The 56,081-nt window shown below is 62.3% G+C and carries 55 protein-coding genes and 1 pseudogene (1 of these 56 only partly in view); 30 read left to right on the forward strand and 26 right to left on the reverse strand.

What is annotated here, in order from left to right; all coding sequences use genetic code 11:
• Positions 1-761, forward strand: the 3' portion of a protein-coding gene (locus tag SAZ10_RS12230) for an MFS transporter (RefSeq protein ID WP_318609485.1). It extends 508 nt beyond the left edge of the window; the window shows 761 of its 1,269 coding nt (coding positions 509-1,269); its start codon lies off the left edge, out of view; its stop codon occupies positions 759-761.
• Here SAZ10_RS12230 and SAZ10_RS12235 read toward each other — a convergent pair.
• Positions 730-1,011 carry a hypothetical protein gene (locus SAZ10_RS12235; RefSeq protein ID WP_318609486.1) on the reverse strand — a complete coding sequence of 94 codons (282 nt, stop codon included), beginning with the start codon at positions 1,009-1,011 and terminating at the stop codon, positions 730-732. The genes SAZ10_RS12230 and SAZ10_RS12235 overlap by 32 nt on opposite strands.
• Before the next feature lie 251 nt (positions 1,012-1,262).
• Between SAZ10_RS12235 and SAZ10_RS12240 the strand changes: the two genes are divergently transcribed.
• A complete protein-coding gene (locus tag SAZ10_RS12240; protein WP_318609487.1) occupies positions 1,263-2,219 on the forward strand; it encodes a LysR substrate-binding domain-containing protein in 957 nt (318 codons plus the stop codon).
• A gap of 163 nt (positions 2,220-2,382) precedes the next feature.
• On the opposite strand, the gene SAZ10_RS12245 is transcribed toward SAZ10_RS12240, so the two are convergent.
• Positions 2,383-2,940: a GNAT family N-acetyltransferase gene (locus SAZ10_RS12245; RefSeq protein WP_318609488.1), complete on the reverse strand. Its 558-nt coding sequence runs from the start codon at positions 2,938-2,940 to the stop codon at positions 2,383-2,385.
• A 200-nt stretch (positions 2,941-3,140) separates the two neighbouring features.
• Between SAZ10_RS12245 and SAZ10_RS12250 the strand changes: the two genes are divergently transcribed.
• Genes SAZ10_RS12250 through SAZ10_RS12260 form a run of 3 tightly spaced genes read left to right on the forward strand, consistent with a single transcriptional unit; the run spans position 3,141 to position 5,178 of the window.
• Positions 3,141-3,635 carry a VOC family protein gene (locus SAZ10_RS12250; protein ID WP_318609489.1) on the forward strand — a complete coding sequence of 165 codons (495 nt, stop codon included), beginning with the start codon at positions 3,141-3,143 and terminating at the stop codon, positions 3,633-3,635.
• Complete coding sequence (locus tag SAZ10_RS12255; RefSeq protein ID WP_318609490.1) at positions 3,632-3,973, forward strand: YciI family protein; 342 nt, start codon at positions 3,632-3,634, stop codon at positions 3,971-3,973. The genes SAZ10_RS12250 and SAZ10_RS12255 overlap by 4 nt, the downstream gene beginning before the upstream one ends.
• On the forward strand, positions 3,970-5,178 hold the full coding sequence (locus SAZ10_RS12260) for an RNA polymerase sigma factor (protein ID WP_318609491.1): 1,209 nt from the start codon (positions 3,970-3,972) through the stop codon (positions 5,176-5,178). Before SAZ10_RS12255 ends, SAZ10_RS12260 begins: the two co-directional genes overlap by 4 nt.
• A gap of 75 nt (positions 5,179-5,253) precedes the next feature.
• Here the strand turns inward: SAZ10_RS12260 and SAZ10_RS12265 are convergent, their stop codons facing one another.
• Complete coding sequence (locus SAZ10_RS12265; RefSeq protein WP_412535203.1) at positions 5,254-7,059, reverse strand: PAS domain S-box protein; 1,806 nt, start codon at positions 7,057-7,059, stop codon at positions 5,254-5,256.
• 210 nt (positions 7,060-7,269) lie between these two features.
• On the reverse strand, positions 7,270-7,683 hold the full coding sequence (locus SAZ10_RS12270) for a helix-turn-helix domain-containing protein (protein WP_318609493.1): 414 nt from the start codon (positions 7,681-7,683) through the stop codon (positions 7,270-7,272).
• Positions 7,684-7,796: 113 nt separating this feature from the next.
• Here SAZ10_RS12270 and SAZ10_RS12275 point away from each other — a divergent pair, with 113 nt between their 5' ends.
• The 7 genes from SAZ10_RS12275 to SAZ10_RS12305 all read left to right on the forward strand — a co-directional run bounded on the left by SAZ10_RS12275 (position 7,797) and on the right by SAZ10_RS12305 (position 14,085).
• Positions 7,797-9,989 (forward strand): heavy metal translocating P-type ATPase, encoded by a 2,193-nt coding sequence (locus SAZ10_RS12275; protein ID WP_318609494.1) that lies wholly within the window; start codon positions 7,797-7,799, stop codon positions 9,987-9,989.
• Positions 9,990-10,263: 274 nt separating this feature from the next.
• Positions 10,264-10,713 (forward strand): universal stress protein, encoded by a 450-nt coding sequence (locus SAZ10_RS12280; protein ID WP_318609495.1) that lies wholly within the window; start codon positions 10,264-10,266, stop codon positions 10,711-10,713.
• Between the two features lie 115 nt (positions 10,714-10,828).
• Complete coding sequence (gene blh / locus SAZ10_RS12285) at positions 10,829-12,124, forward strand: bifunctional sulfur transferase/dioxygenase Blh (RefSeq protein WP_318609496.1); 1,296 nt, start codon at positions 10,829-10,831, stop codon at positions 12,122-12,124.
• Positions 12,118-12,459: a sulfite-sensing transcriptional repressor BigR gene (gene bigR / locus SAZ10_RS12290; RefSeq protein ID WP_318609497.1), complete on the forward strand. Its 342-nt coding sequence runs from the start codon at positions 12,118-12,120 to the stop codon at positions 12,457-12,459. The genes blh and bigR overlap by 7 nt, the downstream gene beginning before the upstream one ends.
• A complete protein-coding gene (locus SAZ10_RS12295; RefSeq protein WP_318609498.1) occupies positions 12,456-12,863 on the forward strand; it encodes a YeeE/YedE family protein in 408 nt (135 codons plus the stop codon). Before bigR ends, SAZ10_RS12295 begins: the two co-directional genes overlap by 4 nt.
• Positions 12,860-13,300, forward strand: a complete 441-nt coding sequence (locus SAZ10_RS12300; protein WP_318609499.1) for a YeeE/YedE family protein — start codon at positions 12,860-12,862, stop codon at positions 13,298-13,300. Before SAZ10_RS12295 ends, SAZ10_RS12300 begins: the two co-directional genes overlap by 4 nt.
• Complete coding sequence (locus SAZ10_RS12305; RefSeq protein ID WP_318609500.1) at positions 13,297-14,085, forward strand: sulfite exporter TauE/SafE family protein; 789 nt, start codon at positions 13,297-13,299, stop codon at positions 14,083-14,085. The genes SAZ10_RS12300 and SAZ10_RS12305 overlap by 4 nt, the downstream gene beginning before the upstream one ends.
• Here the strand turns inward: SAZ10_RS12305 and SAZ10_RS12310 are convergent.
• The 6 genes from SAZ10_RS12310 to arsC form a co-directional block, all read right to left on the reverse strand.
• Positions 14,082-14,462: a rhodanese-like domain-containing protein gene (locus tag SAZ10_RS12310; RefSeq protein WP_318609501.1), complete on the reverse strand. Its 381-nt coding sequence runs from the start codon at positions 14,460-14,462 to the stop codon at positions 14,082-14,084. The two genes, SAZ10_RS12305 and SAZ10_RS12310, sit on opposite strands and share 4 nt — an antisense overlap.
• Before the next feature lie 128 nt (positions 14,463-14,590).
• Positions 14,591-16,618, reverse strand: coding sequence for a bifunctional DedA family/phosphatase PAP2 family protein (locus SAZ10_RS12315; protein ID WP_318609502.1), 2,028 nt, complete (start codon positions 16,616-16,618; stop codon positions 14,591-14,593).
• Positions 16,619-16,630: 12 nt separating this feature from the next.
• Positions 16,631-17,182: a phosphatase PAP2 family protein gene (locus tag SAZ10_RS12320; RefSeq protein ID WP_318609503.1), complete on the reverse strand. Its 552-nt coding sequence runs from the start codon at positions 17,180-17,182 to the stop codon at positions 16,631-16,633.
• On the reverse strand, positions 17,169-18,449 hold the full coding sequence (locus tag SAZ10_RS12325) for an MFS transporter (RefSeq protein WP_318609504.1): 1,281 nt from the start codon (positions 18,447-18,449) through the stop codon (positions 17,169-17,171). Before SAZ10_RS12325 ends, SAZ10_RS12320 begins: the two co-directional genes overlap by 14 nt.
• A gap of 19 nt (positions 18,450-18,468) precedes the next feature.
• Positions 18,469-19,011, reverse strand: coding sequence for a Chromate resistance protein ChrB (locus SAZ10_RS12330; RefSeq protein ID WP_318609505.1), 543 nt, complete (start codon positions 19,009-19,011; stop codon positions 18,469-18,471).
• A 68-nt stretch (positions 19,012-19,079) separates the two neighbouring features.
• On the reverse strand, positions 19,080-19,490 hold the full coding sequence (gene arsC, locus SAZ10_RS12335) for an arsenate reductase (glutaredoxin) (RefSeq protein WP_318609506.1): 411 nt from the start codon (positions 19,488-19,490) through the stop codon (positions 19,080-19,082).
• 144 nt (positions 19,491-19,634) lie between these two features.
• Here arsC and SAZ10_RS12340 point away from each other — a divergent pair, with 144 nt between their 5' ends.
• Positions 19,635-19,985, forward strand: coding sequence for a hypothetical protein (locus SAZ10_RS12340; protein ID WP_318609507.1), 351 nt, complete (start codon positions 19,635-19,637; stop codon positions 19,983-19,985).
• On the opposite strand, the gene SAZ10_RS12345 is transcribed toward SAZ10_RS12340, so the two are convergent.
• The 4 genes from SAZ10_RS12345 to SAZ10_RS12360 all read right to left on the reverse strand — a co-directional run bounded on the left by SAZ10_RS12345 (position 19,971) and on the right by SAZ10_RS12360 (position 24,269).
• Entirely contained in the window at positions 19,971-20,246 is a 276-nt protein-coding gene (locus SAZ10_RS12345; protein ID WP_318609508.1) for a hypothetical protein, read from the reverse strand. The genes SAZ10_RS12340 and SAZ10_RS12345 overlap by 15 nt on opposite strands.
• A gap of 171 nt (positions 20,247-20,417) precedes the next feature.
• On the reverse strand, positions 20,418-21,383 hold the full coding sequence (locus SAZ10_RS12350) for a substrate-binding domain-containing protein (protein ID WP_318609509.1): 966 nt from the start codon (positions 21,381-21,383) through the stop codon (positions 20,418-20,420).
• Positions 21,370-22,695 (reverse strand): ABC transporter permease, encoded by a 1,326-nt coding sequence (locus SAZ10_RS12355; protein ID WP_318609510.1) that lies wholly within the window; start codon positions 22,693-22,695, stop codon positions 21,370-21,372. The genes SAZ10_RS12350 and SAZ10_RS12355 overlap by 14 nt, the downstream gene beginning before the upstream one ends.
• Positions 22,692-24,269, reverse strand: coding sequence for a sugar ABC transporter ATP-binding protein (locus tag SAZ10_RS12360; RefSeq protein ID WP_412535208.1), 1,578 nt, complete (start codon positions 24,267-24,269; stop codon positions 22,692-22,694). The genes SAZ10_RS12355 and SAZ10_RS12360 overlap by 4 nt, the downstream gene beginning before the upstream one ends.
• A gap of 266 nt (positions 24,270-24,535) precedes the next feature.
• Between SAZ10_RS12360 and SAZ10_RS12365 the strand changes: the two genes are divergently transcribed.
• Positions 24,536-25,537, forward strand: a complete 1,002-nt coding sequence (locus SAZ10_RS12365; protein WP_318609652.1) for a LacI family DNA-binding transcriptional regulator — start codon at positions 24,536-24,538, stop codon at positions 25,535-25,537.
• An 8-nt stretch (positions 25,538-25,545) separates the two neighbouring features.
• On the opposite strand, the pseudogene SAZ10_RS12370 reads toward SAZ10_RS12365, so the two are convergent.
• Positions 25,546-26,122 (reverse strand): annotated as a pseudogene (locus SAZ10_RS12370) (DUF1349 domain-containing protein).
• A 269-nt stretch (positions 26,123-26,391) separates the two neighbouring features.
• On the opposite strand from SAZ10_RS12370, the gene SAZ10_RS12375 reads away from it, so the two are divergent.
• The 9 genes from SAZ10_RS12375 (at position 26,392) to SAZ10_RS12415 (ending at position 36,852) form a co-directional block, all read left to right on the forward strand.
• Positions 26,392-27,396, forward strand: a complete 1,005-nt coding sequence (locus tag SAZ10_RS12375; RefSeq protein WP_318609512.1) for a LacI family DNA-binding transcriptional regulator — start codon at positions 26,392-26,394, stop codon at positions 27,394-27,396.
• A gap of 68 nt (positions 27,397-27,464) precedes the next feature.
• On the forward strand, positions 27,465-28,832 hold the full coding sequence (locus SAZ10_RS12380) for a sugar ABC transporter substrate-binding protein (RefSeq protein WP_318609513.1): 1,368 nt from the start codon (positions 27,465-27,467) through the stop codon (positions 28,830-28,832).
• Between the two features lie 78 nt (positions 28,833-28,910).
• Positions 28,911-29,837, forward strand: coding sequence for a sugar ABC transporter permease (locus SAZ10_RS12385; protein ID WP_318609514.1), 927 nt, complete (start codon positions 28,911-28,913; stop codon positions 29,835-29,837).
• Positions 29,830-30,675 carry a carbohydrate ABC transporter permease gene (locus SAZ10_RS12390; RefSeq protein WP_318609515.1) on the forward strand — a complete coding sequence of 282 codons (846 nt, stop codon included), beginning with the start codon at positions 29,830-29,832 and terminating at the stop codon, positions 30,673-30,675. The genes SAZ10_RS12385 and SAZ10_RS12390 overlap by 8 nt, the downstream gene beginning before the upstream one ends.
• A 26-nt stretch (positions 30,676-30,701) precedes the next feature.
• Positions 30,702-31,886, forward strand: a complete 1,185-nt coding sequence (locus SAZ10_RS12395; protein WP_318609516.1) for a glycoside hydrolase family 172 protein — start codon at positions 30,702-30,704, stop codon at positions 31,884-31,886.
• A 250-nt stretch (positions 31,887-32,136) separates the two neighbouring features.
• Positions 32,137-32,868: a TylF/MycF/NovP-related O-methyltransferase gene (locus SAZ10_RS12400; protein ID WP_318609517.1), complete on the forward strand. Its 732-nt coding sequence runs from the start codon at positions 32,137-32,139 to the stop codon at positions 32,866-32,868.
• A 166-nt stretch (positions 32,869-33,034) separates the two neighbouring features.
• Positions 33,035-34,117 carry a glycosyltransferase gene (locus SAZ10_RS12405; protein ID WP_318609518.1) on the forward strand — a complete coding sequence of 361 codons (1,083 nt, stop codon included), beginning with the start codon at positions 33,035-33,037 and terminating at the stop codon, positions 34,115-34,117.
• Positions 34,118-34,204: 87 nt separating this feature from the next.
• On the forward strand, positions 34,205-35,398 hold the full coding sequence (locus SAZ10_RS12410) for a glycosyltransferase (protein WP_318609519.1): 1,194 nt from the start codon (positions 34,205-34,207) through the stop codon (positions 35,396-35,398).
• Complete coding sequence (locus SAZ10_RS12415) at positions 35,395-36,852, forward strand: lipopolysaccharide biosynthesis protein (protein WP_318609520.1); 1,458 nt, start codon at positions 35,395-35,397, stop codon at positions 36,850-36,852. Before SAZ10_RS12410 ends, SAZ10_RS12415 begins: the two co-directional genes overlap by 4 nt.
• Here the strand turns inward: SAZ10_RS12415 and SAZ10_RS12420 are convergent.
• Positions 36,754-38,181 (reverse strand): polysaccharide pyruvyl transferase family protein, encoded by a 1,428-nt coding sequence (locus SAZ10_RS12420; RefSeq protein WP_318609521.1) that lies wholly within the window; start codon positions 38,179-38,181, stop codon positions 36,754-36,756. The genes SAZ10_RS12415 and SAZ10_RS12420 overlap by 99 nt on opposite strands.
• A 150-nt stretch (positions 38,182-38,331) precedes the next feature.
• Here SAZ10_RS12420 and SAZ10_RS12425 point away from each other — a divergent pair, with 150 nt between their 5' ends.
• The 6 genes from SAZ10_RS12425 to SAZ10_RS12450 all read left to right on the forward strand — a co-directional run bounded on the left by SAZ10_RS12425 (position 38,332) and on the right by SAZ10_RS12450 (position 44,287).
• Positions 38,332-39,705: a UDP-glucose/GDP-mannose dehydrogenase family protein gene (locus tag SAZ10_RS12425; protein WP_318609522.1), complete on the forward strand. Its 1,374-nt coding sequence runs from the start codon at positions 38,332-38,334 to the stop codon at positions 39,703-39,705.
• 241 nt (positions 39,706-39,946) lie between these two features.
• Complete coding sequence (locus SAZ10_RS12430; RefSeq protein ID WP_318609523.1) at positions 39,947-40,966, forward strand: NAD-dependent epimerase; 1,020 nt, start codon at positions 39,947-39,949, stop codon at positions 40,964-40,966.
• 59 nt (positions 40,967-41,025) lie between these two features.
• Positions 41,026-41,994, forward strand: coding sequence for an aminotransferase (locus SAZ10_RS12435; RefSeq protein ID WP_318609524.1), 969 nt, complete (start codon positions 41,026-41,028; stop codon positions 41,992-41,994).
• Positions 41,994-42,974 (forward strand): carbohydrate kinase family protein, encoded by a 981-nt coding sequence (locus SAZ10_RS12440; RefSeq protein ID WP_318609525.1) that lies wholly within the window; start codon positions 41,994-41,996, stop codon positions 42,972-42,974. Before SAZ10_RS12435 ends, SAZ10_RS12440 begins: the two co-directional genes overlap by 1 nt.
• A gap of 147 nt (positions 42,975-43,121) precedes the next feature.
• Positions 43,122-43,706 carry an amino acid synthesis family protein gene (locus SAZ10_RS12445; protein ID WP_318609526.1) on the forward strand — a complete coding sequence of 195 codons (585 nt, stop codon included), beginning with the start codon at positions 43,122-43,124 and terminating at the stop codon, positions 43,704-43,706.
• A complete protein-coding gene (locus SAZ10_RS12450) occupies positions 43,703-44,287 on the forward strand; it encodes an amino acid synthesis family protein (protein WP_318609527.1) in 585 nt (194 codons plus the stop codon). The genes SAZ10_RS12445 and SAZ10_RS12450 overlap by 4 nt, the downstream gene beginning before the upstream one ends.
• A gap of 29 nt (positions 44,288-44,316) precedes the next feature.
• Here the strand turns inward: SAZ10_RS12450 and SAZ10_RS12455 are convergent, their stop codons facing one another.
• From SAZ10_RS12455 to SAZ10_RS12500, 10 genes are all read right to left on the reverse strand, one after another.
• On the reverse strand, positions 44,317-44,895 hold the full coding sequence (locus SAZ10_RS12455; RefSeq protein ID WP_318609528.1) for a class I SAM-dependent methyltransferase: 579 nt from the start codon (positions 44,893-44,895) through the stop codon (positions 44,317-44,319).
• Between the two features lie 415 nt (positions 44,896-45,310).
• The gene (locus SAZ10_RS12460) at positions 45,311-46,510 is read right to left on the reverse strand and encodes an amidohydrolase family protein (protein ID WP_318609529.1); all 1,200 of its coding nucleotides are present in this window, start codon (positions 46,508-46,510) and stop codon (positions 45,311-45,313) included.
• Between the two features lie 32 nt (positions 46,511-46,542).
• Entirely contained in the window at positions 46,543-47,073 is a 531-nt protein-coding gene (locus tag SAZ10_RS12465) for a MarR family winged helix-turn-helix transcriptional regulator (protein ID WP_318609530.1), read from the reverse strand.
• On the reverse strand, positions 47,070-47,714 hold the full coding sequence (locus SAZ10_RS12470; RefSeq protein ID WP_318609531.1) for an isochorismatase family cysteine hydrolase: 645 nt from the start codon (positions 47,712-47,714) through the stop codon (positions 47,070-47,072). Before SAZ10_RS12470 ends, SAZ10_RS12465 begins: the two co-directional genes overlap by 4 nt.
• A gap of 26 nt (positions 47,715-47,740) precedes the next feature.
• Positions 47,741-48,670, reverse strand: a complete 930-nt coding sequence (locus tag SAZ10_RS12475) for a nucleoside hydrolase (protein WP_318609532.1) — start codon at positions 48,668-48,670, stop codon at positions 47,741-47,743.
• Positions 48,667-49,689 (reverse strand): nucleoside hydrolase, encoded by a 1,023-nt coding sequence (locus SAZ10_RS12480; RefSeq protein WP_318609653.1) that lies wholly within the window; start codon positions 49,687-49,689, stop codon positions 48,667-48,669. The genes SAZ10_RS12475 and SAZ10_RS12480 overlap by 4 nt, the downstream gene beginning before the upstream one ends.
• 372 nt (positions 49,690-50,061) lie before the next feature.
• The gene (locus SAZ10_RS12485) at positions 50,062-51,030 is read right to left on the reverse strand and encodes an ABC transporter permease (RefSeq protein WP_318609533.1); all 969 of its coding nucleotides are present in this window, start codon (positions 51,028-51,030) and stop codon (positions 50,062-50,064) included.
• Positions 51,018-52,061, reverse strand: coding sequence for an ABC transporter permease (locus SAZ10_RS12490; protein ID WP_318609534.1), 1,044 nt, complete (start codon positions 52,059-52,061; stop codon positions 51,018-51,020). Before SAZ10_RS12490 ends, SAZ10_RS12485 begins: the two co-directional genes overlap by 13 nt.
• A complete protein-coding gene (locus SAZ10_RS12495) occupies positions 52,061-53,599 on the reverse strand; it encodes an ABC transporter ATP-binding protein (RefSeq protein WP_318609535.1) in 1,539 nt (512 codons plus the stop codon). Before SAZ10_RS12495 ends, SAZ10_RS12490 begins: the two co-directional genes overlap by 1 nt.
• An 83-nt stretch (positions 53,600-53,682) precedes the next feature.
• Positions 53,683-54,693: a BMP family lipoprotein gene (locus tag SAZ10_RS12500; protein ID WP_318609536.1), complete on the reverse strand. Its 1,011-nt coding sequence runs from the start codon at positions 54,691-54,693 to the stop codon at positions 53,683-53,685.
• Between the two features lie 313 nt (positions 54,694-55,006).
• Here SAZ10_RS12500 and SAZ10_RS12505 point away from each other — a divergent pair, with 313 nt between their 5' ends.
• Positions 55,007-55,957 carry a nucleoside hydrolase gene (locus SAZ10_RS12505; RefSeq protein ID WP_318609537.1) on the forward strand — a complete coding sequence of 317 codons (951 nt, stop codon included), beginning with the start codon at positions 55,007-55,009 and terminating at the stop codon, positions 55,955-55,957.
• Positions 55,958-56,081 lie beyond the last annotated feature (124 nt).

Genomic DNA, 56,081 nt, shown 5'->3' on the forward strand with positions numbered 1-56,081 from the left:
AGGCGGTGATCGAGGCGCGCGGCTGGCAAGCGGCCGCGCTTGTCTTCGCCGCTGCTGCGGCTGCCATCGGCCTGGTTGCATGCTTCATCGGCAGGCCGCCGGCGAAGCTCGAACGGAGCGAAGCCGCGCCGAATACCAGTGCGGCCATAGGCACGGCCATTCGCCATCCGGGCTTCGTGGCAATGACGCTCGCCTTCTTCGCTTGCGGCTTCCAGCTTCAATACATCACAGTTCACTTGCCGACCTATCTCGGCATTTGCGGGGTCTCTACGGAGATCAGCGCTCTGGCGCTCGGCGTGATAGGCATCGCCAATGCCATCGGTTCCTACGTGACTGGCCAGCTCGGCGCCCGCTACAGCCCGAAGCGGCTGCTGGCCGTCATCTACCTGCTGCGTACCTTGACCATCATTGCCTTCGTGGCACTGCCCGTGACTGCGTTTTCTGCGCTCGCCTTCGCCGCCGTCATGGGATTCCTCTGGCTGGGTGTCGTTCCCCTGGTCTCGGGTCTGGTCTCCCGAATGTTCGGCCTGCAGCATTTCAACACGCTGTTCGGCGTCGCATTCTTCAGCCACCAGGTCGGCGGCTTTGCAGGCGCCTGGCTCGGCGGTGTCAGCTATGACCTGACCGCGTCATATGCGACAGCCTGGATCTCGATGGTCGTGATCGGGTTCTGCGCGTTCCTCCTGCAGTGGTCGATGGATGATCGCGATGGCGCGAGTTCCCGATCCGTCAGCGGCGCGCTCGCGAGCGGCATGGGTTGAGCGACTCGGCGGTCTGCCCGGCTACCGTTGCAAGAGCCGCCGAAGGGTCCTTGTGGAGCGGAAGCATCAACGCACGCCTGAGGTCGGAGGGTGACAAGCCGATATCACACAGCTCGTGCGCCTCCTTCTCCAGCAGTTTCTTCACTCTGTAGCGGTTCAAGATCGCGCGAAACAGGCGATGCAACGTGCTGAGTTCTTTCTTCGACGCCGGCGTCCATCCGTTCGGAACACACCGTGCAGCCTTCGCCATCTGGGGACTCCCTGACCGAATCCTTTGAGGAGCAGGGAATCGGCAGCCGAGCGCCGGCGCAAACGACTCTTCCTTGTGGGCGCGTGAACGAGGTTCAATCAGCCTCGCCGGGGAATGTCAGCTTGATCGTGTCAGATACAATATCGCAATTGACTTGCATGCATCCCATTGAACAGATTTCGGGAAGTCTGCCGTATCAAGCAGGTTGGGAATTACGAAGGTTCGGTCTGATGGGGTTCAGGCTTCCGCCGATGAACACGCTACGCCTGTTCGAGGCCGCGGCACGGCTCGGCAGTTTCAAGCAAGCGGCCGAGGAGGTCCACGTCACGCCGAGCGCGATCAGCCATGGGTTGCGAACGCTGGAGCACTGGCTGGGCGCGGAACTGTTCCACCGGGATACGCGGGGGCTCACGCTGACGCAGGCCGGGCAAGACTACGCGGTGGAGGTCAATCGAGCGCTGACGATCCTTGCCAGCGCGACGGAGAGCTTTCCCGGACGCAAGGCGACCGGATCTTTATCGGTCAGCGTGGCGCCGACATTCGCCAATCGCTGGCTGCTTCCACGATTGCCGAAGTTCACCGAACGCTACCCTGACATTTCCATCACGATCGATACGGCGCGCCGGCATGTCGATTTCCTGACCGAGGGCTTCGATCTCGCCATACGCATGAGTTCCGCGCCGCGCTCGAGCGAGGCATGGACCGAACTGGTCGCGGAGGCGTTCGTGCCGGTCTGTTCACCGCAACTGCTGCGCAAGGCAGGCTGCGATGACGAGATCGCGTTTCTACAGCGCATGCCACTGATCCACGTGACCGCGGCAGGGGAGGACTGGGCCGCCTGGTTCCAGGCAAAGGGTCTGCCGGCCACGACGGGTGGCCGCGCCATCAAGGTCGACACGATCCAGCTTGCCGCGGAGGCAGCGATACAGGGTCTTGGCGTGGCGGTCGGACGCAAACCAGTGATGGACGGCTATATTAGGGATGGCGACCTGACCGAGATTGCCGGACCACCGATACCGGTGACGACACGTTACTGGCTGGTTGGAACGCACAAGTCCTTTGACCGCCCCGAGATCAAGCTTTTCCGGACATGGATTCTGCAGGAGCTCGGTGCGCCGTCCGAGCGCTCTCCCAATGCCTTCGCCGTCGCACCATCAGCGCAAGGAACGCGCGCGGGGCCTGATTTGGCTACCCACGGTCAGGCGTAGAGCATTCTATTTTTAGCTTGGCACAGGTGTAATGCCGCAAAGCTATCTGGAATGGCGGAGGGGATCACCAGCGACTAAAGTTTGACGGTTGGTGCTGCCCCTTCTGCCTGCCGGCATCTCTCCCCGTGGATGAGACGCCTGCGTTGACCCAAAGCAGAACGTTCTAATACCGCCTCATGACATCGGCATGTCGCGGCTCGCCGGCGCACCAGGAAAGCTCGATCAACGTCGGATCGCGGCCGACGCAGCGAAAACCCATGGTCGAGGCGAGGCGGAGCATTGCCGTGTTGTCCGGCAGAACGAAACCGGTGAGGCGGCGAACCCTGCTGTGCTCGGCCCAACACACCACATGGGCCAGCATTGCCGAACCCAGGCCACGCCGCTTGAGATCGGAGCGGACGATCAGTGCGACCTCTGCCGCATCCGTGCTGAGGCACTCAACATTGGCGATGGCCAGAATGTTCTGTGTGCCGTCGACTGCAGCGAATGCCAGGCTGCAATCCGCTCCCTTCCTGCGTGGAAGCAGGTAGGCGCCGGACGAGCGCGGCGCCCCAAAGCGATAATGGATATCGTCGCGATCGAGCCGTCGGAAGAACGCTTCGCAGGCCCGCTCCTCGGTGGCATGCAACTCACGGATGTGGATGGTGCCGGACGTCGTATGAGCCGGCGCTCGAAAATGCATATCTGAAGCGGATGAAGCCGCGACCATTTTCCTGAACACGATGATATTCGGCGGGCGAAGGGGGCGGGACGACGCCCTTCGGCAATTGCGACCCAATTGCCGGGTGCGACAAGCGAAAGCTTCTCACGCGCCGCCGAAAGACAGTCTCTTCGAAAATTCGTCACGGGCGAGGCATCCTTGTCGTATTGGGTCACGCGCCAATCGTCTTAGGGATAGGAGCAGCTCAAAGGAGGTTCCCCATGCCTGCTACGACACCGAAGACGAAGCCCAATCCGATCCCTGACAGATACCGCCGCGTCACGCCCTGCCTGATCGTTGGCGGCGGCGACAAGGCGCTGAGCTTTTACGCGCAAGTGTTCGGCGCGACCGAACGCATGCGTTTCCCCGGTCCTGACGGGACGATCGCCCATGCCGAGATCCAGATCGGAGACTCGGTAATCATGGTCGAGGATGAAGCACCGATGAGGGGCACGAAGGCGCCACCTGCCGGCGGTGTTGCAGGCTCACCATTCTTCCTTTTCATTTACGTTGAGAACGTAGACGAGGTCGCAGCGCAAGCCGTGAAGCTCGGTGCAACACTCATGCGCCCCCCTCAAAATCAGTTTTATGGCGACCGCGATGCTTACATCATGGATCCCTTCGGTCACGGGTGGGTGATCGCGACGCATGTCGAGGATCTGGAGCCGGAGGAAATGAGCCGACGTGTGGCAGAGCTGCAAGGAGGTGTCGCATGAAATATGTTTTGCTGTTTGTCGAGACGGAGCAGTTCATGAACGATCTGCATGCCATGAGCGAGGCCGATCGCGCTCGCGCGTTCGACCGGGTGCACCAGTGGTTTGCGGATAATGCGCACGCCATTCGCGGCGGAAGCAAGCTGCAGCACCCGGACACAGCCACCACGGTGAGGCTAGGCGAGGGCGAGCCGATCATTACCGACGGGCCGTTTGTCGAAGGCAAGGAAGTGGTCAGCGGCTACACCGAGATCGAGGTCGCCGACCTCGACGAGGCGCTGCGCATGGTCAGGACCTGGCCTGGTTGCCCGGTGGTCGAGATTCGTCCCCTCCAGTCATGACAAGTGCTCCCGACGCGTCGCATGCCGAGCTGAGCCGGGTCGTGCGAGAGCACGCCGGCTCGCTGGCGGCGTCGCTGGTGAAGCTGATCGGTGACTTCGCGACCGCGGAGGACCTTGTGCAAGACGCTGTGCTGACCGCGTTGCAGCGGTGGCCCCTGGAGGGAATCCCGGAGCGGCCGGACGCGTGGTTGTTCACGGTTGCCCGCAATCGCGGCCTCGACATGCTCCGTCGAGAAAGCAACTATCAACGCAAGCTTGCCGAGCTCGAGTGGCCGGTTCATTCCGAGCCCGACGACAGGCTGCGGTTGATGTTCACCTGCTGCCATCCGGCACTCCCCCGACCGGCGCAGGTCGCACTCACGCTGCGCGTGGTATGCGGCCTGACCACTGCCCAGATCGCCCGCGCATTCCTGATGCCGGAAAGCACCGTCACGCAACGGATCACCCGTGCCAAACGGAAGATCACGGACGCAGGCATTCCGTATCGGCTCCCGGCAGACGAGGAGCTCAACGAGCGCCTGACCCAGGTTCTCCAGGTGATCTATCTGTTGTTGAACGAGGGCTACCTCTCCACCAGCGATCAGGCGCAGTCGCGCAACCTGGTCGACGACGCTGACTGGCTCGCCACGATGCTGCACCAGCTCATGCCCGGGGAGCCGGAGGTCGCCGGCCTCCTTTCATTGATCCGGCTGCACCGGGCCCGCGCCACCGCCCGCTTCGATCTCGGCGGCGGTTTGGTGCTGCTTCAGGACCAGGATCGATCGCAGTGGGACCGGGAAGCGATCGCCAAGGCGACAGAGCTGCTGGTGCGCGCGGCCAGGCAGAAGCGTCCGGGCCCATTCCAGCTCCAGGCCGCGATCGTCGCCTGTCACGCCGAAGCCCGGCGCTGGGAAGAAACAGATTGGGAGCAGATCGTGCTGCTCTACGACATGCTGCTGCACCTCGCGCCATCGCCGGTGACCCGACTGCACCGAGCGATCGCGTTTCGATACACGGCCGGCGCACACGCGGCGATGTCCGAGATGGACCAACTCGCGGACGCGCTGGGTGACTACCATCTCTTTCACGCTGCCCGGGCCGACCTTTTGCGCGAAATGGGCGACCCGGAGCTCGCCCGCGCGGCCGACCGCCGCGCACTCGAGCTTACCGCCAACCCTGCCGAGAAGGCCCTGTTGCAGCAGCGGATCAAGTCCAGACCGGACTAGGGCTCCGAGGCGCTTCTGGGATGCCGCCGCTAGAGCATCTTGCAGCCAAGTGATTCCGCTTGGCTGCAAAATGCTCTAAGCGGTTGAAACCTGAAGGTCAGGCTCTGCAGTCGTATCCCATCCCACATCAAACGGCGCGCTGACATCGCAGACGACTCCGGCTGGCGGATAAGCGATCTGGACCTTTCCGTTCAATTCCATGGCCAAAACGCGTTCGATCAGCCGCGATCCGAAGCCGCGACGGGTCGGAGGTACGACTGTTGGTCCGCCTTGTTCCTGCCAGCGCAATTCGAGATGCGGAGAAGGGGCAGGGCTGATCCTCCAGCTGACCGTCACCTTACCCGTCGGAACGGACAGCGCACCGTATTTGCCGGCGTTCGTCCCAAGCTCATGCAGGGCAAGTGACAAGGCCAACGCCACTCTTGGCGGCAGCCGCACCTCTGGTCCGCTGACCTCGAAATGCTCGCGCTGATAGGGAGCAATCGCTTCGGTCACCACCGCCGACAACTCTGCGCCATCCCAGCTGTCGCGGGTGAGCAGGTCGTGAGCCCTCGACATCGAGAGCAGGCGTGCATCGAAGGCCTCGCGGGCCTCTTTATTGTCATTGCCGAATGTCTGGCGTGCGATGGCTTGAACCGTGGCCAGCACATTTTTGACGCGGTGCTTCAACTCGCCCATCAAGACCCGCTGAAGGCGCTCTGCCTCCTTTCGCTCCGTGATGTCGCGTGCGATTTTCGAAGCCCCAATGATCCTGTCGTGCTCATCGCGGATCGGCGAAACAGTCAATGACACATCGACCAAGGAGCCGTCCTTGCGCCGCCGCTTCGTATCGTGGGGCTCGACGCGCTGGCCGCGACGGATCTGTTCGATGATCATCGGCTCCTCGTCGGGGCGGTCGTCCGGAACCAAAATCGTGACCGGCCGGCCGACCGCTTCCGAAGCGCTATAACCGTAAAGCCTCTCTGCACCGACGTTCCAGCTTGTGATCGTCATGTTCAGATCGGTGCTCAAAATGGCATCGTCCGACGAAGCGATGATGGCGGCCAGCCGACGCTCGACCTCCTCCGCGCGTTTGCGCTCCTCGATGTCGATAACCGTCGCGACGGCTTGATGCACTTTGCCTGCCGTGTCGCGGATTGCTCCGATAGAGCTGCTCACCCAGATATAGGATCCGTCGTTCCTGACATATCGCGTCTCGACGACGAAGCCAGTTCCCTCCTCGAGCATCTGACGAAACAAAGCCGAGTTCTTGGTCAGGTCGTCGGGATGGGTGATCTCTTGCATTCGCATGTGGAGCAGGTCGGCTTCGGTATAGCCCAGAATCTCGCAGAATCGCTGATTCACGAGGACGAAACGCCCGTCAGTATCTGTCAGCGCTATTCCGCCCGTAGCCTGCGAAAAGATGGCGCGCAGCCGTTCCTCGTTTTCCCGCAGCGCGGCTTTTGCGAGGACCTCCCCGGTTGTCTCATTGACGATACAGAATACACCCTGAACTGCCCCGGCCTCGTTGCGGACCGCCGAGTAGGAGATGTCGAAGTGAACGTTTTCAGGGTAGCCGTGGCGCTCGATGTAGAAGGGACGGTCCTTCGCGGATACGGTTTCTCCGGTACGCAGCACATGCTGCAGCAGCGGCTCCAGGTCGGACCACAGCTCAGACCAGTTCTCACGCGCCGGACGTCCGAGAGCTCTCGGATGCTTGTCTCCGATCGTCGGGGCGTAGGCGTCATTGTAGAGGGCGACGAAATCCGGACCCCAGAATATGACGATCTGGATTTCAGCGGGAAGCATCAAACTCACCGCCGAGCGCAGGCAGTCTGGCCACTCGCAGATCGGCCCCAACGGAGTATTTGCCCAGTCATGAGCGCGGATGAGAGCTCCCATCTCGCCTCCGCCTTGGGGGAATTCATCCCGACGCAGCCTGACCTCCATCATCAAGGGTATTATAAGATCTTGATCCTTATCGCGGAGATTGGCTTCGTCAATCAGCCGTTTATCGGCTCAGAGCATGATTCCGAAAGGTTGTTGATGCTTGCGCTTCGCGCTGCTGCACTTGGCGAGCGGCAAAAGCGAGCAGGCCAATGTTGCCGGCTGTCAGTGCTCATGCTGGCATAGCGTGTGATCGGCAAGCGAGCGGATCACGTAGCAGTCACCGACAGTGTCGCCTGAACAGCACGACGCCATGCGGTCGAGTTCCTGTTCAAGGCGCTGCAACCTGGCAATGCGGTCGCGAACGGCGGCAAGTTGCTCCTTCGCGATGCGGTCTGCATCGGCGCATGGCCGGTCCTTGTGGTCGCTGAGATCGATCAGCGCGCGAATCGCGTCGATGCTGAAGCCGAGATCGCGGGCATGCCGAATGAACGCCAATCGTTCCAGCTCGGACCTGCCGTATCGGCGCTGGTTGCCCTCCGAGCGCTCGAGCGCAGCGAGCAAGCCCATCTGTTCGTAGTAGCGGATGGTCGGGACCTTCACCTGGGTTCGGCGCGACAGGTCGCCAATCGAATACATCGCGATTCTCCTCTTGAACCTCTAGTCGCTAGAGGAACTAGGTTGTCGGGCGGTCAATGACAACCGGCGCACCAATGGAGCGTCAGTTCCAAACGTCCTCCAGAGAAGGCATCATGCATATCACTCAAACGCGCTACCGGATCACCGGGATGGACTGTGCCTCCTGCGCAGCCAAGATCGATACCGCGGTCCGACGGATCGATGGGGTCGAGGATGTGTCCGTATCGGTGACCGGCCAGAGCATGTCGGTGCTCCATCAGGGGACGGTTCTGTCCGATGCAATCCTGAGGCAGGTCGCAAAACTCGGATACGGCATTATTCCGGCGGAGGATGCGCGCCCGACGAAATTTGGAAGACCTGTCGCACACGACCATCATGATCACGCTGACGAGGGATCGTCCGGCCTTTCCTGGTGGCGCTCCGGGAGGGCGATGCTCACCCTGGCATCCGCAGCGGCGTTGGTCGCCGCATATGTCCTCGGCAAGCTCGTCCCGGCGGCAGAATATTGGGCCTTCCTGGCGGCGCTGCTTGTCGGACTGGTCCCGATCGCGCGGCGGGCCTTCATGGCAGGCATTTCGGGCACGCCTTTCTCAATCGAGACCCTCATGACGATCGCCGCCGGCGGCGCGGTCCTTATCGGCGCGGCGGAAGAGGCGGCAACCGTCGTCCTGCTTTTCCTCGTGGGCGAATTGCTTGAAGGAGTGGCGGCCGGGCGGGCCCGAGCCAGCATACAGGGCCTCGCCGACCTCGTGCCGAAGATTGCCCTCATCGAGCGGAACGAACGCCTCGAGGAACTACCCGCCGAAAATCTTGCTGTCGCAGACGTGATCGTCGTGCGCCCCGGCGACCGCATTCCCGCCGATGGCGAGATCGTCGAGGGATCGAGCGAGATCAACGAAGCGCCGGTCACCGGAGAGAGCACGCCGAAGCGCAAGGGACCCAAGGACACCGTCTTTGCGGGTACAATCAGCACCGACGGCGTGCTGAAGGTCAGGGTAACGGCGGCGGCCGAGGACAATACGATCGCCCGCGTTGTGCGCCTGGTGGAAGAAGCCCAGGAAAGCAAGGCACCGACCGAGCGCTTCATCGACCGCTTCTCGCGCTACTATACGCCGGGAGTGCTCGTCGTCGGCGCGCTGGTCGCGGTTCTGCCGCCGCTGCTTGTCGGCGCGGGCTGGAACGAATGGATCTACAAGGGGCTGGCGATCCTCTTGATCGGCTGTCCCTGCGCCCTGGTGATCTCGACCCCGGCCGCCGTCGCGGCGGGCCTTGCCACAGGTGCAAGGCGCGGCCTCCTGATGAAAGGCGGCGCGGTTCTGGAGAATTTCGGCAAGATCACGGCGGTTGCCTTCGACAAGACGGGAACTCTGACCGAAGGCAGGCCCGTGGTGACGGACATCGTCGCTTTCGACCGCAAGGAGCGCGAGGTGCTTTCGATGGCCGCTGCCCTTGAACAGGGTTCCAGCCACCCGCTTGCGATAGCCATCCTGGAGAGAGCAAAAGCTGCCGGCGCTCCCGTCCCGCCTGCCTTCAATGCCAAGGCCAGTTCAGGGAAGGGCGTGGAAGGCAGCGTCGGGGGACTGTCCGTCTTTCTCGGTTCGAGCGAGGCTGCCGAGGAGCGTGCAAGCCTGACGGCCGACCAGACGGCAGCTGTCGAGACCCTCAGAGAACAAGGCAAGACCGTTTCCGTGCTCGTGGCAGGCGGCGGTGCCGCTGGCCTCATCGCAATGCGTGACGAGCCAAGGGCCGACGCGAAAGCAGGACTGGCCGCGCTGAAGAGAGATGGCATCCGCGCCGTTATGCTGACTGGAGACAACCGGAAGACAGCTGCGGCGATTGCCAACGAACTCGGGATAGAAGTCAGGGCGGACCTGCTGCCTCAAGACAAGCAGCGCATCGTCGGCGAGTTGCAGCGCGAGGGCTTCATGGTCGCGAAAGTCGGCGATGGCATCAATGACGCACCCGCATTGGCCGCGGCCGATATCGGCGTGGCAATGGGCGGCGGCACCGATGTGGCGCTGGAGACGGCCGACGCCGCGATCCTGCACGGCCGTGTCGCCGACGTGTCTCGCATGATTGAGTTGTCGCGTGCCGTGATGGCGAACATCCGGCAGAACATCGCTGTCGCCCTCGGCCTGAAGGCTGCGTTCTTTGTGACTACAGTGATTGGGATCACCGGCCTGTGGCCTGCCATACTGGCGGACACGGGAGCGACGGTACTCGTCACTGCGAACGCGATGCGGCTGCTGCGCTGGAAGGGGCGGAGCGGAGATATCGGTCCACAGGCGCGTCGAACATTGACTTGACGCCGATCAAAGCGCTTGCCGTTGAGGAGTGCAATTTGCCTCCGGCGAGATGTCGGGAGGATGCGAGACCTCAAGTGTTGCTTGGGTGCGTTCTTGATTTCTGCCGTCATGATTTCTTCGGGCTGGGCGGCAAATGAGGCGAGTACAGTCCGAGTGGCGTTGCTCGACATGTCGAGCGTCATGCCGGCGGGAATTTTGCACCAGACCAGGCAACCAATTGTGCTGCCGTCACTCCAGATCGAACTGAGTGGTGAGCAGCTCGACGGAGCCGTAAGTGTATAAACACATTCTCATTCCGAGCGATGGATCGGAATTGTCGCAAAAAGCCGTCGCGCATGGGATAGAGCTGGCGGCAGCCTTGGATGCCCGAGTCACCGCTCTCACCGTCACGATTCCATACCATTCGCTCGAATTGGACCCAGCGCCTGTCGCGGATATCCCGGGGGCAGCCGATTTCGTCCGTGAGTATCTGCACGGGCGGCCAAAGCTCTATCTCGAAGCCGTCGAGACTGCTGCAAGGGTGAAAGGCGTCACCTGTGAAACCCTGCAAATCGAACACGATCATCCCTATGTGGCCATCATCGAGACGGCCCAGGCCAAGGGGTGCGACCTCATAGTCATGGCCTCCCATGGCCGAAGCGGACTTTCGGCAATTGTGCTGGGGAGTGAAACGGTCAAGGTTTTGACCCACACCAAGATTCCGGTGCTCGTCCACAGATCTTGATCACAACGGTGCGGCCCAGCGCGTTCCGAGGAGCCGCGGAGGTCCGGGAGAAGGGGGCTTGCAAACTCTCAATATATATTCTACTTAATTGAATAATGAGCGCGGAAGACCTGCCATGACCCAAACCAAAATCACCAACGACCTCTCCGTTATGCCTCAGCCCGACCTCGCCACGATCAGCAAGCTTCGGAGCGATGGCTTCGGTGCGCTGATCAACGCACGGCCGGACGGGGAGGAGGCTGGACAGCCCGGCAGCATCGCCGAGCAGCGGGCTGCAGAGGCAGCGGGGCTTTCGTACGACTTCATTCCTGTGTCCGGCCCAACCATCACCGAAGCAGATGTGCGTGCATTCCAGAAGGCGCTCGCGGGTGCGAAGGGTCCGGTGGTTGCCCATTGCAAGAGCGGTTTGCGCGCGCTGACGCTCTACACATTGGGCGAGGTTCTTGACGGACGGATGCGCAAGGAAGAGGTCGCGACTTTCGGCCAGACCCACGGCTTCGACCTGTCCGGGGCGGTCAAATGGCTCGAGCGATCGGCAGCAGCTTTGCCGCAGGTCAAGGGCTTCTTCGACCCGCGTACCTGGAGCGTGCAGTACGTCGTCACCGATCCGGTGACCAAGCGTTGCGCCGTTGTCGATCCGGTCCTTGATTTCGACGAGAAGTCCGGCGCGACCGCAACCGGCAATGCCGATGCCATCCTCGCCTATATCGAGAAGGAGGGGCTTACCGTCGACTGGATCCTCGACACACATCCTCATGCCGACCATTTCAGCGCCGCCCATTATCTGAAAGGCAAGACCGGCGCACCAACCGCCATCGGCGCGCATGTCACGGACGTGCAGAAGCTCTGGAAGGGCATCTACAATCTGCCGGAACTCGCAACGGATGGCTCTCAATGGGATAGGCTGTTCGCCGCAGGCGACAGGTTCAATGTCGGTTCGGTGGAAGGCCGGATATTGTTCTCGCCCGGGCACACGCTTGCCTCGGTAACCTATGTCATCGGCGACGCTGCATTCGTCCATGATACGATTTTCATGCCAGATTCGGGAACGGCGCGAGCGGATTTCCCAGGCGGCAGCGCCAAGGCGCTGTGGGCTTCCATCCAGGCGATCCTTGCGCTTCCGGATGAGACGCGCCTGTTCACCGGCCATGACTATCAGCCAGGCGGGCGCAATCCGCGCTGGGAGAGCACCGTCGGCGATCAGAAGCGGACGAACCCTCATCTCGCGGGGGTCGATGAAGCCTCGTTTGTGAGGCTCCGCGAGGCGCGCGATCGCACTTTGCCGATGCCCAAGCTTATCCTGCATGCGCTGCAGGTGAACGTGCGCGGCGGCCGGCTGCCTGAACCGGAGGCGAATGGCAGGCGCTATCTGAAATTTCCGCTCGATGCGTTGGGAGGTGCTGCATGGTGACCGAAGTAATATCCGTTCGGCAGCCGGCGATGGTACGCGAGGAAATGGAAACACGGGCCGCTGAGGTTGCTGGCCTCCTCAAGACGCTGTCGCACCCCGCGCGCCTGATGCTGGTTTGCACCCTGGTGGAGGGTGAACGTTCCGTGAGTGCGCTCGAGGAAGAGCTTGGCATTCATCAGCCAAACCTGTCGCAGCAGCTCGGCGTACTGCGCGAGGCCGGCATTGTCGAAACGCGCCGTGAGGCCAAGCAGATTTTCTACAGTCTCACCGAGGCGAAGGCGGCGGAGCTTGTCGGCGCGCTCTATGGGATCTTCTGCGCGGAGGACGGCCGATGACCAGTTATTGGCATGCCCTCGCGGGTGGCGGGCTGATCGGCCTTTCCGCCGTGCTCCTGCTCCTCGTCAATGGCCGTATTGCCGGTATCAGCGGCATTGCCGGCCGGCTTCTGCAAGGCAAGCAGGTCTGGCTCAACGCGGCCTTCATTCTCGGCCTGATCTCCGGCCCCGTTTTCTACAGCGCGGTTTTCGGAACGTATCCGTCAGCCACGGTCGTCGCTTCGGGGCCGGTGATGGCCCTGGCAGGCGTCTTCGTCGGCTTCGGAACGCGCATGGGTTCCGGCTGTACCTCGGGACATGGCATTCTCGGAATGGCGCGTTTCTCGCGGCGCTCGATAGCGGCGACAGCCATTTTCCTTCTGTCGGGCATTCTCGTGGCCACGATTTCAGGTCTCTTCCAATGAATCGAATCGTCATTCTTCGCATTTCAGCGTCGCTGCTCGCCGGCATCATCTTCGGTTTCGGCCTGTCGGTTTCCGGGATGATCGATCCTGCCCGCGTCCGCGGCTTTCTCGATGTGGCAAGCGGGAATTGGGACCCGAGCCTGATCTTCGTACTTGGCGGCGCTCTCGCCGTCGCCATTCCCGGAATAGCGCTTCAGCGCACTCTTGGACGGCCTTTCCTGGACGACAGGTTCCACCTGCCGGAGCGAAAGGAGGTCGATCGGCGGCTTGTGATCGGTTCGGCAATCTTTGGAACCGGCTGGGGCTTGGCTGGTCTTTGCCCTGGCCCGGCGATCGCCGGTCTCTCGATCGGACTTGCCCCCGTCTTCCTGTTTACCGCTGCGATGGCGGCAGGCATGCTGATCCATGACCGCTTTGTTGCCTCGGTGACGAAATGACTGTCGCGGCGCAACTGGCGGCCACAGGTTCTGGCGGACTGGTCGGGTTTACTCTCGGCCTGGTCGGCGGCGGCGGTTCGATCCTCGCCACCCCGCTGCTGCTCTATCTTGTCGGGGTGGCCAGCCCGCATGTGGCGATCGGCACCGGCGCGCTCGCCGTCTCGGTCAACGCCTATGCAAATCTGCTCCCGCATATGCGCAATGGCCATGTCTGGTGGCGCTGCGCCGCGGTCTTCGCCCTCATAGGCACCATTGGCGCGGTCGCCGGGTCCACGCTGGGCATGCTGATGGACGGCGAGCGGCTGCTCTTCCTCTTTGGTCTCGTGATGGTCGCTGTCGGTCTCCTGATGCTTCGCCCGCGCGCTGCCGCGGTCGCTGATGCGCGACGCGTCGACTGGCGGATGTGCCTGACGACAGCCTTGGTCGCGATTGTCACCGGTGCTGCCTCGGGCTTTTTCGGGATTGGAGGCGGGTTCCTGATCGTGCCAGCCCTGATCCTCGCGACCGGGATGCCGATCATCAATGCGATCGGTTCCTCGCTGCTTGCAGTGGGTACGTTTGGACTTGCGACCGCGGTCAATTACGCCCGATCCGGGCTGGTCGATTGGCAGGTTGCAGCCGAGTTCATTGGCGGCGGCGTGCTTGGCGGAATGCTCGGCATGATCCTGGCAACGAAGCTTGCGGCGCGCAAAAACGTGCTGAACCGGATCTTTGCGGCGCTGATCCTGACAGTCGCGGCCTATGTACTATACAGAAGCCAAGCCGTGTTTGGGCATAGTCCCTAGGCTTTCTCGACTTCTCCGCCGTTCTCTGCCCAATCCTTGAAAGCGCCGAGGTTGTGGACACGTTCATAGCCCATCTCCTTCAGAACCTTGCCGCTCAGGGCCGAACGGCCTCCAGAAGCGCAGTACAGGATCACTGGCCGGTCCTTTCGAAGTTCAGGATTGTGATACGGCGTATCCGCGTCGGCGCGGAACTCCAGCATGCCGCGGGAAATGTTGAGCGCGCCTTTGACCTTGCCGCTGGCCTGGACCTCCGTTGGGTCGCGGACATCGACGACGAGGGCATTCTCATCCGAGATCAGTCTCCTTGCCTCGTCGGCTGTGACCTTAGGCACCACTGCATTTGCTGCCGCCAGCATTTCCTTCACGCTGCTCGCCATATGCTCCTCCGTACGTGGACATCACATCTTGATGCAGCGTAGCGAAACACGTGCGAAACCAGAATATGAGCAAAGGCATATCTCTTGCGGGCAGGGAGTGCATACGGTTCACAATGCCGCCAAAGGCTTCAATGCCACTGGCGGATCAGCAGAACGCGCCGGTCCCAACCGGCAATTGCGCTTGCATCGGTTCGCGGCGCAAGCCGTCCGTCGGGCAGTGCTTGAGCCAGCATTTCTCGCGGCGCGTTCATGTCGGGCTGGGTCGATGCCAGCGTGAAGAGCGACAGAAGCCGATCCAGGCGTTCCTCGATGACCGAGCCAACCCAAACGGGCGAAGCATCTCCGTCCGTGAGTTTCAGGTCGACCGACCATAGCCTCAGCACGAAGCGCGACTCGCTCGATGGATTTTCGCGCTGGCGGATGAGAGTGAGGCTGGGTAGCTGTCCGCTCTCAAAACTAGGCAGCACCGGAAGGCGGGCCGGGCTGGCCGTTGTCGTAAGCCAGCCCAATGCGCTCAACGAAGTCCACGACACAGGTGTTTGCCAGCCTTTGTCGGCCAGCAACGCCTCCAGTTCGGCCAGGCCACCGGCCCATTGCACCGTCAGTGGTTCCTGGAGTTCGCCAGTAAGATCGACGCGCCTGTCAGGCAGGTCCCGCCAGCCGCTTGTCCACCACTCGTCGGCGGCCATGATCGGCGTTGAGGCCTTCACGGCATAGCGCTGCACATCCAGAGCATGGCTGCGCGAGATATTAAATCCACCAGCAAAGGCCAGTGCCGCACAGCCGACGACGAGCAGCCCCGCAGGTCCGACGGGCTCCTGCCTCCCTCGCAGGTAGGAGAGTCCGACTGCCGCCAGCCACACGGTTCCGAACGCCAGCCCGCCAACGACATCGGAGAACCAGTGCGCGCCCAGATAGAGGCGCGAGAATGCAATCAGGAGAATGAGGGCGGCGGCACCAAAGGCGACCGGCAAGCGCCAGGCAGGACTGAGTTCGCGCCCGATGAGGAAGGCAAGAAAGCCGTAGAGGACGAGATTGACCGTGCTGTGCCCGCTGGGAAAGGCGAACGCGCTCCAGCCGGAATAGAGCAGCTCGCTGGGGCGGGGGCGATGCAGCGCAACCTTGATAGCCGTGTTGAGTGCCGAGGCGCCTGCGACCGCCAAGAGCCAATAGCCAGCAGTGCGCCAGGCGCGCCTCCATGCAAGCCAAAGAAAGACGACCAGCGTGACTGCCGTCACGACAAAGGTATCGCCCAACTCCGTAACGGCGATCATCGCCCGGTCGCCGGGCGCCGTGCGCAATTCCTGGAGCGCATGGTAGATCGACATGTCGACGCGCACCAGCGGATCACCGCTGACGACGTCTTCCAGGACGCCGAGGAAGAGCCACGCGGCACCCACCAGCAGCAAGGCGAGCGCTGCGATCCTTCTCAACTGCGGCCGGGATGGATCGAGCAGGTTGAAGACGCTCCGTTTCAGCCTCGTATCGCCGGTGCTGGACCACGCCTGCAGGTTCACGGCCCCGGTCGTCAGCACGGGAATGCCGCGGTGCAAGGTGAAGCGCACGACGTGGATCACGGCCCACAGCAATATGATCAGCAAGACTGCCATGATCGCGAGCGGCTTCGCCGCAGCGCCGAGCAGTCCGATCGAGGTGCCTACGAGCATGCCCGGCAGGATGTGCGAGGGCGCCCAGACGAGGGCGGACAGGATGTTAGCAGCATAGAACCGCCACGCCGGCATCCTCAGCATGCCCGCCAGCAACGGGACGAAGGCGCGCACGCCCGGCGTGAAGCGGGCGAGAAAAACGCTCTTGTCGCCGTGCCTCGAGAAGAAGGCTTCGCTGCGGGCGATCAACTCGGGATATCGGTCAAGGGGCCAAAGACCGAGAAGCTCTCTTTGATACCGGTGACCGATCCAGAACGAGAGGCCGTCGCCGACGATCGCGCCCGCCATGGAAGCTGCGAGCAGGGGCCAGAGCGTTACCACGCCGCTCGGCACCAAGGCGCCGACGGCCAGGATCACGGCGGAGCCGGGGACGACCACGCCGATGACCGGGATGGATTCTGAGAGGGCCAGCAAGAATACAACCGCGTAGGCGAGATGCGGATGCGCGCCGATATAATCGGTGACGGCGGAGAAGAATGACGTCACCACCGGAAAGGCGCCCTAAAGAATGCCGGTGATCAGACGGTCAGCCCGCGTTCCTTCCCTATAGACCGCAAGGACCAGCATTGCGGCTGCGACCCCGGTCAACGCGCCACCGAGCACATCGCTCATATAATGAGTCCCGATATAGACGCGCGAAACCGTCACCAGGATTGCCCCGGCGAGGAACCAGAGTCCTATGCGCCGCATCCCGTGCAAAAGGAACGCGGCCGCGATGGCGAAGGTCGCCGTCGCATGATCGGAGGGGAAAGAATAGTCGGCGCTGGGGGCAATCAGAAGGTGGGTAACCCCGCCATCGTAGGGCCGCAGCCGATGGACGAACAGCAGGATGACCTGATTGAGGGCCAGGCCGAGCAGGAAAGAAAGCCCTGCAGCGACCAGAACGTGCCGCGTGCGTTGCCGGTCGGTTCTTCGCCACCATTGCAGCGCAACGGCCAGGACCAGAACCGGAACTCCTATTGCCGAACTCCAGAGCATCAGGAAGTCCAGCATCGGGTTTGCCCCGGCTGGGGCATTGATTGCGTGCGTAACGGCAGCGTCAAGTTCGTACATGGCGACTATTCGGTCCTGTTTCCTCAGTGTTCGCGCCCCGCGCTATCGCGGATGTCTTTCCGCGGAAACTCGTCAACCGGCCGCGAATGGGCAGCAGGCCGGCGATCGTCAGTACGGCGAAGCCGGCACCGGCGATAAAGGTGACTTGCGGTCCGGCGGCGTCCCAAAGCGCGCCCGCGACGATGCTGGCGGCAAGTAGCGCCAGGCCGGTGATCAGGTTGAAGACGCCGAAGGCGGTGCCCCGCAATTCCTCAGGCGCAGTCTCGGCAATGAGGGTCGACAGCAGCCCTTGAGTGAATCCCATGTGCAGGCCCCAGAGCGTGACGCCGATTGCAATGCCGACGATCCCCGTCGTGAAGGCGAGCGTGAGGTCCGCCGCGACAAGCAGAGCCAGGCCCGCAATCAGGATGGTCACCCGATCCATCCGGTCAGACAGAATCCCGATCGGATAGGCCGAGAGCGAATAGGCGAGGCTCATGATTACCAGCACGATCGGCACCAGCGCCAGCGGCAAGCCGATCGACTGCGCGCGCAGGATGAGAAAGGCTTCGCTGAAACGGGCAAGCGTGAACACGGTCGCAACCGCCACCACCCACCAATAGGTGCTGCTGAGATGGCGGAACTCGTCGCGACTGAGCGGCATGCGGACATTGCGCATTTCGGCCGGCCGTTCCGGTTCCTTAACTGCCATGACGATCAGGCCGACGGACAAAAAGGCCGGAACGACAGCGATCCAGAATACGGTCTGGAAGTCGTTCGCTGTCAGCCACATCAGACCGATGGCCAGGAGCGGCCCGATAAATGCACCGAGAGTATCCAGGGATTGGCGCAGGCCAAAACTGGCGCCGCGCAGATTCGGCGGGGCGATGTCGGCGACAAGAGCATCACGCGGCGCGCCGCGAATGCCCTTGCCGATGCGGTCTACGAAACGCGCGCCGACGAGCCAGTCGATTGACGAAGCGAGCGGAAAAATCGGCTTCGTAATGGCGGCGAGGCCGTAGCCGAACGCTGCAAGGAACTTGCGTTTGCCAAGCCAGTCGCTGAGCGCGCCGGAGAAGACCTTGGTGATCGAGGCGGTCCCCTCGGCGACGCCTTCGATAATGCCGACGGCAAGTGTCGAGGTGCCGAGCACCGTCACCATGTAGACGGGAAGCAATGAGTGGATCATCTCGGACGAGACGTCCATCAGCATGGAAACGAAGCCGAGCGCCCAGATCGCGCCGGGAATCGCGGGCAGCCGAGAATGTCCGAATGTGCGTATCGTCATTGGTCGCCGCACCCCACCGTCAGCGGTTCTCGTCATGGGCGTCAAAGACGCGCTGGGCGTAGCTGTCGAGCAACGCCTCGCAAGCGTGTAGCCGCTGGGTGGCCTCATCGGCCAAGGTTGCGCCGTAGAAGTCGAGCTTCTTGATCTTCGCCAGCCAGCCTTGGAGCTTCTTCAGGTCGGTGTCTTCCTCTTCGAGTTCCGCGTAAGTGAATTTGTTGATCGCAATCTCCTTGGCGATCTCGTTCTCGAAATCGGCGCACCGGCCGAGGAATTCGCGATATTGTTCGTCCCGATCCACCTTGAAGCGTGTGATGACCTTCTCTTCCTGGCTACGATCGAGCGCGACCGTCTCCAGGATCACGGCTTCGCCGCCCATTTGGGAAATGTCGTTTTCCAACATTTTGAGCCTGCGCATGTGGTCGTCCGTCTTGGGCAACAGGCAGACGCCGTTCTGCAGGTAGATTGCTCCCATCGCTTTAAGGCGGCGCCAAAGCGCAATTCGCTTTGCGGCCGGTTCAGGAGGGACCTTGTAAGTCAACAAAAGCCACGCAAGCGTAACCATGGAACAACTCTAGTGTAACCATGGTAACAATTCAACTCACTTGCAGCCTACCCGCGCCTTGACGACACTCATGCGCGGGCGGGCTGCGTCACCAGTTCGCCGTCCTCCTTCGTGAATGTGGTGACGGGATTGGGAAGCAGATCGAGCACCAACTCCGAGGGGCGACAAAGCCGCGTGCCGAGCGGGGTCTCCACGATCGGCCGGTTGATCAGAATGGGATGCTTCAGCATCATGTCGACCAGCTCATCCTCGGTCCATTTCGGATCGGCGAGGCCGAGCTCCGCATAAGGCGTCCCCTTCTCGCGCAACAGGCCGCGCGCCGGCAGGTTCATAGCCTTGAGCAGCGCGACAAGGCGCTCACGGGACGGCGGGTTCTTCAGATATTCGACGACCACCGGCGTCTCTCCGCTCGCCAGGATCATCGCCAGCGTATTGCGTGACGTGCCGCAATTCGGGTTGTGGTAGATCGTGATGGTCACGCGCTTGTTCCTTTCAGTAGCCGAGGCACCGCATGGTTCAACAGCCCGTCTTCGTTCTGGCCGATGTGTCGAAGGCAGCTGCCGAGTGCAAGCCAGGTCGATGGATTCAAGGGCAGGCTGATCAAGGCCGCAATGCGGTTCTTCATGAGACGCGTCTTGGGCAATATGGCCGCATGCAAGTTCGCTGCCATCATCAGGATGGTAGCCGAGCGCGTCGAACTCGAGGATACGGCGCTGCTCACCTTCGAGGTCAGCGACGGCGATCGGCCGATACCGCTCTATCGCGTTGGTGAGCCGGTGGTCGTCGGCGATGAGGTGCATGTTAGGCGGGGGGTCTCGGCCGGCCTTGTGCAAGCCGCGCGACCGCTGGCTGGCAGGGCAAGGTCGCCGAGAGGCCGCCGGCTGTTGCGGAAGCAAGTCCCAGCCCTGCTGCGCCTGATGGGCAGCTCGGCCAGCCGGGGCAAGCCGTCGGAGCCGATCTCAGCGCGGCAATAGCCGCGAAGATATGACGGCTGGCTTCGCCCGGCTCGTAGTCCGCCTGCTGATCTCCTTCTGGATGAGATCGGCCGCGAGGGAGCCGGTCTCGAATTCGATGCGGGCGGCCGAGATGCCGAGGCGGGCGGCACTGTCCAGGCAGCTGCGGGTGAGAGAGCGGACTGCCTGCTGCAGGTTCTCCGGAGTCGAATCGGCTGCAACGTTGTACGCGAGCCACTTTTGCATGAAGGCGGCCGCGTCAGGTTCTCGACGGGTGATCATGGGATTGTTCTCGCGCCCTGTCCGGGAGGGGCGGTGTCCCTCTGCCGTGAGCGCGAATCAACGCACTTGCCGCTTAACAAGTTCCACGTTCAGAAGCGGCGTATGCGCGAATTTGCATCCGAAAAGCCAGGCGCCGGGCGGCGGCAACATCGCCGCCCGGCAGTCTGTCGATCACATACCCTTGTCTTTCAGGATCTGTGCCGCGTTCTCGGCGGTGACCTTCTCGGTCGGCAGCGTGATGGTCTTCTCGACCTTCTCGCCGTTCAGGAACTTGATCGCCTGGCGCAGGCCTTCCGCGCCCGGCGTGGCATAGAGGAAAGTGGCCGTCAGCTCACCGTTTTTCACCCAGGTCACGCCTTCGGCCGGCAATGCGTCGATGCCAATGAACTTCATCTCCTTCTCGCGGCCGACATCCTTCGCCGCGAGATAGGCGCCGTAGGCCATGGGGTCGTTGTGGCCATAGACCAGATCGATCTTCTCGTTGTTGCGCAGCGCGGTCGCCATGATGTTGTAGGCCTGGTCCTGCTTCCAGTCGCCGGACTGCTGGTCGAGCAGGTTCTTGATGCCGGGCTCCTTGTCGGTGAACTCGTGGAAGCCGTCATGGCGATCATGCGCAGGCTGCGTGCCCATGCCGCCCCAGATCTCGACGACATTGCCTTTCGCCTTGCCCTTGCCGCCGAGCAGCTCGACGGCATACTCGCCGGCGGCGCGGCCGATCAGCTTGTTGTCGCCGCCGACGAACTGCGTGTACTTGTCGGTATCGACATTGCGGTCGAGCACGAAGACCGGGATCTTGGCGTCGATCGCCTGCAGCACGACGCCGGTGAGGCCCGCGGATTCCTTCGGCGAGATCAGCAGCGCATCGACTTCCTGGCGGATCAGGTTCTCGACATCCGCGACCTGCTTCTCGGTCTTGTCCTCACCGTCGGTGATGATCAGGTCGACCTCCGGATGTTTGGCCGCCTCGGCGATGATGTCCTTGTTGAACTGGGCGCGCCACGGCTCGATTGTGGTTGCCTGGCTGAAGCCGATCTTCCACTTCTTCTCCTGCGCGACCGCATGGCCCGACACGAGTGCGGTGCTGGATGCCAGGACCGCTGCCGCTGCGGCCAGTTTGAACAGATCACGGCGTTTCATTTGCGCTTCCTCCGATGTTGCGAGACACGGTCTCATTTGACGCCTGCTGTTCCGCGGGCGTTTCCGTTGGCGCCCGCCGCATTGCCGGCAGGCGCAGAAAGGCGAGGAGGTCGGCGGCGTTGCGCTCCTGGAGGAGCACCGTGCCAACGATGATCAGCCCCTTCAGCACGAGCTGAAGGTTCGAATTGATGTTGTGGAGCTGCAGGATGTTGGAAAGCAGCCCGAAGATAAGCACACCGCAGAATGTGCCGGCCATCGTGCCGCGCCCGCCCATCAGGCTGGTGCCGCCGATGACGACGGCCGCGATCGCGTCGAGCTCGAGGCCGGCTCCCGCATCCGGCTTGCCCTGCCGGTACTGCGCCACGTAGAGCACCGCGGCGATGCCGGCGAGCAGCCCCGACATCGCATAGACCGCAATCTTCACGCGACCGGAATCAATGCCGGAAAGTCGCGCCGCCTCCTCATTGCCGCCGATCGCATAGACGTAGCGGCCGAACGGCGTGAAGCGCAGCACCGCGCCATAGATCAGCAGCGCCCCGATGAAGAACAGGCCCGGCATCGGGACGATGCCGAATACCAGCGAACGCAGATTGTCGAACTCGGCGACCGCATTGGTGCCGGTGTAGACCGGCAGCACGGCATTGTTCTGGCCGGCCGTCAGTCGCGCTATGCCGAGCGCAGTCACCATCATGGCGAGCGTGACAATGAAGGGCTGTAGCCGGCCGGCGACGATGATGAAGCCGTTGATCGCGCCGAAGAACAGCCCGACGCAGGGCACCACGATCAGCACGCCGAGCACGCCGAACTTTTCTTCTGCTTCCGGGATAAGATACCAGAGCAGAGCCGCGCCGAGCACGATGCCGACCGCGCCAGGCACGAGAAGGCCGCGTGTCGCGTTGAGGCTTACGTCACGGCCTGCTTCGCCCCTGGCGCGGGATTTCTCGATATTGGTGAAGATGAAGCGGACGATGGCGAAGCCGACGAAGAGCGCGACGAGCACGGTAATCGGTATGCCCATCGCAGAGGCCGGCGTATCGCCCGGGACGGTGAGCAGCATCGCGCAGACGACGCTGCAGATCGCCATCAGCGATCCGACGGACAGATCGATGCCGCCGGTGATGATCACGGCGGTCATGCCGGTCGCGATGAGACCGGTTGTCGAGACCTGGCGCAGCACGTCGAGTAGGTTGCCGTAGGACAGGAAGATGTTCTTGCCCGACGAGGTCACCGGCGAGAACAGCATGCCGACAAGGAAGATGCCGATCAGGCCCCAGTAGAGCTTGGTGCGAGAGGCGAGGCGCAGAACGCTCATGCCACTTTCCTTCCGCCATTTGCGCTGCGCGGCGCGGCAAGCTGCATGATGCGCTCTTCGCTGGCTTCGGAGCGGGAGAGAAGTCCGGTCTGGACGCCCTCCGACATCACCAGGATGCGATCGGAGAGATGCAGGAGCTCGGGCAACTCGGAGCTGACCACGACGATCGCCAGCCGCTCCCTGCGCGCAAGCCTGAATATCAGGTCGTAGATTTCGCGCTTGGCGCCGACGTCGATGCCGCGGGTCGGCTCATCGAGCAGGAGCACGCGTGGCCTGGTTGCAAGCCATTTGCCGATGACGACCTTCTGCTGGTTGCCGCCTGACAAGGTGTTCGCCGTCTGCTCGATGCCGGAGCAGCGGATGGCGAGCGATTTCACCGCCTGGCGGGCGAGGGCGGCTTCACCCCCGAAAGAGCGCAGCCCGAAGCTCGCGAGCTGGTTGACGAGCGGCAGCGCGACGTTGTCGGTGATCGATGCGCCGAGGTGAAGCCCTTGCGTCTTGCGATCCTCCGTGACCAGCGCAATGCCAAGGCGCCTGGCATCCCGGGGCGACCGGATATCCACGGCAACACCATCGAGCCGAACCTCGCCGCCCGCCTGTCCGTTCGCGGAGCCGAAGATCGTTTCGAGGATCTCCGTGCGGCCGGAGCCGAGCAGTCCGCCTATGCCAAGAATTTCGCCGGCGTGAAGGTCGAAGCTCACGCCGCGCAGCACTTGCCGCCAGCCGCGGCGATGCGGTTTGGAAAGCCTCAGGCTCCGTACCGAAAGCACGACGTCGCCAGCTTCGTTCGTGGCCTCTTCAGGAGCCGCGTGCAGACTGCGCCCCACCATGGCGGCGACAATGCGGTCCTGATCGAGCTCCGCGATTTCCTTTGTCAAGACATGGCGGCCGTCGCGGAACACGGTGACGCGGTCGGCAAGCTGCATCACCTCGTCGATGCGGTGGGAGATATAGACGATCGCGGTGCCCTCGGCTGCGAGTTGCCTGATGATCCTGAAGAGGCGTTCGCATTCCGCCGGGGACAGCGCCGAGGTCGGCTCGTCCATGATCAGGATGCGCGCCGAAAGCGACAGCGCTTTGGCGATCTCGACAAGCTGCTGCTCGCCAACGCGCAGGGAGGCGATGCGCTGGTCCGGATCGAGGTCAATGCCGAGCCGTCCAAGCAGGTCGCGAGCCGCGGCGCGGGTGGCCTTGCCGTCGATGATCAGGCCGACGATACGGGGCTCGCGGCCGAGAAAGATGTTGTCGGCCACAGTGAGCTCCGGCACGAGATTGAGCTCCTGATGGATGATGGCGATGCCTTCCGCTTCCGCCTGCCTGACATTGGCGAAGCTGACGGGGCGTCCGTTTATTGCGATCTGCCCCTCGTAGCTCGAGTAGATCCCCGCGAGAATCTTCATCAGCGTGGACTTGCCGGCGCCGTTCTCGCCCATCAGGGCGTGGATTTCTCCTGGCTTGAGATCAAGACGCGCATCCGTCAGCGCGGCCACGCCGCCAAAACGCTTGCTGATCCCGGACGCAACCAGCAGGGCCGGTGTGTGGCCGGACGAATGAGACGCAGCCGGACTGCCAATAGGGACGCCACTCACGACAACAATGGCCTCCCTTCCACGTTGCGGACGACAGCCAAAAGCTAGTCTAAACGTTTCGAAGCTGTCAACGAGCCATTCGCAGCCTGCTCCAACAAAAGGCTAATTGCACGGCACGCAGAGCAATGTATCAGCTCATTTCGTTGCGTCCTTCGCAGAAATGCCCTACTGATCGTCGGCAAAGTCTGTCGAAACGTTTCGGTGAAGTGGAAAAATCCGTTCGCAAGACCAGGAAGTCGAGCGCGCCGACCATGATCGACGTGGCGCAGGCGGCAGGCGTCTCGATCGCTACGGTTTCGGCCTTTATCAACGGCACAGCCAATGTCAGCGCCGACCTCGGGCAGCGCATCGAGAAAGCCATTCGCGAGATCGGGTATCAGCGCAACGCAATCGCCCGCAGTCTCAAGCTCGGCACAACACGGACCATCGGGCTTACCGTCGCCGACATCCGCAATCCGTTCTTCACCGACGTGGTCGCCACCATCCAGCAGGTGCTGAATGCGGCCGGCTACGCCGTCATGCTCTGCTGCAATGAGGAGGATACCGTTCAGCAGGACGAGCAGATCAAGCTTCTGCTCGATCGCATGGTCGATGGCCTGATCATCGCGCCGGCGGGCGAGGACGACATCATGCGACGGCTCCTGACCGGCACACGCAAGCCCGTGGTGCTGATCGACCGCGTTTGCGACGGGCTCGATGTCGATGCCATCGTGCTCGACAACCTCAAGGCCGTATCCGACGCGACCAATTACCTCATCAATCTCGGACATCGCCGGATAGGGTACATCTCGGGATCACCGGAAACTTCGACCGGGCGCGACCGTCTCGCGGGCTATCGGCAGGCACTGGAAGCAGCTGGCGTCGCCTTCATCCCGGACCTCGTGCGTGAAGGTCATTTCCGAGAGGCCGACGGCTATCGCGCGGCCATGCAACTGCTCACCATGCCGGACCGCCCGACTGCCATCTTTTCGGCGAACAACCTCATGGTTATCGGCGCGATGCGGGCCATTCGCGACATGGGGCTTTCCTGCCCTGCCGATGTTTCGGTCGCCTGCATGGACGATTTTCCCTGGGCGGATGTCTTCAACCCGCGGCTCACCACCGTCGCGCAGCCGGTCGAAGCAATCGGCGAGCAGGCGGCCACGCTGCTGCTTGAGCGGCTGGAGGGCCGTGCGCCGCACCATTCGCGCCGCCTGGTGCTGCATGGCAACCTAATGATCCGGAACTCCTGCAGCCCGCGTATCCCTGCCTGAGCAACGCCTCAGTCGGCGTGAAGCTGACGTGCGATCGGTGGGCCGACCACAATGTCGCGAAAGCGGGCGTGAAAGCCGGAGCGCTTCGGCGAGCAAGCCATGACGCCCATTTTCGCGTCGGCCGCAGAAAGGGGCGCCAGCCTTGCCATCTGCCACGGAGCTCCGGCAATCGAGTACTGGACGCGGATCGCGTCGTCGTGCCGGGTCAGCCGGATGCTCACCTCGTCTTCAGGCCTGGCCTCCGGCAGTGGAATGACCGACCAGTCGGAGATCTCATGCGTCACCACGACGCTGAAATGCATCATGCCGTCGGTGAACTCGATGCCGGTCTTCACCCAGTTCTTCTCGTCAATACGGAGCATAAGCCCTGCCTGATCGTAGAGATGCTCGTATTCGCCGGTGACAATGGGCAGAGGCGGTGAAGTCGCCGCTCACCGGCCGCAAAAACGCATGTCCATTGTCGCGCACGAAGCCGTAGAAGGTGTGCCGCCAGAAGTCGGTCTCTTCACCGGTCGAAAGTTCGAGCGAACGCTCGTCTCCTTTCCAGGATGGCGGCTCGTTCAGCCATTGCCATTCGCTGCTCATTGAGGTTCCTCCCGACGTGGACATACCACCCAACTAGTCGGCTGCGGGCCGATATTCAATCTACGTCCGCGATTGTCCGCTACGGGTCTTTTTCCGGCATCGGCGCACTCGGTGCAGCACGCATGTCGAGACAACCCGTACGCCGCGCCCTTCGCGCTCCAGCCTATGCGTCTCGCCAGGATCGATAAGATTTTCGATAAGTGTGAACAGCAGAAAATCGATTTGCAAATGCATTTGCAAATGCATTCACAGGGCGCTAGCGTGGTGGTGTGAGCACGATTTCAAAAGTGGCCGAGCGGGCCGGCGTGTCGCGGACGACGGTGTCGCATGTGATCAACCATGCCGACCGCGTGTCGAAATCGCTGCGCGAGCGCGTCGAGAAGGCGATCGAGGAACTGGGCTACACGCCCAACCCGCAGGCGCAGAGCCTGCGCACAGGGCGCACCAATATGGTGGCGATGCTGATCCCGGATATCCGCAACCCGTTCTATCCGGAGTTGGTCAAGACCGCTCAATCCGAACTTGAGGCCGTCGGCCTGGACACACTGATCTTCGACACCGACGTACCAGGGGGCCACAGCCAGGAGCACGGCCACGAATATCTGCGCCAGATCAGGCATCGGCGCGTGGATGGGCTGATCGTCGGCGATTTCGCGCTACATGGGATGCACGATGCGCTTATCGGCATTGACGTGCCAGCCGTCTTCATCGGCAACCTGCCGAACCATGCAGTGGACAACGTGCGGATCGACGATTTCGACGGAGGCTACCAGATGGGCGCCTATCTGGCGCAGAAGGGCCACCGGCGCGTTGCCCACGTGACCGGCCCGTCCTTCTTCGTCGAGGCAATGCAACGCGCTAGCGGTTTCGAGAAGGGCCTGGCCGAGCATGGTGCGCCCGCCGACCCGGCCTTGCGCTTCGAGGGCAGCTACCTTGGCCCTTCGGGAAAGCTGGCGGCGGAGTGGCTGCTCGCCGCGCATGGCGACAACTTGCCCTCGGTGATCTTCTTCGGCAACTATCTGATGGCGGCCGGCGCCTTGGCGGAATTTCACGACCGCGGCGTGCCCGTGCCGGACAAGCTCAAGGTCGCGGTCTTCGGCGACCAGCCCCAGTTCGAATACGTCCGGCCGCGTTTGACGCGCGTCGGCAACTCTCCGGCTGAACTGGCGCGCCGCGCGACCCGCATGCTGCTCGAACGGATCAGCGGGCTCTATGTAGGCGAACCGAGAAGCGAAGTCGTGCCGTGCATCCTCAAGGAGTTCGACACGGCATGACGTCCGTGGAGTGGGGCGGCCTGGAGCAAAAGAGCCGCTCTTGGAAGAAGCTTAACAGGGAGGTATCGATGAGTGACAACGACAAGCGTATCTTGACGACAGGCTGGTCGCGCCGGCGGTTCTTGAGCAACAGCGCGACCTTCGCCGCGGCCGGCCTTGCCGGTGCCGTCAGCGGCTTTCCCTTCATCAACAAATTGCCGGTGCGCGCACAGGACGCGCCGTTGAAATTCTGGCAATTCTATGCACCGGGCGGACAGGTCAAGCCACAGGTCGACTGGTTCGAAAAGGCTGTCGCCGACTGGAATGCGACGCACGACCAGAAGGTCGAACTCGAATTCATTCCCAACAAGGAATACATCAACGGCCCCAAGCTCGCGACCGCCTTCGCTTCCGGCCAAGGGCCGGACATCTTCATCATCTCGCCCGGTGACTTCCTGCGCTACTACAATGGCGGCGTGTTGCAGGACCTGACGCCCTACATCGACGAGAAGGCCAGGGCGGATTTCCCCGAAAGTGTGCTCGCCACGCGCATGGTCGACGGCAAGATCTACGGCCTTCCGATGGAGGTCGAGCCGATGGCCATGTACTATTCGGTCAAGGCGTTCGAGGACGCTGGCCTCAACGAAAACGACGTGCCCAAGACCTGGGACGAACTGCTAGAACTGGGCAAGCGGCTGACGACGCCGGAACGCTACGGCCTGCTGTTCCAGACGGCGCCGGGCTACTACCAGAATTTCACCTGGTATCCGTTCCTGTGGCAAGGCGGCGGCGAGTTCCAGACAGCCGACGGGAAGAGTGCCTTCGACTCGTCGGCAACCGTGCAGGCCCTGAAGTTCTGGCAGGATGCCGTCAATTCGGGGGCGGCGCCCCGGCAGGTACTGGGCAACGGCGCAAACGACGCCGTCGCTAACCTCGCCTCGGGCTATTGCGCCATCCAGAACGTCGGGATCTGGGCGATATCCCAGCTAAAGAACAACGCCAAGGATTTTCCCTATGGCGTATTCCGCCTGCCGACGCCGGCGAGCGGCAAATATGTGACGGTCGGCGGAGGCTGGGCCTTTGTCGCGAACGCCAAGGGCAGGAACCCGGAAGCGGCCGCACAGTTCTGCGCCTGGGCGCTTGCCTCCATGGATCAGGGCTCGATCGACCGCGTCGCATCGTGGTGCACGGAAGCGAAGTCCGACATGCCGCCGCGCGACAGCGCGCTGAAGGCGCGTGAGTCCGCGTTTGGCGAGGGCATGATCGGCAAGTTCGCCAGGGAGATCCACCCCGGCACGCGCGCCGAACCACGGGTGCCGCCGGAGGTCTATAAGATCATATCCGACGCAGTCCAACAGACGATGCTCGGAGGCGCCGATCCTCAGACAACGGCGACGACTGCGTCGCAACAACTCGACGCCTATCTCGCCTCCTATTCCGGCGCGCCGATCCTCTAGGCGCTCCTGCCGAGCGGCGGTCGTCCGGCCACTGGCCGGGCGCTGTCGGCGGACGCCAATAATAATCAAGATGCGTTGATGAGTGAGCCTATCCGATCACAAGCCAAGCGGAGCCGCCTTTCGGCCAAGCACCGCGAATGGATCGCCGGGTATCTCTTCGTGCTGCCGGATGTGCTGGGGCTGATGGTGTTCCTCGGTCTGCCGATGCTGCTGTCGCTCGTGCTCGGGCTCTACGAGGTCGATGGCTTCGGCGGCTATCGTTTCGTTGGCCTCGCCAACTACGCCAGGATGATGCGCGATCCGCTGTTCTGGCAGTCGGCCAAGGTGACCGCGCTTTATGCGATCATGCTTGTACCTCTCCTCTACGCCTGCGGCCTGGGTCTGGCGTTGCTCGTACAGAAGACGAACCGCTTCAATGGCGTCATCCGTACCATGTTCTTTGCGCCCCATACGGTGAGCTTGGTCGTGGTGGCTTTGGTCTGGCAATTTCTCGTCGTTGACAAGATCGGCGTTTTGAGCCGTCTGGCGTCTGCGCTGGGGCTGGGCGGCATCTCTTTTCTCGGGGACCCGAACTACGCACTGTTTGCTGTCGTGGCCGTCAGTGTCTGGTTCCTGATGGGCTACTACATGCTGATCTTCCTTGGCGGCCTGCAGGACATACCGGCGATGTACTACGAGGCCGCCACCGTGGATGGCGCCGGGCCGATCGCGAAGTTCTGGCATATCACCTTGCCGCTGCTGAAGCCGACGAGCTTCTTCGTCATCATGATCTCGATGGTGGCGGCCGTCGCCGGCAGCCAGGCCTTCGATATCATCTGGGTAATGACCGCCGGCGGGCCTGCGAACTCGACCTCCGTGCTGATCGTCTACATCTATCAGCAGGCCTTCGGCTTCGGCGCTTTCGGTTATGCGGCCGCCATGGCCTCAATCCTGGTGATCTCGCTGATGGTGTTGACGGGACTGATGTTCCTGCTCACCCGCGGAGGCCGCTTCAGCTATGACTGATAAGGCCTCGCCCTACTTCAGCAGCTCGCAGGTGACAGTTGTTCGCTTCGTCTGGATGACGGTCGCCGCCATCCTTGCGTTGATGATGATCTTCCCGCTCATGTGGATGGTCTCGATCTCATTCAAAGATGCGCAGGAGTCCTTCTCGCCGGCCTTGCTGCCCACCGAGCCGACTTTCGAGAATGTCACCTATGTGCTGACCGAGGTCCCCTTCATCCGTTACATGCTGAACAGCCTGTTCGTGTCGGTCACAGTCACGGTAGTGGCTTTGTTCTTCCATTCCATGGCCGGCTATGCGCTCGCCAGGCTGCGGTTTCCCGGACGCGAGCTGATCTTCCTGGCCATCTTCTCGACGCTGCTCGTCTCATTGCCGGTCATAGTCGTGCCGCTGTTCATCATCGTGCGGACCTTGGGCATGCTGAACACCTATGCCGGCATCATCATTCCGTCGATCTTCAACGCGTTCGGCATCTTCCTGCTCAGGCAGTACTACCTCTCCATGCCGCGCGAGATCGAGGAGGCTGCGGTGATAGACGGCGCCAGCTACTGGCGCATCTATTGGAGCGTAATCCTGCCGCTCTCGAAACCAATCCTGTCGGCACTCGCGATCCTATTCTTCCTCGCCAACTGGAATGCCTTCCTGTGGCCGCTCACCGTTGCCTCCGACCAGAATTTGTGGGTCGTGCAGGTCGGTATCGCGAACTTCAAGAGCGAGTACTCGGCCGCGTGGAACTACATGATGGCCGCTTCGACCATCGTCGCGATCCCCACCCTCATCCTGTTCCTGATCTTCCAGCGGCAGATCATGGACTCGATCAAAACCAGCGGCCTGAAATGACCGCCAAAACTGCCAGGGAAAAAGCAATGACGAATGCAGGACTTTCGCCGCTGCGCGGCCTCGCCAAACTGCGTGAGGCCAGAACGCGCCGCTTCTCGAGCTACGACCGCACCGGCGGCAATGACGACCGGCTGCATATCGAGCCTGGCAAGACGGTCACCATTGCCGAATATGAAGGCGCGGGCATCGTCACGCATATCTGGGCGACGCTTGCCTGCAAGAGCGAGAGCTTCCTGCGCAAGATCGTGCTGCGTGCTTACTGGGACGGTGAGGAGCATCCGAGCGTTGAGACGCCCATCGGGGACTTCTTCGGGATGGGGCACGCGCAGACCCGCAATTTCGCGAGCCTGCCGGTGCAGGCGAGCCCTGAGGACGGCAAGGCTTTCAACTGCTATTTCCCGATGCCGTTCGCCAGCCACATGAAGATGACCATAACCAACGAGGCCGAGGACGACCTGCTGTTCTACTACTATGTCGACCTCGAACTGCACGAGCTGCTCGAAGAGGGCCTCGGCCGCTTCCACGCGCAATACCGGCAGGCGCGGCCGCAAGGAACCTCCGAGGCAGGCCTTGCGAACGAGCAGTTCCTGTTCGGTGGCGAGAATGTCGACGGCAAGGACAACTACACGATCCTGGATGCCGAGGGCCACGGCCACTATGTCGGCGTGCTCTTCAGCGTCTACTCCCGGCGCAGATCCGACCTGTGGGATTGGTACGGGGAGGGCGACGACATGATCTTCGTCGACGGCGAGCCGGGCCTCTCCGTGCCCGACACGGTGCGCAAGCCCGATCCGCGCATCGGCCCAATGGCAGCGCTCATCGAGCCGCGCAGCGAGAGCGCGCCCGGCGCCAATGATGCCTGGCCGCCGACGCTGCACGGCACCGGCACGGAGGACTATTTCAACACCGCATGGTGTCCGACCCAGACCTATTCCGCGCCGTATCACGGCATTATTGCCGCCGGCGGACCTAACTGGACGGAGCCGGTCACGCTCTATCGCTGGCACATCGAGGATCCTGTCATCTTCCAGAAGCGCATCAGGGTGACGATGGAGCATGGCCATGCCAACCGTCGCTCCGACGACATCTCCTCGGTGGCGTTCTGGTATCAGGCCGAGCCCCATAAGCCATTTGGGCCGCTGCCCGACGCCAAGGACCGGCTGCCAACCTTCCGTCGCCCGTTCCAGAACTGGGAGGCGGCGCAGACCTGAATTGCCTGACGACGGGATCGAGCGCGGCACCGAACGTCGCTGTCTACCGGTGAACGACCGATCTGGGTTCTTTTTCGACTGGCTGGAAGCGCCAGGACCCGACGGATTCGCTTGGGTGCGTCTGCCTTCGGCCACTGCCGTCGGGGCCGCTCTCACTGTGAAGTGAATAAGTGTTCGTCATAACAGCGACGAATCGTGCGCTTAGATGTTGGAGCGGGATAGCGGGGGCAATGGGCCTTGAGGAGGACCTATGCCCGGTGTGAATGCCATCGTCACGCGCGCTCGCCGCATGATCGATTCGTCATTGTTGAGCGGCACGGCCAGATCGGTCCGGCGTGACCATCTCACCTATCTGTCGCCGCGCAAACTGAGGCGTCTCGAAACCGTATTGAGCGAGGTCCTGCGTGGAGGGGTGCCGGGCGATGTCATGGAGTTCGGCATCGCCCTCGGCGGAAGTGCAATCGTGCTTGCCAAGGAAGCGACGAAGTACGGGCGCAGCTTCCATGGGTTCGACGTCTTCGGGATGATCCCGCCTCCGACATCGGAAAAGGACGACGAGAAATCCAGGGAGCGCTATCAGACGATCCTGAAGGGGGAATCGAGAGGGCTGGGCGGCGATAAATATTACGGTTACCGCGACAATCTCTATGATGATGTCTGCCGCTCGTTCAGCAAATATGGCCTGAGCGTCGGCGATTCGGCGGTCAGCCTGCATAAAGGCTTGTTCCAGGAAACTTTACCGGGCGTCAGCCTCAGCGAGATTGCTTTCGCACATATCGACTGCGACTGGTACGACCCCGTCGCCTTCTGCCTCGCCAGTGTCGCCGACCGCCTCAGTCCGCGCGGAGTCATCGTGCTCGACGACTATCACGACTATGGCGGCTGCCGGATCGCAACAAACGAATTTTTGCGGATTCGGCCCGACTTCAGCTTCGAAGATGGAGAGAACGTCGTGCTGCGGCGGACTGGACTGCAGGCCTAAAGGCCCTATGTCGCAAGACGGGCGGTTGATCATGCGTTCAACATATTGTGCAGTGCAATATTTCACGGCATAAGGAGCGCGCCGTTTCATCGCCTGGCTCCCGCGGAGCCATCGGTCGGCACGTATTCGCCTTCTCCCGGGCGGGGGGTAAGAGCGAGGAAAACTGATGAAAGTCCTGTTTGCCGGGGGTAACGGCTACTATCCTGAATTTCATGGCGGGGTTCAATCAAGCACGCACCATCTGGCGGAGCAGTTGCGCAAGCAGGGTCATGAGGCGGCGGTGCTTGCGGCACTCTTCGGCGACGGCATCTTCGGCACGACGGCCCGCATCAAGCTGAAAGTCCTCCGGCAGGGGGCGGTAATGGACAATTTTCCCGGCTATCCGGTGGTGCGGGCATGGTTTCCGTGGGATGCCGTGCCCTTCGCCGTTTCCCGTCTGAAGCCGGATGTCGCGGTCGTCCAGTGCCATAAGTCGGTTCCACTTGGGAAAGCCCTGGAAGCACAGAATGTGCCGATCGTCGTCTACCTCAGGAATGTGGAATTCCACGAACTTGCCGGCGACCTCAGAGAGCTGAGATCGGCGCTCTACATCGCCAATTCCGAATTCACCGCGCGCGCATTTGCAGAGCGTTTCGGAATCGAGGCGACTGTCATCCCGCCGACCATCGACCCGGCACGTTATCGGACCGCCACGACCAAGGAATGTGTGACCTTCATCAATCCGTACACGGAGAAGGGCTTCGAGGTTGCCGTCCGGATCGCCGGGCGCTGCCCCGACATTCCTTTCCAGTTCGTCGAGAGCTGGAAGCTGGACGGCGAATACCGAACCCAAGTCGAACAGACGATCGCGCCGCTGAAGAACGTCACCCTACTCAAGCGCACCGACGATATGAAGACTGTCTACGGCCGCACCAAGATTCTTCTTGCGCCGAGCAAATGGGAAGAAGCTTGGGGCCGCGTTGCCTCCGAAGCCCATTGCAGTGGCATTCCGGTGCTTGGATCCCGTCGCGGCGGCTTGCCCGAGGCAATCGGCGAAGGTGGCGTCGTGCTCGACTACGATGCGCCGCTCGAGGAATGGGTTACCGCGCTCAAGAGGCTCTGGTCCGACCAGGCGTACTACGCCCGCCTGTCTGCTGCGGCCCTCGAACATTCCAAGCGGCCCGCGCTAGATCCGAATCACCAATTCGCAACCTTCCTCGAAGTGCTGAAGCGTGCGGCGGCAAGGACCGACGCTTCCATCGATGCCTAGGCGCTGACCATAGCGCCTCAGATCCGTCGCCTTGATCCTGGCGGACGCCGCTTGGCCTGCAAGGCGGCTCCGGTCCAGGAAACAGAGTTGATACGCCGCATGAGAATAGGCTTTGTCGTCGGAGAGTTCCCGCTCTTGTCGCATACCTTCGTGATCAGCCAGATCGAAGGCTTCATGCGGCGCGGCTACGACATCTCCGTCATATGCGACAGGATCGGCAGCGATAGACGCATCGACGCTACCGCGGAACCGATGAAGACGATGCTGGAGAACACGCATCGGTGGTGGCGGTTGTCATCCAGGCTGCGTAGCGCCGTCGGGCGCCTGCCGCCCAAGCTCCAGGACAAGGTCTCGACCGCGGCCGACATGTTGTGGACGGAGGAACTCAACAGATGCGACCTTCTGCTTGCCCATTTCGGGAACAATGGGCTCCGGCTGGCGAGGGCAAAAAAGCAGAAACGACTGGCGCCGCCGATTGTGACCATCTTCCATGGAAATGACGTCGGCATTCCGGCGCATGAGGGGACGCTGCAGAGATATATGCCTCTGTTCCAGCACGGGACATGCCAGCTGACAGTGAACGAAGTCTTCCGAAGGCAGCTCATCGAAGTTGGTGCGCCCGAGCACCAGGTCGCGGTGCACCGCATGGGCATCGACTGCGACGACATTCCATACCACCCGCGCAATATGGACGAGGGTCCCTTGCGACTGATCTCTGTCTGCCGTCTGGTGGAGAAGAAGGGCATCGCATTCGCGCTTCGGGCCGTTGCCGCCCTGCAGGCTGCAGAGCCGCAAATCGAGTGGCGCTATTCCGTCATAGGCGACGGCCCGCTGCTCGATGAACTGCGTGCTCTCGCCGGTGAGCTCGGAATCGAGGAGAGGGTGCGGTTTTACGGCGCGCTGCCTCACGGCGACGTCAAGGAGCACCTCGCCCGCTCACATATCTTTCTCTTACCGAGCGTCACGGCGACAGACGGCGACGTGGAGGGAGTTCCCGTCGCGCTCATGGAAGCGATGGCCGCGGGGCTCATCACAGTCAGCACCTATCATTCAGGAATCCCGGAATTGATCGAGAACCATAAGACCGGTTTTCTCGCGCCTGAGAAGGACGTGGAAGCACTCGCAACTCACCTGATTTGGATTGCCGAGAATCGTGACGCCTCCCACGCCGTCACGGCAGCTGCTCGCCGACACATAGAGGCCGAGTTCAACAACGATGTGCTGAACGATCGCCTGGCGACGATGATCACCTCGCTCTTGGCCGAGAAGCAGGTCGCATGAACGCACCGCTGCACTTCGGCAAGGTGGCGTTGCGCGGCAGCGTCGTCACCGGCATCTCGCAGGGCGTGAGGGTCGGCCTGCAGTTCCTTTCCGTCGTGATCCTGGCGCGGCTGCTCGTTCCGGAAGATTTCGGCCTTGTAGCGGCGGTTGGGCCGATCGTCGCCTTCGTCGGGCTGTTCCAGAATCTCGGGCTGCAGCAGGCCGTCGTCCAGCGAATGGAAATCACCGACGCCCAGCTCAACCGCATGTTCTGGATCATGGCGGCCGTAGGCCTCGCCTGCACGACCGTCGTCGTGCTCATCAGCCCGGCCGTGGCGTGGTTCTACGGCGATCCGCGCATGCGCGGCATCACGATCCTGGCCGGCCTGCCGCTCTTGCTCGGCAGCATGGCCGGGCTGCCGCTCAGTCTCCTCAACCGCCACCTTCGGTTCGGTCAACTTGCGCTCATCGACATGGCCAATGCGCTGGTCGGCTTCCTCGCCGCAGCCGCCAGCGCCTATCTGGGGATGGGCTATTGGTCGCTGCTTGTCGGTTCGGCAGCTTCTGCCGCCGTGTCACTCGCCGTCGGCTGGTGGTGGAGCCACTGGACACCAGGCAGGCCGGATTTTGCGATCGATCGCGACATCATGTCGTTCGGTGCCAATCTCACCGGCTTCAACCTGGTCAATTTCTTTTCCCGCAATCTCGACAACATACTGATCGGAAAATTTTCGGGCGCCGTGGAACTCGGCTTCTACGACCGCGCCTACAAGCTGCTGCTCTTTCCGATCCAGAACATTATCGCGCCCCTGTCGCGCGTCATGATACCGCTGCTCGCCCGCGTGCAGAACGACAAAGCGCGTTTCCGTGACCTCTACCTGCAGATAGTCTGGGTACTCTCCTTCGTGACCGTCCCCGGCGTTGCGGCTCTGGTATGCACCTCGGAGCAGGTTGTCACGATCCTGTTCGGCGAGAAATGGCAGGCGGTTGCGCCGATCTTCGCATGGCTCGGACTTGCCGGCCTGGTCCAGGCGGCCGGCAACACGACCGGCTGGGTCTTCATGTGCCAGGGCAAGACCAAGACCATGTTCCAGTGGGGTGTGTATGCCGCGGCCACCACGATCGCCGCCTTCGTGATCGGGCTACCCTGGGGCGCCGTCGGCGTCGCCGCCGCTTACGCGATCAGCACCTATGCGCTGAGGATCCCGGTGCTGACCTGGCTGATGCACCGCGTAGGCCCGGTCTCGGCTTACGACTTCCTGATGGCGCAGTTTCTCTATGTTTTCTCGTCGCTCGCCACCTGGGCTATCTTCAATTTCTTCCCGGATGCCTTTGTGAGATCGAGCAACCTGGTGACCGTGATACTCGTGACGGCCCTAAGCTATTTGCTGGCCGGTCTGATTACGCTGGCGGTGCCCGAGCCGCGTCGGGTCGCCTTCGTCATCGGCAAGAAGGTGATCGGCGCCATCCGATGATGCGGCGGAGGCCGTGCTCCCGATCACCCTTTTCAAGAGCTCGACCGACGACAGCGCGGAAGCGTTCTCCATCAGGACCGATTTCAGGCTGGTCTTCCTGAAATCCTCGAGCTTTTCCGAAAACAGCTGAAGCTTGCCTGCGGCTTCCTCGGCCGCGATCGTGTCGATGTCCATGAGCACTTCGGAGATGCCGAGCCTGGCAGCCAGTTCCTTGGTCTTGAACTCATAGGCGATCGGCAGCACTGGGGTGCCGACGCAGAGCGACATGATCATCATGTGCATGCGCGTCGCCACGACGAAATCGAAACCCTTCACCAGTTCCATCAGCTGCTCGGGCGTGTGGAACGAGGAATCGATCGACACACTCTCGGCGATCGAGGGGTCGAGCTCAGTGACGATGGCCCTGGCAGTCTTGGAGTCGTCATGGGCATATTCCGGCACGCCCTGGCAGGTCGACACGAAAGTGACCTTCTTGCCTTGTTGCACTAGCGAAATGACGAGCTGCCCGACGGCCTCGATATAGCGGCGCATGCCGTCCTGGCCGTCTTTCACATAGTTCCAGTTGCGGACCGAAATCCCGACCCGCCCGGTCGGGGCGGGCGGCGTTGAGGCCGCGAGGATGTCTGTTATCCGCTGCGTATCCGCCAAGGCAAAGACGGCGTCCGCGACAACGTGGCATTTGGTTCGGTCTCTGACGATGTTGGAAATATGCCCCAAGGATTTTTCATCCCGCAGCAGGATGAGCGGACTCTCGTTCAGGACGCTTTTCAAAGATATCCTGTTGTAACCATTGTTGAACGGACCAAGGGACTGGGTAAAAAAAATGGGAGCCTTTTGCATAAGGCTGTCAATTTGAAACTGTAATATCCGCTTTTTCAAATTATAGTTTTCGACCAGATAGGTTCCGCCGGTGGTCACGACGAAATCAGCGCCACGATAGATTTCAAGGCTTTTACGGCTTTCCTTATCCAATACGAGATTCGCCAAAGCTTCGTTGCCGCGCCCAAGCTGGCCAATGGCGTGCAGGCGAATTTTGTTGAACGCCTTCTTTGCGAGGTTCTTCAGGAAATTCCGGTCGTGCTCGTATTTGAAAACCTGCTCGGAAAGCAGCTTCCTGAACGTCAGGTTTTTGTATTTTTTCTCTTTGTAGAGCCGTTCCGATACTTCGGGATTGCTGTCAAAGACGTAGATCTTCGCTTCTTCACCAAGCGCGCGATCCAGTATCTCCTTTATCGCAATCAGAATTGCTGCATCGCCCGTGTTGAGGCACACAGTATTTTCAACCACGACGTGCATGAATCTGCTCTGCTCCGGCTGTTGATGGCGCATTGGAACCCGCTCGGATCACTTCGGGAGATGTTTGTCAGGCTCCATGAAGACAGTGCGGTCCGACAAAGCTTCTTTACGTGCTGCACTGCAGCAATTAGGTTGAACCTACCACCGTTCCACCGATCTCTGTCAATCGAAAAGGATGTCCAGATGAAAGTAGCGGTTATCGGAACCGGCTATGTCGGTCTTGTCAGCGGGACCTGTCTTGCGGAGGTCGGGTGGGACGTGACATGCGTCGACAAGGTCACCGACAAGATCGAAAAGCTGAACAAAGGGGTGATCCCGATATACGAGCCGGGTCTCGAGGAACTGGTGACCAAGAATGTCGGCGCCGGGCGGCTGAGATTCACGACCGCCATTGCCGAGGCTGTCAAGGATGCCGAGGTCGTCATCATTGCGGTCGGCACGCCGACGCGCCCGCTCGATGGCAATGCCGACCTCCAATACGTCTATGCCGCGGCCGAGGAGATCGGCCGCTCTCTGGACCATTATGCCGTGGTCGTCACTAAATCGACCGTGCCGGCCGGGACCGGCTTTCAGGTCAAGCGAATCGTTTCCGAGGCCAATCCCGATCTCGATTTCGACGTGGCGTCGAATCCGGAGTTCCTGCGCGAGGGGAACGCGATCTACGACTTCATGAAGCCTGACCGCATCGTGGTCGGCACGGAGACCGACCGAGCACGAGAGCTGCTCGAGAAGCTCTATAGCCCATTTGCCGACCAGGGCGTCGAACTCATCCGCACCGATCTGATTTCGTCGGAGCTCATCAAATATGCAGCAAACACGTTCCTGGCCACCAAGGTCAGCTTCATCAACGAGATGGCCGATATCTGCGAAAAGCTCGGCGGCAATATCGAGGACGTGTCGCGCGGCATGGGCAGCGACAACCGTATCGGCCATGCCTTCCTGAGGCCGGGCCCCGGTTACGGCGGCTCATGCTTCCCTAAGGATACGCTCGCTATGGTCCATATCGGCGAGCGGGCGCTTAGCCCTGCGACGATCGTGGAAGCCGTGATCTCGGTCAATCGGGCCCGCGGCCATCGCATGGTGGCAAAGATCGTTCAGGCGGCCGACGACGACGTGCGCGGCAAGCGCATCGCGCTTCTGGGACTCACCTTCAAGCCCAATACGGACGACGTGCGCGACAGCATCGCGATACTGATTGCCGAGGAGCTGTCGCAGGCAGGCGCGATCGTCAGGGCCTATGATCCGAAGGGGATGCAGCAGGCCTATCGCGTTTTGGACGATGCAATCGAATATTGCGGCAGTGCGGACGATGCACTCGACGATGCCGACATATGCGTGATCGCGACCGAGTGGAGCGAGTTCACGGACAAGAAGCCGAGCGAGTACAAGAGGCTGATGGCCGAACCGGTCCTCGTCGACTTGCGCAACGCTTTCTCGCCCGAGGAGATGGCCGACCTTGGCTTCACCTATGTCTCGATTGGCAGATCCGCCGTGAAGCCGAAGCCGGTGCGCACGCAACGCGAAGGTGATCTGATCGGGATAGAGACCAGGCTGTAGTCACCACAACATCGAAATGCGCAGCGGCTTTGGGATAAATCCGATGCGCCTGCACAGAGATAGAGCGGCCTAGCGATCGTATAGGAACGCGCGCCGCTCCATCTTTTTGTTCGCGCATGGAATTCGTCCGAAATCCGCTGCGCACTCTTCCGTCCGTTGCATTTAACCGCGGCTGATCCTCGATGCATTGACGCATCGCTCGTCTAGGCCGATACCCCGACGAGCAATAAGGAATTGATACATGCGGGTTCTCGTCACGGGCAGTGCCGGCTTCATCGGCTTCCACATCGCCAGGAGGTTGATCGCGGACGGGCATCTGGTCGTCGGGTTTGACGGCATGACGCCCTACTACGACGTGACGCTCAAGGAGCGCCGGCATGCGATCCTTGCCAAGTCCAATGGCTTTCGCGCAAAGATCGGGCTTCTCGAGGACAAGGCCGCGCTTGACGAGGCCGTCGCCGACTTCCGTCCCGACGTGATCATCCATCTCGCGGCGCAGGCAGGTGTCCGATACAGCCTGGAACACCCGGAAGCCTATGTAAGCGCCAATCTCGACGGCATGTTCAACCTGCTCGAGGCAGCGCGCCAGGCAGCGGTGAAACATCTGCTCATCGCTTCGACCAGCTCGGTCTATGGTGCCAACAGCAAAATGCCATTCCGGGAGACGGACCGCACCGACTGGCCGATCACGCTCTATGCCGCGACAAAGAAGGCCGGTGAGGCGATGTCGCATTCTTATGCGCATCTGTGGAAATTGCCCACCACCTGCTTCCGCTTCTTCACGGTCTACGGTCCCTGGGGACGGCCGGACATGGCGCCGATCAAGTTTACCACGGCGATCGACGAGGGCCGGCCGATCGAAGTCTATGGCGAAGGCAAGATGCGGCGCGACTTCACCTATATCGACGACCTGGTGGAGGCGGTGATCCGATTGATCGACGCGGTGCCGGAAGCCGGGAAGCCAGTACTTGCCGAAGGCGTGGAGGATTCGCTGTCGCCAGCCGGGCCCTGGCGTGTCGTCAATATCGGCGGCGGCCAGCCGGTCTGGCTGATGCCGTTCATCGAGACGATCGAGCGGCATCTCGGCAAGAAAGCCGAAATGATCATGCTGCCCATGCAGAAGGGCGACGTGACCGAGACTTTCGCCGACGCTTCCCTTCTGACAGCGCTGACCGGCTTCACGCCGAAAACGACGGTGGAGGAAGGGGTGAAGGCACTGGTCAAGTGGTATCGGAAAGAAGTGCGGTCCTTGGGGGCTTGATAGGAATGTCGTCGGAAATACTTCAGTCTCCATCGGGGCGTGAGCTTCTCGAACGCGAAATGAGCCGGCAGCATGCCGATGCGCTTGCCTCGCTCCGCTCCAATACCGGCATGGCCGAGCGTGTTGCCGCGAGTGTCGCCAAGACCGGCAAGCTGCTGCTTCTCGGCATGGGCGCTTCGCATTATGCCAATCGTATCGCCGAGCCCCTTTACCGGCAGCTTGGCAGCGAGGCCTGGGCGTCCACTGCCGCCGACCAGCTCCACTCGCCACTGCCGCCGGCTCTGCGAACGGTGATCATCGTCTCGCAGTCAGGCGAATCCGGTGAGATCCCTGAACTCGTTCGTGGGCTCGCCGACGACGAACACTCGTTCGGCATGACGCTCGACGCCTCCAGCACGCTTGGCCGGTCGCTGCCTTGCCTCGTTGGAGCCGGCGGCAGCGAGGTCGCCTTCGCCGCAACGCGCAGCCTGACCGTCACGCTGGCACTTCATGCCGCAGTCCTTTCGGCAATCGGGGGCAGTGATGGTGGGGCGGCCGCAAGCCTCCTCAGTCCACCCGCAGCCGCTGTCGACGAAGCGCTCCATGCTTTGGTCAATAAGCCGGTAATGGTCGTCAGCGGCCAAGGTGTGTTCCGCGGGCTCGCGGAAACCTCCGCCTTGATGATCACGGAACTTGCACGCATGCCGGCCCTCGGTTTCGAGCTCGGCCAGTTCCGCCATGGACCGCTGGAGCTGCTTTCGCCGGATATCGGCGTCGTCGTCTTGCGCGGTGCGGAGGAAAACTCCGCAGCGATGCAAAGGGTGGCCCAGGCTGTGAGCGGAGCGGGCTCGACACCGGTCATCTTCGACTGCAGCGGCGAGAGGCCGTTACCGGGCGCCGTGACGATCGCATTGCCGCGACTCCAAGGACTCGGTGCGGTGCTCGCGATGCTGCCGTCACTGCAGCGCTTGATCATAGAGATCGCTGCGCGCAAGGTGGCGCGTGTCGGCGAGCCGGTTCGCTCGACCAAGATCACGCGGGCGGCCTGATGACCGGAGACGTGAATGGCGAGACCGCTTTGCCCGAAATCCACCTGATCGGCGGCGTCATCGTCGATCTCATCATGGGGCGGGTTGCCCCATGGCCTCAGCCCGGCACGGAAACCTTCGTCCCGCACTCGGAACTGAGGGCAGGGGGGCCGGCCGGCAACACCGCGCTCGCGCTGAAGGCGCTCGGCGTGCCGCACCATGTCATCTGCAATATCGGCAACGACATGTTCGGCGCCTGGCTGACGGCCACCTTCGGCGAGGCCGCGCAGAGGTGGAACAAAGTCCGGCGGCCGACCGCGATCTCGGTGGCGATCGAGCACCCTGGAGGCGAACGGAGCTTCTTCACGGAGCCCGGGCATCTTGCCGCCCAGGAGGTCGGCGAGATTCTCGACATGCTCCCGGTCAAGGCAGTCCCCGGCAGCATCGCCTTGCTGACCGGGGCATTCCTCCACCCGGACCTGCTCGATTCCTTCGCCGGGCTACTCCAGGCGATCGGAAGACGAGGCTTTACGGTCGCGCTGGATACGGGTTGGCCGCCGCACGGCTGGGATGAGGCGACGCGGGAGAAAGTGAGCAGCTGGCTCGCGTGGTGCGACCATATCCTGTTCAACGAGATCGAGAGCCGGTCGCTTTCGGGCGCTGCCTCGGTGGAGGCTGCCGCACGCTGGATGAGGGAGCGGGCGAAGCCCGACGCCGTACTGGTCATCAAGCGTGGCGCCGAGGGCGCGTCGGCGTGGATCGGCGGCGAGATCGTCCATGCTCGGGCGCCGGCCGTGCAAGTCGTCGACACCACAGGGGCGGGGGATGCCTTCAACGCCGGTTATCTCGGCGCCTGCCTGAGGGGCGCGCCTGTCGCCGTCGCGCTCGCAGAAGGCGTGGAGGTGGCGTCGGCTGCAATCGCCTCGTCGCCGCGCGAATACCGGCCGCCGAGGAGCCGCACGGTGGCCGCAGCCTCGCAGGCGTCGAGCACCGCCGACTGATACGGTTTGCGCAACTCCCTGCACAGCGCCATAGTGAGGGCGTGCAGGCCATAGGCTTGACAGCGTGAGCACCAGACAGAACTGTTGATAGTCTGACAATCCTTACTCCGGACGCTCCTGCCGGAGGTCCGAAAGCGAGCATCTGCCATGCCGAGCGTCGAGATCCGCAAATTCGTCACCCAGGTGGAAGAGATCCGGCACGAAGGCGGGCCGCCGGCCGGCCAGCCGGCCGTGCGCGGAGCGATCGCGGCCGTGATCGCCAACCCCTATGCGGGGCGCTATGTCGAGGACATTGCCGGCTTTATGGATGACCTGAAGCCGCTCGGCCTCGACATGGCCAGGCGACTGATCGAAGCGCTGGGCGGCGATGCGGCACGCATCGAAGGCTACGGCAAGGGCGCCATTGTCGGATCGGCGGGCGAGCTCGAGCACGGCGCCCTGTGGCACGTGCCGGGCGGTTATGCGATGCGCGAGCTGCTCGGCGGCGCCAAGGCGATCGTGCCCTCGGCCAAGAAGGTCGGGGGGCTCGGCACGCATATCGACATTCCGATCACGCACAAGGATGCCTCCTATGTGCGCAGCCATTTCGACGCCATCGAGATCGGCATCAATGACGCCCCGCGCGCCAACGAGATCGTGCTCGTGCTGGCCATGACGAGCGGACCGCGCGTGCATGCCCGCGTCGGCGGGCTGGCGGCATCCGAGATCAAGGGAGAGGACGGGCTGAGATGAGCACTTCCATCCGCAAGATTGTCACCGTCGTCGAGGAGACGCAGGTCGAGGGGGGCCGCTCAGTTTCGCCGCCGACCAGACGCGCCGCAGCGATTGCCGTGATCGAAAATCCGTTCGCCGGCCAGTATGTCGAAAACCTCGATGTGCTCATCGCCATCGGCGAGGAGCTTGGTGGGCTTCTTGGGGAGCGCGCGGTCGCTGCGCTCGGCATCCCCGGCGACTCAGTCGAAAGCTACGGCAAGGCGGCTTGCGTCGGCGCGGAAGGCGAGCTGGAACATGCGGCGGCAATCCTGCATCCGAAGCTGGGCGCGCCATTCCGCAAGGTGCTCGGCAAGGGCGCCGCGCTTATCCCATCCTCCAAGAAACGCGGCGGCCCCGGCACGCCGTTCGACATCCCGCTTGGCCACAAGGATGCCGCATATGTGCGTAGCCATTTCGACGGCATGGAGGTGCGCGTCAATGACGCGCCGCGCGACAACGAGATCGTCGTCGCCGTGGCAGTGACCGATTCCGGCCGCCCGCACCCACGCGTCGGCGGGCTCACCAAGGGCGAGATCAAGGGCGAGGACGGGTTGAGGTGAGTTGATCCGGGTTGAAAGGTCCCGGTCGATCAGAATAAGGCGTTCAGCGATTCGCAGAGCCAGAGTCGAGTCGTATCATCCAGCACAAGACGCTCGAGGATAGTGTAGCCCGCATATCCAAGGGCAGCCTCAAACTCGCTCTTCCGGAGAACCGATACCCAGTTCATCTTCCTGACACGTTCAGGTGAATAGTCAACATCGTCCGAGTTCACGTGGCTGACCACCAGGAAACGTGTATTCGTTGACAATTTTTTCAAAGCAGCGCCAACGTCTTTGACGTATTCTAGAACGCCTAATATGACAATCACGTCAAAATATCTGTTTAATTCATCGCTTGAAAGGTCAAACTTTATTACGTCTGCACCTTGTGGATCTATATCATAGCCAGAATAGGTGTAAGTTGCGCCGCGCCGCTCTATCTCAAGACGAAGTTTCTGGTCACCGCATCCCACATCGGCAATCGCGCCGCCGTTGGGCAGCGCTCGTTGGACCAAGTCCACTGCGGCCGACGCTCGCGCGAACCATTCGGCTCGCTTTTGCGTCTTTAGATTGTATCGGTCGCGGCGGTTCGGAAACAGACGTGTCGATATCTTAAGAAGGAGGCTCACATCATTCTTCTCTTGGGGGCCAGCCGCGCTCCCAACACGATGCCAGCCCTGGTCGTTCCCTCCCTCAGCCGTGAGAGGTCATGTAACTGCTGCACGAGCTTCATCGGCGGAAGCTCGGACGGCATGACCCCGTCGCCGGCCATCATTTCGATATTGGCTGCAGATGGAATAACTATGGCCGAGTCTTGCCCGGGTGATGGTCGTGCCTGAATATCATCAAGCAGAAGCAGTGCTTTAGGGCGAGCGATGCGTCAGATTGGCTCAGCACGTCGGCGGGCTTGTCAAGAGCGAGGTTGGAGCCACGTGAGGTGAGCGGAGCGGGGACAGTTTACTTTTGTCGCTGGCTACCTCGGCGAAGCGCTGCACTTCCCTGCGGCAAAAAAAAGCAAATTGTCCCTGCATTCACCGCCTTCGCTTAGCCTCCGAACAGCTCCGGCATCGTGGTCGACGGCGGGGTGTTGCGTGAGCGTTGCGAACGCACGATGCCGTCGATGATCGTCATGCCGATGCCGGGAATATCGCCGAGCCGGACGCTCTCGAGCAAGTTCTTGCCGGCGGAATGCTGTGCCTTGTCGAGGAGCACGAAATCGGCGGCGCGGCCCACCTCGATCAGGCCGCAGTCAAGCTCTCGCATGCGCGCGGTGTTGCCGGTGGCGAAGCAGAAGGCGATCTCGGCCGGCACGTCGCCCAGCGAAGAGAGCATGGAGATCATGCGGACGATGCCGAGCGGTTGCACGCCCGAGCCGGCCGGTGCGTCGGTGCCGAGGATGACACGTTCGAGCTGATTGAGCTCCCTTGCCGTCCGTAGCGTGAGCAGGGCGGCTCGCTCATTTCCGTTGTGCACCAGCTCGAGCCCGCGATGACATTTCTCGCAAAGGCAGACGATCTGGTCGTCCGGTAAGGCGGTGTGGCCGCCATTGACGTGGCCGATGATGTCCGTGTCGGCAGCTAGCACGACATCCTTGTCGATGAGCCCCGATCCGGGGATCGATGGGCCGCCGGTATGTATGGTGCTCTGAATGCCATATTTGCGCGCCCAGGCAACCATCTGGCGCGCGGTCTCGCCGTCCTTCACCGAGCCGAGACCGACCTCTCCGAGCAGTTTCACGCCGGCCGCCGCGAGCTCCTTGAAGTCTTCCTCGACCATGCCGTGCTCGATCACCGGGGCCCCGGCATGCACCTTCACGCCGGAGGGCCGGAAGGCGGAGAATATGCGTTGTGCCGTGATAGCGTGTGCCTTCAGGCCGATGATGTCGCGAGGCCGGCCGGGCGTATGCACCTCGCCGGCCGAGATCATCGTGGTGACGCCGCCATGCAGATTGGAATCGATCCAGCCGAGCTGGTTCTGACGCGGCGTCCAGTCGCCGGCCACCGGATGGACGTGACTGTCGATAAGGCCAGGGACGAGCGCCGATCCTTTCGCGTCCACCGTGGTAGTGGCGTTGTCCGTGTCGAGATCCCTTGCTCTGCCGAACGCGGTGATGCGGCCGTTCTCGGCGACGATCGTGTCGGCATCGAGGATCGGATTTTCGATCGCGCCAGAAAGCATCAGGCCGATGTTGCGAACGACCAGCTTGGTCGGGTTGCCGTCGGTGACGGGAGCGTCATGGGCCATGCCGAATTCTCCTTCTGATTTTCGACCGAGCGTCAGGCGAAATCGTCGTCGCCGTCGCCGATCTTGTGCAGCAACGTCATCAAGGTCTGCCGCTCTCCAGGCGTGAGCGGCGCGAGCACACGGCGCGCCACCTCCAGGCTGTCGGCGAGACGGTCGATCGAATAGCGCGTGCCCCTGTCGGTGAGCGTGATCATCGCGAGCCGCTGATCCTTCTTAGAGCCGCGACGTTCGATCAGGCCATTCTTCATAAGCTTGCGCACCACGATGCTGATGGTCGAAGGGTCCATAGCAGTGAGGCGGCCGAGATGGTTCTGCGACAGCTCGCCATGCTTCAGCAGCGTCGCAATCGCCGCATGCTGCGTCGGCGTGAGATCCTGGCCGGCCATCACCTGCTGGAAATAGAAGGTCGCCCGCTGGTGGGCGCGCCGGATCAAATGAGCCGGATGCTTAGTGAGATCGTAGCCAGAGGCGTTGAACGCGGCCAACGCCTCCTTACGAGAGATCGGCGGCGCGTTGGCGGCGCTGCCGCTGGTGTCCGAGTCCGGTTTGATGTCTCGTGTCACGCTGCAATGTCCGTGTTTTCGATGACGGCCCCTTTCGACAGGGCGGCGACCACGCGTTTGGCGTCCGTCACGATGCCGAAATGAGTAGCTATGTCGTAGAGCGTGCTTTCCTGCTCGCGCGGGCCCGTGGCGGCGCAGCAGTCCCTCGGCACCACCACATCGTATCCATTGAAGAAGGCGTCATGCACGGTCGAGCGCACGCAGATGTTGGTGACCACGCCGAAAATCACGAGCTGGTCGACAAGCATGTCCTTCAGCGTCACGTCGAGGTCGGTCTGGAAGAAGGACGAGTAGCGGTGTTTGATCACGTGGATCTCGTCGGCGCGCGCGCCGAGATCGTCGATGACCTCGGTCGCCCAAGTTCCTTCCTCGCCATGCGGCGTGCGCTTCAGGAACTCGCGGTCGCGACGCATATTCCGGCGATGACTGTCGCGCACCCAGATGATCGGGGCACCCGCCTTGCGTGCTGCGTCGATGACCGCGAGCTGCGGGGGAACCAGCGCCTCGCAGCCGGGCAACACCATCTTGCCGCCTGGCTTGCAGAATTCGTTGATCATATCGACCACGATGACGGCGGTGCGCTTCGGATCGAGCGTGATGTGCTCGACCCGCATATGTGAGGAAAAGACATCTACTGACATCCTGGTCAGCTCCTCTTGGCGAATCTTCAATCTCTTAACAAGCTATACAGTAAATCGAAGAAGCGGTCGCTATCTACATCGCAGGCGATCTTTGCATTTGGCCTTTCGCCGCGCTCATTCCAGAAATCGGCGACCGTAGCGCCGAAGCAATAGGAGCCAGCGAGGTTGACGCCTATATGAACCGGCCTGGTGCGGATGAGCGTGGGGTCGATGACCGCCGCGAGCGCCAGCGGGTCGTGCATGGCGCCACCGATGCCCATCGAGTTGCGGTGGAGCTTCTCATAGAACTTCAGCCAATCGAGGACGACCTTGCCGAGTGGCGTGCCGATCCTCTCGAACTCCGCAAATTGCGGTGCCTCGACCAGCACCTGCATGGTCACATCGAGCCCGACCATGGTGATCGGGATGCCGCTATCGAGGACGATCTTCAGTGCCTCGGGATCGCAGAAGGCGTTGAACTCCGTCGGTGTTATGATCTCGCTCTTGCGATAGAAGACGCCGCCCATCCAGGTGAGCTCCTTGATTTTCGGGAGCACCTGCGGGTGCTTCAAAACGAGCAGGCCGATGTTGCAGAGCGGACCGGTGGCGACGACGTCGATCGGCTCACGCTGCGCAGCGAGCTTCCCGGCCAGGAAATCGACGGCATGCTGCGAAACGACCTTGCCTTGCGCCGGCGGCAGATAGGGCGATCCTTCGAGACCGCTCGGGCCGTCGGCAGTTCCCAGCACCAGAGGCCGAGCCAGCGGCCGGTGGCAGCCCCGTGCCACCGGCACGTCTTGAGCGCCGATGAATTCGAGGATGCGCAGGCAGTTGGCGGTGGTCTTCTCGATTTCGGCATTGCCGCAGGTGGTGGTGACGCCAAGCAGGTCGATTGCCGGCGAGCGATGCGCCATCACAAGCGCAATCGCGTCGTCGTGGCCAGGATCACAGTCGAAGAGGATGGGAGTGGCGGTCATGCTGCCGCTCCTGCGCGCTCGTAGCGCGCGATGGTTTCCTTGAAGATCGACAGGAAGCGACGGCCGTCTATGCCGGTCGCGATACGCGTCGTCTTGGGCCCGCCGCCAGGCAGGATCTGGCGACCGCGATATGCGACCGTCTGGCCGCGGGCGATGCGGCCGTCGAGCACCACGTCGACGAAGAGCGGCTCGGTCATGGTGCATAGGTCAGGCGCAAAGGCGAGCGCGACGGTTATCACGTCGTCCATCGGGAAGCCGACAAGGCCGAAGAACTCGCGCCAGATGTCGATGTAGATCGGAAACACCCTGGATATCATCGCGACGACTGGGTTATCCCCGGCTGCAGCGTGCATATCGGCGAGATCGTCTCGGGTCAGCATGGAGGTCGCAGCCCGGTTGTCCTCGCAGACGTCGAGCGGCACCAGGATCTTGTCGATCTCGGCATTGAGGACTGTGCGCGCCGCTTCCGGGTCGGCCCAGATATTGTATTCGCTGACCGGCGTCATGTTGCCTGGGGTCGCGAATGTGCCGCCGAGGACGATCAGCCGTTTCAGAAGCTTCGTCAGCTCCGGTTCCTGAATGAGGGCCATCGCCGCGTTGGTGGGCGGGCCGGTGGTGACCAGCGTAATCTCGCCGGGCGCCGCTCGCGCCGTGTCGATGATGAAATCGACGGCGTGTTGTCCGATGGGCTTGTGTGTTGGCTGCGGAGCCGGCGGGTTGAATTCTTTCAGCCGGTCGCCGAAGCGCTGGGCGAGCCGTTTCTCGAAATGGACCGGAGCCTCCATGTCGGCCTTGGAGTTGCCGAGGATCGGTCGCCAGGCGCCTGCGGCAACGGGTATATCCTCGCGGCCGGCGAGCGTCAGGGTGTTCAGCACCACGTTGGTGACCTGGTCGATACCGCCTGCCGCACCGGCGACGGTGGTCACGCCTTCCAGCTTCAGATGCGGCGACGCGGCAGCGAACAGGACGGCGAGAATGTCGTCGCCTGCCGAGTCGACATCGAGGATGATGCGCTCCATGTCAGTTCCTGGGTTCATCGGCATCGCCAAGCTGGAGTAGTGATAGATGCCGAGGGTCACCAGTGACCTTAGTCACGCCGTCCAGCTTGAGTTTGCAACCGAATCGCCAAGCTGGAGCACCCCTCATCCGACTCGGCGCTGCGCGCCGAGCCACCTTCTCCCACAAGGGGAGAAGGGGGAGCGCTGCATATGCGTCTCCGCCAATCTCCACCGTTTGAGATTTGCTGCGAGCTACAATGTCAGGCTCCCCCTTCTCCCCTTGTGGGAGAAGGTGGCCGCGAAGCGGTCGGATGAGGGGTGCTCCAGCTTGACGCCACGCAGCCCGGCACGGCGCGCCAGCGATTGTCGGTAGAAACAGGGCGTCACCAGTCATCACAGGCTCTTTCCCGTCACAGGCTTCGCCAAAACGCGGCTCATGCTTTCCAGCGTCTCGCGGATCAGTTTCGGTCGCGCGCGATAGGAGAGCGCGAAGAGTGCAGCGAGCGCGACGAGGTAAGGCACGGCGAGCACGAGATAGGAGGAGATGCCGAGCGTCTGGAGCCTCAACGACAGCGCGTCGGAGAAGCCGAAGAGCAGGCAGCCGGCGAGGATGCGCCATGGGTCGCCGTTGGAGAAGATCAGGATGGCGACAGCCATGAAGCCTCTGCCGGATGACATGTTCTCGGTGAACATTGTGGTGTAGCCGAGTGATAGATGCGCGCCGGCGAGCCCCGCCAGCACCCCGCAAAGGAGCGATGAGGTGTAGCGGATGCGCGCGATCGAGATGCCGAGCGCCTCTGCGGCTTCCGGCTTCTCGCCGACGACGCGGATATAGAGGCCGAGGCGGGTGCGGCGGTAGAAGAGGATTAGGAGCGGCACCAGGGCGAAGGCCAGATAGACCAGCGGTGTGTAGCCGGAGATCATCTGCCCGACGGGGCCGAGCTCGCGGGCGAAGGGCAGCCGGATCACCGGCAGGCCGACAAGCCCCTGGCCGAAGATCGAGCCGCGGTGACCGAAGATTGCCTTCAGGAGCGAAATGGTCATGCCGCTGGCAAGGATGTTCAGCGCCAGGCCGACGACGACCTCGTTGGCCCTGAAGGTGACGACGAGCAGCGCGAAGACGTAAGCCAGCACGAGGGCGGCGGCGACACCGGCGAGCACGCCAAGCCAGGGCGAGCCGGTGAAGATGGTGCCGATCACAGCGAAGAAGGCGCCGACCAGCATCTGACCTTCGAGGCCGATGTTGAAGATGCCGGCCTTGGTGGTGAAGGAACCGCCCAGCGCGACCAGCAGGATCGGTGCGGTGGTCCTGAGTGTCGCGACGATCAGGGCGACATTGAAGAGCCGCTCTAGAATTTCCATCGGCGCTCTCCTGCAGTGCTGTCGCCGGCCTTTCGGCGGATCGTGATCTCAGCCGATACCGCTAGAATGATCAGGGCCTGCACGACGGTGATGATCTCGCGGGATGCGGTGGTGTCGACTTCGAGCAGCAGCGAGCCGTTCCGCAGGGCGCCGAAGAACAGCGCGGTGGCAATGGTGCCGAGTGGGCTGCCGTTGGCAAGAAGTGCTGCGATCACGCCATCGAAGCCGAACCCGGGTGCGAAGCCCTCCATGAAGCGGTGGTGGACGCCGAGCGCCTCGATGCCGCCCGCCAGTCCGCCGACCGCGCCGGACGCGAGAAGCACGAAGAGGCACTGCCGCTTGATGTCGATCCCGCCATATTCGGCGAATCTGGGGTTCGCTCCCATCTCGCTTATCGCATAGCCGCGTGCCGTGCGCTGGAAGAAGAAGTGCACCGCAACAGCGAGCGCCAGGCCGATGACAAGTCCCCAGTTGAGGCGGGAGAAGCTGAACAGCTCAGGCAAATGTGCCGACGGCAAAATCGGCGGCGTCTCCGACAGGCCGCCCGGCGCCTTGAATATGTTGATGGTGAGATAGGAGGTGATGAGCACTGCCACGTAATTGGTGAGGATTGTCGAGACCACTTCGTTGGTGTTGTAGCGGGCGCGAAACCAGGCGGGGATCGCGATCCACAACAGCCCCGCTAAGGCGGCGGAGGCGATCGCGGCCAGCATATGGACGAAGGGCGGCAGGCTGAAGGAGAAGCCTACCCAGGCAGCCGCGAATCCTCCCATGAAGAGCTGGCCTTCGATGCCGATGTTGAACAGACCGCCGCGCAGCGAGATGCAGGCTGCAATACCGCAGACCAGGATAGGGGTGGCCTGAAGCAAGGTGCCGGCGATGCGCTCGGGACTGCCGAATGCGCCGTTGATCAGCGTAACGAGCACGTTGGTCGGGCTCTCGCCGACGGCAAGCACCACCACGGCGCCGAGGGCGAGCGCCAGAACGATGGCGAGCGCCTGGCCGGAAAGGGCACCAAGCCGGCCGCTCATCACCCGACCTCCACCAGCGCTGCAGCCTTGTCGCGGCTCGCGCCGGCCATCATGAAGCCGAGCTCTTCCTCGCTGACGCCGTCGCCGGCGAGCTCGCCCATGATGCGACCCGCGAACATGACGAATATGCGGTCGGCAAGCGCGATCAGCTCGTCGAGCTGGACGGAGATCAGAAGGATGGCGCGGCCCTCCGCACGCTGACGCATGATCTCGGCGTGGATCGCCTCGGTTGCGCCGATGTCGACGCCGCGGGTCGGCTGGTCGATGAGCAGGAAGCGCGCGTCGGTCGAGAATTCGCGCGCCAGCACGACCTTTTGAATATTGCCGCCGGAGAGTCGTTTCACAACAGAATCCGGGCCTTGTGCGCGGATATCGAAGCGCTTGATGAGCGCTTCGGTCTGCTGCCTGACATAGCCGCGCGAAATGATACCGCGCCGAGACCAGGGCGCCTGATCCTGCCGGCCCATCAGGATATTGGACGAGATCGAGGCATGGCGGTCGACGCCGCGCGCCAACCGGTCCCCCGGCACGTGTGCAAGGCCGGTTGCGCGGATCTTACTGGCAGAGAGGCCCGCAACGGGTTTGCCAGCAAGCGCAATGGAGCCGTGGCTGGCTGGACGAAGGCCGGCGATTACCTCGGCAAGCTCGGTCTGACCGTTGCCGGCGACGCCGGCGATTCCGACGATCTCCCCCGCCTTAACGTCGAAGGACACGCCGGCCACGGCCGGCAACCGGCGATCGTCGCGCGCCCAGAGGTCGCGCACCTTGAGGACCGGCTCGCCATTGCCCGGTTTGCGAGGACGCCGATCGAAGCCCACCGATCGGCCGACCATCATCTGCACGAGCTCGGATTTGCTGAGGCCGGCCGTCGGGCGCGTCGCGACCTCCTTGCCGTGGCGCAGCACCGTGACGGTATCGGACACTTCCATCACCTCCTCGAGATGATGGGAGATGAAGATCACCGTCATTCCCTGGGCGACGAATCCTTTAAGCGTCTGGAAAAGCTCGCGGCTCTCCTGCGGGGTGAGCACGGCCGTCGGTTCGTCGAGGATGATTGTGCGGGCACCGCGAACCAGCACCTTCAAGATCTCGATGCGCTGCTCGATGCCGACCGACAGCAGCCCGACGCGCTCCCTCGGGTCCACCCGAAGCCCGAACTGCTTCGACAGCCGAGCCGTTTTCTCGATCTGGGCAGCGTGGTCGATCAGTCCGTTCTTCACCACTTCCATGCCGAGGAAGACGTTCTCAGCGACCGACAGTGATGGCACAAGCTTGAAATGCTGATGCACCATGCCGACCCCGGCCGAGATTGCCACGGCCGGGCCGGGCAAGGTCATACGATTGCCGTCGATCCAGATTTCACCTTCGTCGGGCTGCAGCAAACCGAACAGAATGTTCATCAGCGTCGTCTTGCCGGCGCCGTTCTCGCCGATGATGGCGTGGATCCTGCCGCGTTCGACGGCGAGGTTCACATTGTCATTGGCGACGAAAGTGCCGAAACGCTTGGTGATGGATTTCAGCTCGATGGCGAGGGACATCGCGGCCCAGGACTTGTGCTTCGCGGGAGCAATTCTCCGTCTGCCTTCTACGGGAAGGGCAGCGGGGCAGCCCCAGAATACCGTCACTTCACGGTGTCGACTACTATCTTGCCTGAAATGATATCTGCTTTCGCTGCTTCGACCTTGGCCTTCACGTCGTCCGGTATCTTGCCGACGACATCCGGGCAGTAGAGCAGTTCGACGCCGCCGGTCTTCAAGTCGTAGGTGTAGGTCTCGCCGGGCTTCACGCCCCTGCCGTCCACGACATCTTTCACCAGGCTATAGACGGCGACATCGGCATGCTTCAGCATCGAGGCCATCACGTGGCCCGGCGCCACGCCGCACTGGTCGATGTCGACACCAAAGGAATATTTGTCAGCGGCCGCACTTGCCTGCAGCACACCTTCGCCGGTCGGGCCGGCGACGTTGTAGACCATGTCCGAGCCCTGGCCGTAGAGCGTCATGGTGAGCTCGCTTCCCTTGGCCGGATCATCGAAGGTTCCGGCGAAAACCGAGTCTACCCGAACATCAGGCGCGCCGTATTTCGCCCCTTGTTCGTAGCCGGCCAGGAAATCGCGAATGACCGGCAGATCGCGTCCGCCCACGAAGCCGATCGCCTTGCCATCGCCGAGGCGCTCGATTTCGCTGCCCTTTTCGGCCATCGCCGCTCCCAGCACGCCGACCAGGAAAGAGCCCTGATTCTGGGCGAAGTTCGCATAGGAGACGGTCTTGGAATCGAGCACGCCGTCAATGAAGACGAAGCGGGTATCGGGATAGGCTGCAGACGTCTTCTTCAGAGCGTCCACAAGCTCCCAGCCCATCACGAAGACCAGGTCGTACTCACCGCTCTTGGCAACGTTGTTGAACTGCTCCCCATAGTCGAGCGCGCGATTGCCGGTGTCGATGAGCTTCACCTTCACGCCGAGTTCGTTCTCGGCCTTCTTGAGGCCCTGCACGATGGAAACGCCGAAGCCCTGTGCGAAATAGCCGGAAATGGCGGCGATATGGATGTCTTTTGCAAAGGCCGGCGTGCTCGCAAGAGCGATGAGCGACGCGCCGCACAAGGACAGGAGCCGAGCGGACCGATTGGACATGGTAACCCTCTGAAGTTGCGAAAAGCCCCAGGCCCGTTTTTTTAGTGATCTTCGATGTACTGTTTTTGATGCTGCTTCCGACCATCTTTCTCGTGCGATGCCACTCCCAAGCATCGGAGACTAATCGTTGATGGTCATATAATCGTGATCCCGAAATTCAGTTCTTGTCAATCGGGAAACGCACGCTTGCCCAAGTCCCGTGCAGCGCGGGCTGTGCCAGTTGATACGAATGACCGGCATGACTTTTCTGGCGCTTGACAAGGGTCCGCGGCGCTACGCACGATCATATGGCCATCAATGATCGGGAAGTGCCATGACCAAGCGCAAGCTCATCCTCGATGTCGACACAGGGACCGACGACGCAGTTGCGATCATGTGCGCGGCACTGCATCCGAATCTCGAGCTGGTCGCCTGCACTACCGTCAACGGCAATCGCGAGATCGAGCACACGACTGACAATACGTTACGCACGCTGGACCACATCGGACGCGGCGACATTCCCGTCCATGCCGGCCTGGCGCGGCCGGTCGGTCGGCGCGATTTTCCAGTCCCGCGCGGAGAGCGGGATCCCGGCGTGCATTTTGTCGAGATGCCGCTCGCGCCTGCGCGGTCGGAGGTGCAGGAAACCAACGCGGTCGAATTCCTGATCGAGACCTATCGCAAGGCGACCGACGAAATTGTGCTCGTGCCCGTCGGACCATTGTCCAACATCGCCTCCGCGCTGGCTCTGTTTCCAAAGCTCGTCGACTATGTGCCGGAAGTCGTGATCATGGGCGGCGGCCATGCGGTCGCCAATGTCACTCCCTCCGCAGAGTTCAACATCTGGGCCGATCCGGAAGCGGCAGCCCTGGTCTTCGCTGCCGGCTTCCGAAAACTGACGCTCGTGCCGCTCGATGCGACGCACAGGGCGGTGATCAGCTCCGAGCAGTGCAAGGCCTTGCGTGCTTCCGGCAGGCCTGCCGCGGAGGCTGCGGCGATCTTCGTCGAGAAGCGCATCGAGGGCTATCGCGGCTATCAGCCTCTCGGCGGGGCCGACGCGGCGCCTGTGCACGACGCGCTCTGCGTCGCCTCGCTGGTGGAGCCCGACATCATCGAGACGCGTGACTATTTCGTCGACGTCGAAACATCGGGCGCGCTCACGATCGGCCGCACCGTAATCGACACCAATTTCCGATCCGGCAAGCAGCCCAACGCACGGGTCGCAATGAATGCCGACACCGACCGGTTCGGACGTTTTGTGCTCGACACCTTGATGAACGGCTGATGCGCGGGAGCTGCTATTGAAGCGCGACGCTGGTGACTCCCTCCCCCTTGTGGGGAGGGATAGAGGGTGGGGGTGCCCTGGCAGTTGCCCTGCAAGGTTAGCTGAAGCAGACGGCATCTCCGGC

Origin of the sequence: Mesorhizobium sp. BAC0120 (assembly GCF_033542235.1) — a bacterium.
GTDB lineage: Bacteria > Pseudomonadota > Alphaproteobacteria > Rhizobiales > Rhizobiaceae > JAWRCU01.

Coding starts and splice junctions, on each gene's coding strand:
- SAZ10_RS12340 (WP_318609507.1), top strand. CDS start 19,635: ATGAGACGCGTCTTGGGCAATATGGCCGCATGCAAGTTCGCTGCCATC.
- SAZ10_RS12385 (WP_318609514.1), top strand. CDS start 28,911: ATGAGTGAGCCTATCCGATCACAAGCCAAGCGGAGCCGCCTTTCGGCC.
- SAZ10_RS12450 (WP_318609527.1), top strand. CDS start 43,703: ATGAGCACTTCCATCCGCAAGATTGTCACCGTCGTCGAGGAGACGCAG.
- SAZ10_RS12255 (WP_318609490.1), top strand. CDS start 3,632: ATGAAATATGTTTTGCTGTTTGTCGAGACGGAGCAGTTCATGAACGAT.
- SAZ10_RS12330 (WP_318609505.1), bottom strand. CDS start 19,011: ATGGTTACGCTTGCGTGGCTTTTGTTGACTTACAAGGTCCCTCCTGAA.
- SAZ10_RS12300 (WP_318609499.1), top strand. CDS start 12,860: ATGAATCGAATCGTCATTCTTCGCATTTCAGCGTCGCTGCTCGCCGGC.
- SAZ10_RS12435 (WP_318609524.1), top strand. CDS start 41,026: ATGAGCCGGCAGCATGCCGATGCGCTTGCCTCGCTCCGCTCCAATACC.
- SAZ10_RS12395 (WP_318609516.1), top strand. CDS start 30,702: ATGACGAATGCAGGACTTTCGCCGCTGCGCGGCCTCGCCAAACTGCGT.
- SAZ10_RS12490 (WP_318609534.1), bottom strand. CDS start 52,061: ATGAGCGGCCGGCTTGGTGCCCTTTCCGGCCAGGCGCTCGCCATCGTT.
- SAZ10_RS12460 (WP_318609529.1), bottom strand. CDS start 46,510: ATGGCCCATGACGCTCCCGTCACCGACGGCAACCCGACCAAGCTGGTC.
- SAZ10_RS12400 (WP_318609517.1), top strand. CDS start 32,137: ATGCCCGGTGTGAATGCCATCGTCACGCGCGCTCGCCGCATGATCGAT.
- SAZ10_RS12485 (WP_318609533.1), bottom strand. CDS start 51,030: ATGGAAATTCTAGAGCGGCTCTTCAATGTCGCCCTGATCGTCGCGACA.
- SAZ10_RS12470 (WP_318609531.1), bottom strand. CDS start 47,714: ATGTCAGTAGATGTCTTTTCCTCACATATGCGGGTCGAGCACATCACG.
- bigR (WP_318609497.1), top strand. CDS start 12,118: ATGGTGACCGAAGTAATATCCGTTCGGCAGCCGGCGATGGTACGCGAG.
- SAZ10_RS12430 (WP_318609523.1), top strand. CDS start 39,947: ATGCGGGTTCTCGTCACGGGCAGTGCCGGCTTCATCGGCTTCCACATC.
- SAZ10_RS12390 (WP_318609515.1), top strand. CDS start 29,830: ATGACTGATAAGGCCTCGCCCTACTTCAGCAGCTCGCAGGTGACAGTT.
- SAZ10_RS12415 (WP_318609520.1), top strand. CDS start 35,395: ATGAACGCACCGCTGCACTTCGGCAAGGTGGCGTTGCGCGGCAGCGTC.
- SAZ10_RS12480 (WP_318609653.1), bottom strand. CDS start 49,689: ATGGAGCGCATCATCCTCGATGTCGACTCGGCAGGCGACGACATTCTC.
- SAZ10_RS12505 (WP_318609537.1), top strand. CDS start 55,007: ATGACCAAGCGCAAGCTCATCCTCGATGTCGACACAGGGACCGACGAC.
- SAZ10_RS12425 (WP_318609522.1), top strand. CDS start 38,332: ATGAAAGTAGCGGTTATCGGAACCGGCTATGTCGGTCTTGTCAGCGGG.
- SAZ10_RS12240 (WP_318609487.1), top strand. CDS start 1,263: ATGAACACGCTACGCCTGTTCGAGGCCGCGGCACGGCTCGGCAGTTTC.
- SAZ10_RS12350 (WP_318609509.1), bottom strand. CDS start 21,383: ATGAAACGCCGTGATCTGTTCAAACTGGCCGCAGCGGCAGCGGTCCTG.
- SAZ10_RS12325 (WP_318609504.1), bottom strand. CDS start 18,449: ATGACGATACGCACATTCGGACATTCTCGGCTGCCCGCGATTCCCGGC.
- SAZ10_RS12250 (WP_318609489.1), top strand. CDS start 3,141: ATGCCTGCTACGACACCGAAGACGAAGCCCAATCCGATCCCTGACAGA.
- SAZ10_RS12305 (WP_318609500.1), top strand. CDS start 13,297: ATGACTGTCGCGGCGCAACTGGCGGCCACAGGTTCTGGCGGACTGGTC.
- SAZ10_RS12405 (WP_318609518.1), top strand. CDS start 33,035: ATGAAAGTCCTGTTTGCCGGGGGTAACGGCTACTATCCTGAATTTCAT.
- SAZ10_RS12310 (WP_318609501.1), bottom strand. CDS start 14,462: ATGGCGAGCAGCGTGAAGGAAATGCTGGCGGCAGCAAATGCAGTGGTG.
- SAZ10_RS12265 (WP_412535203.1), bottom strand. CDS start 7,059: ATGGGAGCTCTCATCCGCGCTCATGACTGGGCAAATACTCCGTTGGGG.
- SAZ10_RS12260 (WP_318609491.1), top strand. CDS start 3,970: ATGACAAGTGCTCCCGACGCGTCGCATGCCGAGCTGAGCCGGGTCGTG.
- SAZ10_RS12270 (WP_318609493.1), bottom strand. CDS start 7,683: ATGTATTCGATTGGCGACCTGTCGCGCCGAACCCAGGTGAAGGTCCCG.
- SAZ10_RS12235 (WP_318609486.1), bottom strand. CDS start 1,011: ATGGCGAAGGCTGCACGGTGTGTTCCGAACGGATGGACGCCGGCGTCG.
- SAZ10_RS12320 (WP_318609503.1), bottom strand. CDS start 17,182: ATGTACGAACTTGACGCTGCCGTTACGCACGCAATCAATGCCCCAGCC.
- SAZ10_RS12475 (WP_318609532.1), bottom strand. CDS start 48,670: ATGACCGCCACTCCCATCCTCTTCGACTGTGATCCTGGCCACGACGAC.
- SAZ10_RS12445 (WP_318609526.1), top strand. CDS start 43,122: ATGCCGAGCGTCGAGATCCGCAAATTCGTCACCCAGGTGGAAGAGATC.
- SAZ10_RS12355 (WP_318609510.1), bottom strand. CDS start 22,695: ATGAGCGTTCTGCGCCTCGCCTCTCGCACCAAGCTCTACTGGGGCCTG.
- blh (WP_318609496.1), top strand. CDS start 10,829: ATGACCCAAACCAAAATCACCAACGACCTCTCCGTTATGCCTCAGCCC.
- SAZ10_RS12380 (WP_318609513.1), top strand. CDS start 27,465: ATGAGTGACAACGACAAGCGTATCTTGACGACAGGCTGGTCGCGCCGG.
- SAZ10_RS12500 (WP_318609536.1), bottom strand. CDS start 54,693: ATGTCCAATCGGTCCGCTCGGCTCCTGTCCTTGTGCGGCGCGTCGCTC.
- SAZ10_RS12345 (WP_318609508.1), bottom strand. CDS start 20,246: ATGATCACCCGTCGAGAACCTGACGCGGCCGCCTTCATGCAAAAGTGG.
- SAZ10_RS12365 (WP_318609652.1), top strand. CDS start 24,536: ATGATCGACGTGGCGCAGGCGGCAGGCGTCTCGATCGCTACGGTTTCG.
- SAZ10_RS12495 (WP_318609535.1), bottom strand. CDS start 53,599: ATGTCCCTCGCCATCGAGCTGAAATCCATCACCAAGCGTTTCGGCACT.
- SAZ10_RS12440 (WP_318609525.1), top strand. CDS start 41,994: ATGACCGGAGACGTGAATGGCGAGACCGCTTTGCCCGAAATCCACCTG.
- SAZ10_RS12275 (WP_318609494.1), top strand. CDS start 7,797: ATGCATATCACTCAAACGCGCTACCGGATCACCGGGATGGACTGTGCC.
- SAZ10_RS12420 (WP_318609521.1), bottom strand. CDS start 38,181: ATGCGCCATCAACAGCCGGAGCAGAGCAGATTCATGCACGTCGTGGTT.
- SAZ10_RS12295 (WP_318609498.1), top strand. CDS start 12,456: ATGACCAGTTATTGGCATGCCCTCGCGGGTGGCGGGCTGATCGGCCTT.